Raw genomic sequence first — 57671 nt, forward strand, 5'->3', positions numbered from 1 at the left:
GTGCTCTGCGAATGCCATGAAGATCTTCCTGTGTTGACGTCGGCCTGCCGCAGTAGCCGCCTTCCCCCTGACGCCGCGGCTACCCGGATCAAGCTAACCAGCCGCTCCGGCCGCCGCCTAGCCAGGGGCAGGGACGTTATTGAAGAGTTACTGGATGACGCCGGCAAACAAAGGACACGGCGGGCATAGCGCCGGGATGGCCGGAGCGGCTGCGCAACTGCGCTAAGCTAAGTTCTGCCCCGTGCAAGCGGCGGCAATGCGGCTGTAGCTCAATGGTAGAGCGCTAGCTTCCCAAGCTTGATACGCGGGTTCGATTCCCGTCAGCCGCTCCAACTCCCCCGGCACCCGCAACGTGTGCCTTCAAGGCAAACCCTAAAGCTCGGCCGTTACCCGTGACGCGATCCGGAGCGGCCGGCGCCGGTTCTTCAGGTCCACCTTCAGGCGCAGCGAACCTTTCCTGGCCAGCACGACGGCGACCGTCAGGGCCGCGAGCGCAGGCACCCCGCCGGACACTGCAAGCGCCACGTGCGGATCGGCGTGCTCGGCGATCCAGCCGAGCATGGGCCCGCCCAGCGCCTGGCCGCCGATCAGGACCATGATGTACAGGCTCATCACCCTGCCGCGGATGCCCATGTTGGAGCTGACCTGGACCAGCTGATTTGATCCGGTCAGGAACATCAGGCACCAGAAACCGGACAGGACCATCACGCCGCCGAACCACACCATGGAAGGTGCCAGCGCCGCGAGGCACAGCATGGCGCCGTACATCCCGGCGCAGAATACGACCGAGCGGAGCCGGAGCTGCCGCCGGCGGGTGGAAGCCACAGCACCAGCCAGCGCCCCCAGGGCCACCAGGGCGTTGAGCAGGCCGTAGCCGCCGGCGCCCACGTTGAACACATGGTCCGCGAACGCGGCCAGGACCACCGGCAGGCTCATGGCGAAGACCGCGATGAATCCCGCCATCAGCCACGGCCAATAGATGGTCGGCTTGCTCAACGCATACCGGAGCCCTTCGCGGAGCATTCCCTTGCTCTTGGGCGCCGGCGCGCTGACGTGCAGCTGGTCCTTGCGCAGGATCAGCAGCATCGCCACCGTGGAGCAGCAGGCAAAGGCGTTGGCGGCGAAAGCCCATCCGGCCCCCACCGCGGTCAGGAGCAGGCCCGCGAGTGCCGGGCCGATCAAGCCGCCCAGCTGGAACGTCGTGGAGTTCACGCTGATGGCGTTCCGCAGGTACTTCGGGCCCACGAGTTCGTTGACGAATACCTGCCGGGCTGGCTGGTCAAGGACGGTGACCAGTCCCAGCGCCAGTGCGATCACGTAGACATGCCACACCTCGATGGCCCCGCTCAGGGCCAGGACGGCCAGCGCCGCGGCCAGGACGGCGGCCATGCTCTGGCAGAGAATGAGGATCATGCGCTTGGCGAACCTGTCGGCGATCATGCCGCCCCACGGTCCCAGGACCAGGGAGGGCAGGAACTGCAGGGCCACGGTGATGCCTATCGCGGTGACGGAGCCGGACAGCTGGAGCACCAGCCAGTCCTGGGCGATGCGCTGCATCCAGATGGCGATAACAGCGATGAAATGACCCACCGCGAAGATCCGGAAATTGGGGACCTTCAGGGAGATGAAGGTGTGCCGCCAGGGCAGGCGTTCGGAGACGACGGGCAGCGGCTGGGTCTGGTTGGGGTCCGGCGGTGTGGAACCTGCGGAATCGATGACGGGTTGGCTGACGGTTGCCGACGACGGCGGTGGGGGTGCCACAGGAGTGTCCTCAAGTTTGCGGGCGGTCCGGGATGTCCTTAACGCTAGGGTTGGCCCAGAAGATTATGGAGACGTATTGTCCCTATAACTCGTATTGCGAACCGCAATGGCAAGAGGCCAGAACCAGCCCGGGAGTCCGTCGTGTTTGAACCAGCCCAGCTCCGGTCCTTCCTGGCCGTGGCCGAAACCCTCAGCTTCACCAAGGCAGCGGAGCGTCTTGGCCTCGCCCAGCCCACCATCAGCCAGCACATCCGGAAACTCGAGGCGGCCGCCAAGCGCGTGCTGATCACCCGGGATACCCGTGACGTCCGGTTGACCGACAATGGGGACGCGATGGCCGGCTTCGCCCGGAACATCCTGTCCGCCCATGACGCTGCCGCACGCTACTTCTCCGGCTCCGCGATGCGCGGCCGCCTTCGCTTTGGCACCGCCGACGACCTCGCGATCACGGGCCTCCCCCGGATCCTGCGCGAGTTCCGCCAGATCTATCCGCAGATCAACCTTGAGCTCACGGTGGGGCAAAGTGACCAGCTGTACCGCAAGCTCAACGCCGGCCAACTGGACCTCGTGTTCGTGAAATGGGTTGCCGGGGCCAAGGACGGCACCGTGGTGCAGCACGACTCCTTTTCCTGGGTTGGCCTCGAACAGACCGTTCTGGAGCCGGGCGCACCGGTGCCGCTGATCGCCTACCCCTCCCCCAGCCTGAGCAGGAAATTGGCCATCGATGCGCTTGAAGCACACGGCAGGACCTGGCGCATCACCTGCACCACCCGGCAGATCAGCGGGGTACTGGCCGCCGTCCGGGCCGGAATCGGGGTGGCGGTTATGCCGTCGTCGCTGGTGCCCGAGGACCTGAAGATCATCACCCGCCGCTTCGACCTGCCCCCGGTCGGGGACGTGGACTTCACCCTGATCCGAAACCCGCTGGCCAACACCGAGGTCATTGATGCACTGACGCAGTCCATCGTGGGCAGGACCATCAACCGCCAAAGCTAGGGACAGCGGCACAGGATAACGCCGCAGAGGGTCCAGGTGTTGCTCCAACACGAAAGAAGACAAGTCGTTCTCCATTGATGCCGGAACGTTACATAACCTATGCTGATCTCCCGAGGTCAAGCAGCTGGCCGGTTCACTAATTCGGGCGTGCCCTGAACAACAGGACTTCGCGCCCGGGACAGGCAGCCAATGACGACAGCCAGGAACACCCATTTCAATGCGGCCCACATCCGCCCGCACACCACCGCCGCGCGGCCCTCAACCCGCCAGACCACCCTCGGCGCCGGTATCGCAACCACGGATACCGGTTACGTGGGCAAACCGATGTGCGACAAGTGCCGCACCGATGAATTCGTCTACCTTGAGTCCTACATCCCGCCCACCTACCGGCGTGACGGGTCGGTGTCGGCCCTTGGGGAAGTGGCCTACACCTGCACCCGCTGCGAGGACTTCTCCGCACACAGCGTTCCCGTAACCTGGACGCCGCCCGGCCATTCTTGTTGGGTATCCGGAGGCTAGATCAGCTCATCGGAGAGGTGGTTTGGGGTGCCGAAGCGGTGCGCCGTGATGCTGACGGCCTGCTCGTGCAGGAACGGCAGCAGCTCGATGCGGCCCGCCTCGGTGACCGGGTGGGCGTAGACCGCGAGGTCGGGCCGGCCGCCGGTCGCTTCGGCGAGGGCGGACGCGTCCCCGCCGATCAGGCGGATGCGCCCGTTCGAGAGCTTGCCCGCGGAGGCGAGCCTGCCGGCGGAAGCCAGCCAGCCGGCGTCGGACTCTACTGCCACGTCTACGTCCAGGGCGGTGAGCACGGCGCGGAGCTGGGCGGGAAGTTCGACGGCGGTGGACACCGTCAGCGTCGAGCCCGCCAGGACGCCTGCCGCCACTGTCCGGACGAGGTGCGCCAGCGGCGCGCCCTCAGCGAGCCGGATGGTGACGGGCAGGTGGCGGTAGCGGAAGACGTTCCGTTCCGCGCTCAGGCCGGACACGTCCTTGGCGGTGCCGAACTCCTCGGCCCAGGCTTCGGCGTCGGACGCCAGGGCGCGCTGGACGGACTCCAGGTCGGCAGGCTCCAGTGCGGGACCGGCGGCGTTGAGGATGCGGCGCACGCCGGGGTTCGTGATCTCGGCCTCGGCGGAGGCCTTTGCAGGAAGCCAGTCCCCCAGGCCCGCCAGATAGTTCGGCCCGCCGGCCTTGGTGCCGGCACCCACAGCGGACTTCTTCCAGCCACCGAACGGCTGGCGCTGCACGATCGCGCCGGTGATGCCGCGGTTGACGTAGAGGTTGCCGGCCTGGATGCCGTCAAGCCAGATCCCCAGCTCCTCGGAGTTCAGGGAGTGCAGGCCGGCGGTGAGGCCGTACTCGATCTGGTTCTGGATGGCGATGGCCTCTTCCAGGGTCTCGGCGGTCATGACGCCCAGGACCGGGCCGAAGAACTCGGTCAGGTGGAAGTAGGAACCGCGCTTGACGCCGTAGCGCACGCCCGGGCTCCAGAGCTTCCCGGAATCATCCAGTTTCTTCGGTTCCACGGCCCAGTTCTCGCCCTCGCCCAGGGTGGTGAGCGCGTTGAGGAGCTTGCCGTTCGCGGGCTCGATGATCGGGCCCATCTGGCTGGTGGGATCCTGCGGGTAGCCCACCTTCAGTGAGGTGACGGCGTCGATCAGCTGGTTGTGGAACCGCTTGGACTTGGCAACGGAGCCCACCAGGATCACCAGCGAGGCTGCGGAGCATTTCTGGCCGGCGTGCCCGAACGCGGAGTAGGCCACGTCCTTGGCTGCCAGGTCAAGGTCGGCACTGGGGGTGACGATGATGGCGTTCTTGCCGCTGGTCTCGGCCAGCAGCGGCAGGTCCTTGCGGAAGGAGCGGAACAGCTCGGCGGTTTCGTAGCCGCCCGTGAGGATCACGCGGTCCACGGCCGGGTGGCTGATCAGCTGCTTGCCGAGCTCCCGCTCGCCCAGCTGCACCATGGTCAGCACGTCCTTTGGAACACCGGCTTCCCACAGCGCTTCGACCATCACGGCGCCGCTGCGGGCGGCCTGCTTGGCAGGCTTGATGACGACGGCGGAGCCGGCGGCGAGTGCCGCGAGGGTGGACCCGGCCGGGATGGCGACCGGGAAGTTCCACGGCGGGGTGACGACGGTGAGCTTGGCAGGGACGAACGTGGCGCCGTCGACCGTGTCCAGCTTGCGCGCGGATTCGGCGTAGTAGTGCGCGAAGTCCACGGCCTCACTGACCTCGGGGTCGCCCTGGTCGATGGTCTTGCCGGTCTCGCTGGCCATGACCTCGAGCAGGTCGGCGCGGCGGGCTTCGAGGATGTCGCCGGCGCGGTGCAGGATCTCGGCACGTTCATTGCCGGACAGCTCGCCCCAGGCCTTGCCCTTTTCAAGGGCGGTCTCAATGGCGGTGTTCAGCGCTGCCTCGTTGTCGATGAACGCCGCCTTGACTGAGGCGTTGCCCAGCGTCGAACCGGGGACGCGGTCCAGGATGGCGCGGCCCCAGTCGCGGTTGGCCGGCAGCGAGGGATCGGTGTCCGGGGTGTTGCGGAAGCCGGCGTGGGGCATCGGCTCGGGTGCCGAGTTGCGGTTCTGCTGGCGGTTGGCCGCCGGGACGCTGTTGTCCAGGGCTTCCAGGGAGGACAGGAAGCGCTGCTTTTCGCGCTCGAACAGGGCTTCGTTCTTGTCCAGCTCGAATACTGCGGACATGAAGTTGTCCTGGCTGGCGCCCTCTTCGAGGCGGCGGATCAGGTAGGCGATGGCGACGTCGAACTCGGACGGGTGCACCACCGGCGTGTAGAGGAGCAGGGAGCCGACGTCTTTCTTGACGGCTTCGGCCTGGCCCTGCGCCATGCCCAGCAGCATTTCGAACTCGATACTCTGTTGTGCGGTATCCGCAATCCCGCGCTGCTTGGCCAGCAGCCAGGCGAAGGCGATGTCGAACAGGTTGTGGCCGGCAACGCCGATGCGGATGTTCTTGATCCGCTCCGGGTGCAGGGAGTAGTTGATGACGCTCTTGTAGCTGGTGTCCGAGTCCTGCTTGGTGCCCCAGGTGGCCAGCGGCCAGTCGTGCAGGGAGGCTTCCACCTGCTCCATGGGCAGGTTGGCACCCTTGACCACGCGGACCTTGATGCCGGACCCGCCGTTGGCCCTGCGCTCGGCGGCCCAGTCCTGGAGCCGGATCATGGCGGACAGCGCATCGGGGAGGTAGGCCTGGAGGACGATGCCGGCTTCCAGGTTCTTGAACTCGGGCTTGTCCAGGATCCTGGTGAAGACCGCGATGGTCATGTCCAGGTCCTTGTACTCCTCCATGTCCAGGTTGATGAACTTGGCCTTGCCACCTGTGCTGCTGCCCGGGGCGGCGAAGGAGTTGGCGAGCTCGAACAGCGGGGTGAGCTTTTCGACGACGTGTTCCACGGCTTCGTCGAAGGCCCAGGCGGAGTGCGGGGCAACGGTGGAGGACACCTTGATGGAGACGTAGTCAACGTCCGGGCGGGCCAGCAGGGTGCGGGTGCCTTCGAGGCGGCGGGAGGCCTCGTGCTCGCCGAGGACTGCCTCGCCGAGGAGGTTGACGTTGAGCTTGATGCCGTCCTTCCTGATCTTGGCGATGGCCGGGCCGAGCTTGGCGTCGGTGGCGTCCACGATGAGGTGGCCCACCATTTCGCGCAGGACCTTGCGGGCGACCGGGATGACGACCTGCGGCAGGACGGGTGCCATGGTGCCGCCGAGTGCGACGGCGCTGCGCATGTACCAGGGCAGGAAGGTTGGAACCTTGGGCGCCAGCTTGGCGAGGTTGCGGGCGGCGACGTTCAGGTCTTCGGGACGGACCACGCCGTCCACGAATCCGACGGTGAAGTCGAGGCCGTTGGGGTCCTTCAGGACACCGGCCAGCTGCTCCGCGGAGGCGTCCACGGGAACCTTTGCTGCCTCAGCGAGCCAGCGGCGGACCAGGGCGACGGCTTCATCCGCCAGGGCCTTCGCCTGGGGCACGTCGACGTCGACGGTCTGCGGTGCAATGCCGGTGGAAACTGCCGGTTCCATTGCTACATGGGTCATGGTTTTCCTCGATCTTTCCTGGGGTTGTGAGGAGGTCTTTCCACCAGTATGAGCTTCCGTTCACATAAGATAAAGCGATCTTTTCTAAGCAATACAGGTTAGAAAAGCCGATGTTTTATCAGCCGCTTAAACGACGATGGCAGGCGTCCCACCCTCCCCCGGTTGCTCTATCACTTTTGGTCGCCAAAGCGTCTGTTTAGGGACCAAAAGTGATAGAGCAACGCGAGGTTTGTATGGGTGGAAGGCCTGCCGGCGTAATGGGCACGGACGCTGGCAATGCGCCCGGGACAGGGTCAGCGGAGCGGGCGGTGCATTTCCACGAGCTCCTCATGCCGCGGGCTGTTCGGGTTCATCAGCGAGTGCTTGCGGCCGTAGAAGAAGTAGATGGCCAGGCCAATAACAAGCCACACGCCGAACCGCAGCCAGGTCTCCCAGTGCAGCTGGAACATCAGGAACGCGGAGGCCAGGACACCGAAGGCCGGGACCAGCGGCATCAGCGGCAGGCGGAAGGTGCGCGGCGCGTCGGGGCGCTTGTACCGGAAGATGATCACGGAAACGCAGACGACGACGAACGCGGCCAGGATGCCGATGTTGGTCAGGTCCGCGACTTCCTTGATGGGGAAGACGCCGGCGAGGAAGGCCGAGGCGATGCCCGCGATCCAGGTGACGCGCTGCGGGGTGCCGTGGGTGTCGGTCTTGGCGAACCAGCCGGGCAGCAGGCCGTCACGGCTCATGGCGAACCAGACACGCGTGACGCCCAGGAGGAACGTGAGCATCACGGTGAGGATGGACAGCACGGCGAAGACCGAGATGATGGTGGCGATCACCGGCAGGCCAACCCCTGTGAAGGCGGAGGCGAATCCGGCGGTGGGGTCGATGTCCTTGTAGTTCTGCATTCCGGTCAGCACCAGGGTGGCCGCGACGTAGAGCAGCATGGCGATGATGAGGGAGAGCACGATGGCCTTGGGCATGTGCTTCTTGCCGTCCTTGGCTTCTTCGGCCGCGGTGCTCATGGCGTCGTACCCGAAGACGGCGAAGAAGACGGTGGCGGCGCCGGCGAGCACAGGGCCGAAGCCGCTGGGCATAAACGGGTTGTAGTTGTTGGTGTCGATGTAGAAGACGCCCAGGCCGATGATGAAGAGGATCAGCAGGACCTTGATGGCGACGGCCACCAGTTCGAACCGGCCAAAAGCCTTGGTGCCGCGGGACAGGATCCAGGTGACCAGGAGGCAGACCAGGATGGCCGGGATGTTGACGATGCCGCCCTTGCCCTCGTCGGCGGTGGAGGTCATCCAGACCGGCAGGTGGATGCCGATGCCGGAAAGGAAAGCGTCCAGGTAGCCGGAAATGCCGATGGCCACCACGGCCACGATGGCGATGTATTCCAGCAGGAGGTCCCAGCCGATGAACCAGCCGATGATCTCACCCAGCGCCACGTAGCCGTAGGTGTAGGCGGAGCCGGCGCGCGGGATCATGCCCGCGAACTCGGCGTAGGACAGCGCGGCTGCCGCGGAGGCAAGTCCTGCGACCAGGAACGAGATCAGCACCGCGGGCCCCACACCGGGCGTGCCTTCGCTTCCTGCCGCCACCAGTCCCGCGAGGGAGAAGATGCCGACGCCGATGATGCCGCCCACGCCGATGGCGGTGAGCTGCCACAGTCCGAGCGACTTGAATAGGCCGCTGTGCTTGTTCTCTTCTTCGATATCGTCGATGGGCTTGCGCCGCATGACCGACTGGCTCATGTCACTTCTACTCATCAGGAACTCCTGCTTGGGGTGCGACCCCGCCGCGGCACGCCAAGAATTGGCTGTGACGGGGGTAACTTGATCCCAACAGTATGCAAGGACCCTTGCATTAGATAAAGTGACTACTTCTAACCTATATTCGTTAGTTTCAGTAAGGAATTCCTTATGCTCGACGTCCGCCGGCTCCGCCTGCTCCGCGAATTGAGCATCCGGGGAACCCTCGCTGAAGTGGCCGATGCGCTGCAGTACAGCCCGTCGTCGGTCTCCCAGCAACTGGCCCTTTTGGAGAAGGAAGTGGGTGTGGAGCTGCTCCGGAAGACCGGCCGCCGCGTGCAGCTGACTCCGCAGGCCGAAGTGCTGGTGGCGCATACGGCCCAGCTGCTGGAAACGATGGAACAGGCCGAGGCGGATCTCGCCGCCTCGCTGACCACCGTCACCGGAACCGTGCGGATCGCGGTGTTTCAGTCGGCCGCCCTGGCGCTGATGCCGGACACCCTGACCAGGATGGCCGCCAACTACCCCGAGGTACGGATCGAAATGATCCAGCGGGAACCCGAAACGGCGCTCCACGAGACGTGGGCCCGCGACTTCGACCTCGTTATCGCCGAGCAGTACCCCGGACACGCCGCTCCGCGCTATCCCGAGCTGGACCGGATCAAGCTGACCACGGACGCCATCCGGCTGGCCGTCCCGGCGGCGTCCGACGGCGGCCCGGCCATCCGATCGATCGCGGACACGGCGGGACTCGCCTGGGTCATGGAACCGCGGGGTGCCGCTTCCCGCCACTGGGCGGAGCAGGCGTGCCGCAGTGCAGGCTTCGAACCGGATGTCCGCTACGAGACCGCGGACCTGCAGGCCCAGATCCGTCTGATCGAATCGGGCAACGCCGTGGCGCTGATGCCAGACCTGGTGTGGACGGGCCGCGGCACCACCGCCCAGCTTTTGGAACTGCCGGGCAAACCGCACCGCACGATCTTCACCTCGGTCCGCCGCTCCAGCGCCAAACGCCCTGCCATCCTCGCCGCCAGGGAGACCCTCGCTGCGGCGGCTGCGGCGGTGGCGAGGGACGACGACGGATGACCATCCGCCGTCGTACGCCCACTGCGCGGCCCCGCGCAGTGTTCCCTGCGTCACTGCACGGTGCCGGCCCCGGCGTTAGACTGGAGCCGTTATGAATCGAACAATGTTCAAGTCCAAAATCCACCGGGCCACCGTCACGCACGCCGACCTGCACTACGTGGGTTCTGTCACCGTTGACCTGGACCTGCTGGAAGCGGCGGACATCCTGCCGGGCGAGCTTGTCTCGATTGTGGACATCACCAACGGCGCCCGTCTCGAAACGTACACCATCGCCGGCGAGCGCGGCTCCGGGGTCATCGGCATCAACGGCGCCGCGGCACACCTGATGCACGAGAACGACCTCGTCATCCTGATCACCTACGCGCAGATGACTACCGAGGAAGCAAAGGCCTACGAGCCCAAGGTGGTCCATGTCGACGCAAACAACAAGGTGGTCCAGCTGGGCAACGACCCCGCCGAAGGCATCACCCCCGGACTGGTCCGCCCCCCTTTCGCGCTTAACAACGCCACTCTCTGACCGGAGCGTGAATCCCGGTTCCTTATCCCCGCGCGCCTCCAGGGCTGACTCTTGCTAGGGGTGCTGGCGGGTTTCTTCGTGGTGTGGTGCATCATCCTGGTGGGATGGTTCGTGGGCCGGCAGAAGATCCTGGGCGACAACGCACGGCAGGTCCTCAGCTCCCTCACCTTTTTCGTCGCCAGCCCCGCCCTCCTGTTCGAGACGCTCAGCAAAGCGCGCCTCCAGGAAGTCTTCGCGGAGCCGCTGCTGGTGACGGCCGTGGCCGCCATCGCCACCGCCCTGCTCTTCTTCGTTATCGCCAAGTTCTGGCTGAAACGGTCGCTGCCGGAATCCCTGATGTCCTCCATGGCAGCGTCCTTGGCAAACTCCGCCAACCTTGGTATTCCCATTGCCGTATATGTCCTGGGCGATGCCAGCTATGTGGCGCCGTTGTTGATTTTCCAGCTCGCGTTCTTTACTCCGCTGTTCCTGATGATCCTGGATTCCAGCACCAGCTCCCACCGGACCACGCCCCTGAGCTTCATCTTCATGATCCTGCGGAACCCCATGATCGTGGGCTCCGCGCTGGGCCTGCTCGTGGCCGGCACCGGTTTCAAAGTCCCCGACCTTGTGATGGAGCCCATCCACCTGATTGGCGGCGCCGCGATTCCGGCGATGCTGATCGCGTTCGGGATGAGCCTGAACGGCACCCGCCCGCTCCAGGCCTCCGCTGCACGGCGGACCGACACGCTTGTTGCCAGTGGTTTCAAGCTTGCCGTCCAGCCGGCCCTGGCCTACCTCTTCGCCCGTTTCGCCGTCGGGATGGAGGGGCACGCGCTCTTCGCCGTCGTCGTCACGTCCGCCCTGCCCACCGCACAGAACGTCTTTGTCGCCGCCAGCCGGTACAAGACGGGACTGACCGTGGCCAAGGACACCGTGCTCATCACTACCGTCGTGGCTGTCCCTGCCATGATCGGCGTCGCACTGCTGCTGACCTGACCCCGAGCCTGGAGGCCTGATGAATACTGTTCTTGACACGGTGGTGATCGGCGGCGGAGCCATGGGCTCGGCCGCCGCCTGGGCATTGTCCCGCCGCGGCCGCGAGGTCACCCTGGTGGAACAGTTCGGTCCGGCGCACAAGATCGGCGCCTCACACGGAACCACCAGGAACTTCAACCCCGGGTATGACCGGCCCGAATACGTGGACATGCTCGCCGAAAGCTTCGCGTTGTGGGAGGAACTGGAGCAGGAGACCGGTGAAACCCTGCTGGCCCGCACCGGCATCACCACCCACGGCCCGGACCCGCTGCTGCCCCGCACAGCTTCGGTACTGGCGCAGGCCGGCCTCCGCGCCGAGCTGCTGCGCCCGGAAGAGGCAGGCGAATGCTGGCGGGGCATCCGCTTCGACCAGCAGGTCCTGTACATGCCCGACGGCGGCCAACTCAACCCCGAGGCGGCGCTGCCCGCCTTCCAGCGGCTGGCCGCAGCCCGGGGCGCCGAGATCCGGCACCACACAAAGGTTGTGGACTTCCAAGTGATGGACGACGGCGTCCGGCTGGTTCTTGAGTCGGCCTCGGGTTCGGAAACGGTCACCGCAGCCCAGGTGGTGGTGACCGCCGGCGGCTGGACAGGGAAGCTCCTTGGCGCCGCCGGAGGGTTCCGGACCCCGAAGCTGACCGTCACACAGGAGCAGCCGCTGCATTTCCAGGTGGCGGACGAGGGTGCGGTGTGGCCCGGGTTCAACCACTACCCCGGCACCGGCGCGGACTACCAAGGCTGGGCCTCCCCCGTCTACGGGATGCAGACTCCCGGTGAAGGCATCAAGGCCGGCTGGCACGGCGTGGGCCCTGTAGTGGACCCGGACCGGCGGGATTTCCTTCCTGAAGCCAAGCAGCTCGCGGCCCTGCAGGACTACGCCCGGGCCTGGCTGCCGGGCGTGGATCCTGATGCGTACGAGGCTGTCAGCTGCACCTACACCACCACCCCGGACGAGGACTTCATCCTGGACCGCATCGGGCCCGTCGTGATCGGGGCCGGGTTCTCCGGGCACGGTTTCAAGTTCACCCCGGTGATCGGCCGGATCCTCGCGGACCTCGCCACCGGAACGCGTGCGGCCCCGGACATCTTCCGCGCATCGCGCTAATCACCGGGAACCCGCGCACCACCAACCCAACCAGGTAAGCGCCGGTCAGCGCTGGGTCTCCTCCGCTTCGGTGAGGACCGGCTCCCCGGCCGTCCCGCCGTCGTCGTCCTGCTTGACACCGTCCGTTCCGGAGTCCGTGGCGGCACCCGCCCTGACGGCGGGCATTGCCAGTATGGCGGCGACGGTGAGCAGGCCCGCCACCAGCGCGGCCAGGAACACGGCACCGGACGCTGCCACGACGGCGGGGCCGTGGCTGCCGCCGCCGGGAGCACCGGAGTAGATGGCGTTGGCCACTGCGCCGAAGACGGCCACGCCCAGGGCGCTGCCGATCGAGCGGGCAAACATGTTGGTGCTGGTCACCACGCCGCGCTCGTGCCAGGGGACGCTGGACTGGGCGGAAATCAGGGTGGGTGTTGCCACCAGGCCCAGGCCGAGCCCGACGACGAAGCAACCCAGGGCAACCAGGACCACGTTGGGAGTCGCGGCGGTGAGCGTCAGCACCAGGAGCCCGGCCAGGGTAATCGAGATGCCGATCAGAGCCGTGGCCTTGAATCCAATGCGCAGGTAGAACCGGCCGGCCTGAGAGGCGCTGATAGGCCAGCCAACAGTCAGCGCCGCGAGGGCCAGCCCCGCGACCAGGGGCGAGGTGGCCAGTGCGCCTTCAAGGAAGGTGGGCACATAGGAGGTCAGGCCGATCATGACCGCGCCGACGCCGAAGGACACCAGGGCGGTGGTCGCGAGCAGGCGGCGGGAGACCACCCAGGACGGCAGGATGGGCTCGGCGGCCCGCCGCTCCACCAGCAGGAACAGGACCAGGAGCACACCGCCCACGGCAAAAACCCCGATGCTGACGGGCGAATTCCACTCCCATGCCTGGCCGCCCTGGAGGGCACCCAGGATGAGCAGGCCGAGGGAAACCGCCAGCAGGGCAGCTCCGGCGTAGTCCACCCGGTGCCTGGCGCGGTCCACGTTCTCGTGCAGGGTCCGGACCAGCATCCACCCGGCCAGCAGGCACAAGGGAATGTTGACCAGGAAGATGCCGCGCCAGAAGCCCAGCGACGCGAAAACGCCGCCAAGGCTCGGGCCCACCACGGAGGACGCGGCCCACACGCTGGCGAGGTAGCCCTGCACTTTGGCGCGTTCCTCAAGGGAGTAGATGTCCCCGGCAATGGTGATCGAGACGGGCAACACCGCGCCGGCACCGAGGCCCTGCAGGGCGCGGAAAGCGATCAGGGCCGGCATGCTCCAGGCGATGCCGCAGAGGACGGACCCGAGGAGGAACAGTCCGATGCCCGCAAGGATGATGGGTTTGCGGCCGAGCATGTCGGAGAGCTTGCCGTAGATGGGGACTGAGACGGCCTGGGCCAGCAGGTAGGCGGAGAAGAGCCAGGGGAAGGACTCGAAACCGCCCACGTCCCGGACGATAGACGGGACCGCGGTGGCCACGATGGTGGAGTCGATGGCCACCAGTCCGGTGGCAAGCATCAGGGCGATCAAGATGGGGCCGCGCTCCGAGCGGAACCCCACCCCCTGGGCGCGGGCGGTCGTCATCACTTCTCGATTCGGTTACTGTGTCCCTGTTTCCTCCACTCTAGGTACCCCGGACGGACGCCACCTATCGTCCGGACTGATGTGCATCCAGGATGCGGGCGCACCGGATGAATCCCAGGTGCGAGTACGCCTGCGGGTGGTTGCCCAGATGCGTTTCCGTGCCGGGGTCGTACTCCTCCGGCAGCAGCCCGGTGGGCCCAAAAAGATTCACCAGTTGATCAAACAGGTCCCACGCCTCATCGATACGCCCCACGGCCACGTAGGCTTCGATTAGCCAGGTGGTGCAGATATGGAACCCTCCCTCCAGCCCCGGCAGCCCGTCGTCGTACCTGTACCGGAAAACCGTGGGTCCCACCCGCAGTTCCCGTTCCACCGCGGTGACGGTGTCCAGGAACCGCTGGTCCGAGACATCGAGCAGGCCGGACAGGCCGATGTGCAGGACTGCGGCATCGAGGTCCGGGCTGTCATAGGCCACGGTGTAGGACTTCGCCGCTTCGTCCCACCCCTCGCGCAGCACCTCCTCCCGGATGGCGGCGGCCGTTGGCGCCCACGCCGGGTCTTCCTCTTTGCCGTGCCTTGCCGCCGTCCGCAGCGCCCGGTCCAGGGTCACCCAGCACATCACCTTGGAGTACACGTGGTGGCGCGCCGCCCGCCGGGCTTCCCAGATGCCGTGGTCCGGCTCGTGCCACCGGGCCAGGACCGCGGAGGCCATCTGGACCAGCAGTTCCCAATGCCCGTCGGCGAGCGCTTCCTCCCTGGCACTTAGGGTGTGGATCAGTTCGGCTACGGGGCCAAAGACGTCCAGCTGGACCTGATGGTCCGCCGCGTTCCCGATCCGCACCGGACGGGATCCGGCGTAGCCCGGGAGGCTGTCCACGACGGCTTCCGTTGACAGGGGCGCTCCGGTCACGGAGTACAGCGGGTGCAGCCATTCCGGACCGGGTGCGTGTTCTAGGATGCGTCCCAGCCAGCCGAGGAATCCGTTGGCCTCTTCCGAGGAGCCGAGGTCCACCAGTGCATTGACGGTCATGGAGCCGTCCCGCAGCCAGCAGTACCTGTAATCCCAGTTCCTTGTTCCGCCGATCCCCTCGGGCAGGGACGTGGTGGGAGCGGCGAGGACCGCGCCGGTGGGCTCGTGGACCAGGGCACGGAGCACCAGGGCCGAGCGCCGCACCAAGGAGGGTTTGACAGAGGGCAGGACGAGCTTCTGCACCCACTGGCGGGCGTGGAGGGCCACCGCCGCCCGGCGTTCAGTCTCCCCTTCCGGGTCAGCGGGCCGCGGTTCGGTATCCCCGCAGCGCAGGTTGAGCACTACGGGGCCGGCCTGGAGGTTCACCGACGCCGTGGCGGTGGCGTGCCGGCCGTCCGAACTGATGCTGAACGTCACGCCGGGCGCGAAGAGGATGATCGGTTCGGAGGTGCCCACCACGTGCAGTTCGTCGCCGCGGGATTCCATGCTGAAGGGCGCATTGGCGTAGTCCGGCCGGGGAGCGAAGGTTATCCTGGCGTCGCCCGTGCCGGTCAGGACGCGGACCAGGCTGGTGATGCCTTCAGGGGCCGGCTCGAGGTAGTCGGTGACGGTCACGTCCGCCCACCGGGTTTCCACGATCATGGTGCTGTCCACGTAGCGCTGGCCCAGCACCTGGGACGCTTTGGCTGGTTCCACGGAGAAGTGGCCGGCGGCGTCACCGCCGAGGATGTGGGCAAAGACCGATCCGGAGTCGGGCAGCGGGTGACTCATCCAGCACACCTTGGCGTCAGGTGTCAGCAGCGCGGTGGAGGAGCCGTTGCCGATCATGGTGTGCCGTTCGAGGCCCACGGCGTCCTCGCCGAACAGCCAGGCCCGACGCAGTTCGAAGAGCAGGGCAAGGACGCGGGCGAAGGCGTCGGGGTCCCGGAGCCGGTGGCCCGCGACGGTCTCCCCCGGCCCTACCCGCAGCCCCAGGTCCGGGCCGCGGAGTGTGGCGATAGCAAGTTCGTCGCTGTCGGCGTCGCCTGCGAACATGGCGGCACTGGCGCCGAGTCGGGACCGCAGGGCTTCCAGCGCCTCGCCCTTGGACGGTTCCACGACTGACAGATCCAGTACTGACCCGTCCACGATGAAGAAGAGGCCGTGGTCGCGGGCTACCTCCCGGGCCGTTTCCGTCACCGCGGCCACCACGTCTGGGGGCGCTGGCCGGGTGTGGACGGAAACAGCCACGGGTTTGCGTTCAATCCAAATGCCCTTATGGAACCCCACGGCCTCGTTGAGGGCGGCGTTGACCTTCTGCAGGACCGATTCGGTGGCAAGGGTCTGCGCGTGGGCAAAGCCCATGTCCGATTCCGCGCCGTGCGAACCGATCAGGTGCACCTCCACGGGAAGCCGCGAGACCGCGGCGAGGTCCCTCAGCGAGCGTCCCGAGATGATCGCCGCATGGGTGTTGGGCAGGGCGGCGAGTGCCCGCAGGGCGATAGCGGCGCTGCCCAACGGAAGGATTTCGGTGGAGATGCCCTCGGCGTCACAGAGGGTGCCCCCGTAATTGCAGGCCACCAGCAGGGAGGGAACGCGTGCCAGGACTTTCAGTTCCGACAGCAGGGCAGGCGTCAGTCCACTGTCCGCGGCGTCCGCCTGGACAAAGGTGCGGAGCACGTCCAGCGGGAGGGACCGCGTGAGCAGGGCGGAATCCGCCACGCTTTGGTTTAAGGGCGTCGGCATCCATGTACCCCTTCAGGCAGGACCAGGGCCGGTGACTCAGCCGCTGGATTGCCTGCGGACTACCGGTTGGTGCCCTCCCGGAAGTCCCAGCGATTCCGAGGGGGCAGTTCCCATGTTCAGCCCCGGCTGTTTCTCCTGGACATCCCCTTCATTGCGTATGTGTAAAAGTCCTGCGGAGGAACGCCGTTAGACCCTAGCCAGGCCGGCGGCTTCGGCGAGCAGTTCCACGGACCGCAGCCGCTCACTGGTGCCGGTGCTTTGGTGCGCGACGATGAGTTCGTCGGCGTCGGCGTGCCGGCCGAAGCTGTCCAGGTAGTCGAGGACCACGTCGGGGGTGCCCACCGCCGAGTACGTCATCATTTGCGAGACGTGCTGGCCCTGCGGCGAGTCGAGAATCAGGTCTGCCTCGTCGTCGGTGAATTCCCGGGTGCCGCCGCCGAAGAACAGGGACACCCGGGCGCGCTTGGTGGCCTGCAGCATCGCCTGGGCTTCGGAGGCGGAATCGGCAGCGATCACATTGACACCCGCGATGACGTACGGCGCGTCCAGCTGGGCCGACGGCTTGAATTCCCGCCGGTAGAGGGCGACGGCGTCCTGTAGGGCGTTGGGGGCGAAATGCGAGGCAAACGCGTACGGCAGCCCCAGTTGGGCGGCCAGCCGCGCGCCGAACAGGGACGAGCCCAGGATGTAGAGGGGGACGTTGGTGCCCTTGCCGGGGGTGGCTTCAACACCCTGGATCCGGGTGGGCCCGGTGAGGTAGCCCTGCAGTTCCAGGACATCCTGCGGGAAGCTGTCCGCGGACATCGGATCCCGGCGGAGGGCACGCATGGTGTTCTGGTCGCTGCCGGGAGCCCGGCCCAGGCCAAGGTCGATCCGGCCCGGGTGCAGGGTTTCCAGCGTGCCGAACTGTTCGGCGATGGTCAGCGGCGAGTGGTTTGGCAGCATAATGCCGCCGGCGCCCAGCCGGATGCTTTCGGTGTGGGCGGCGACGTGGGCGATCAGTACGCTGGTGGCGGACGACGCGATGGAGGACATGTTGTGGTGCTCCGCGTACCAGACGCGTCGGTACCCCAGCTTCTCGGCGCTTTGCGCCATGGCCACGCTGCCCGCGAAACTCTCCGCCGCCGTCTGGCCCTTGCCGATGGTTGCCAGGTCAAGGATGGAAAGCGGAAGAGTCACGTCGGGTGCCGGCCTTTCAAGGAGGTTTCGTAGTAGTGCCGGCCGGGTCGCGGCGGACACTTAGGACATAACGACGGCGGGTCCCGGCTTATTTCTGTGATCTGCGGTATACGCAGCAGGCTGATAATGTTGCGGGCCCAAGGTCATCAACTGGCATAGACAGGAGAAACACCATGGCAAACATCCTGATGGTTGTCTCGGCAGCCGATTCCCTCACCATGAAGGACGGGAGCGAGCACCCCACCGGCTTCTGGGCCGAGGAACTGGTGGTGGCCCACCAGACCCTTCTCGACGCCGGGCACAGCGTGGACATTGCCACGCCCGGCGGCGTCAAGCCCACCGTGGACCAGGTCAGCCTTGCCCCCGAGTCAGCAGGCGGGGAGGAACGCGCGGCAGGCTTCCGCGATTACCTGGCGAAGATCGGTGGTGAGCTGTCGCAGCCGCTGGTGCTCTCCGGCGTCGACATCTCCGCCTACGACGCCGTGGTCATGCCGGGCGGGCACGGGCCCATGGCCGACCTGTACAGGGACGCCGACCTAGGCCGGCTGCTGGCCGCCGCGGACAGGGACGGCAAGGTCATCGCGCCGTTTTGTCACGGTCCCGCCGGGCTGCTGAGCGCAACGGACGACGGCGGCGCCTTCGTTTTCGCCGGCCGTCGCCTTACCGTTTTCAGCAATGAGGAGGAGCTGGGCGGCGGTACGGGCGAGAATACGCCGTGGCTGGTGGAGGACGCGCTGAAGGAGAAGGGCGCGGTGGTGGATAACGCCCCGGCCTGGACGTCCCACGTGGTTCGGGACGGCAACCTCATCACCGGGCAGAACCCGCAGTCCAGCGAGGACGTGGCCAAGGAAGTCATCAAGACCCTGGGCTAGGTCCAGGCAGGCACAAGGAAGCGGCCCGGTCGTGTCGACCGAGCCGCTTCCGTTCGGCGCACTCCATTGGGCGCCGGCCGGATAGTGCTACTTCAGCTTGAAGTTGGCACTGATCGTGCTGCCGTCGTTAGCGGTCATCGTCAGCTTGTAGCAGGTCCCGGTACCCGTGGGCGTCTTCCAGTTGTAGATGAACTGGCCGGCGGTGGCGTCGTAACGGAGCGAAGTGCTGCCGGTTGCGGTGGTCTCTTCAATTTCGTCCACCGGGCTCAGGAGCGAGCACGTGATCTTCTGCGTGCTGAACTTCGCCAGCGCCGGATCCGTCAGCTCAGTGGAACCTGCGAAGATCTCGAACTTCGCAGGAACCGTGTTGCCGCCCTTGACGGTGTTCAGTACACCATTCATGTCGACAGGCTGGTAGAAGCCCTTCAGGGTCCAGGCCTTGACCTCGTAGGCCTGGGTTACCGTGGTGGTGTTACCCGCGAGGTCTGTGGCGGTGGCCGTGAGTTCGTGCACGCCCACCTTGTTGCTGTAGCCGTCCACAACACAGCCTGCGGCGAGACCGGACAGTGCGTCGGAGGCGGTGCAGCCTGGTGCTGCCGCCGTTGACCCGAAGTAGCTGTCTGCCAAGACTGAATCGAAGGATACCGTGGGAGCGGTCTTGTCGATCTGGAAGGTTTGAGATGTTGCACCCGCGGGCGTGGTGTTGCCCGCGACATCGCTGAACGCCGGGCTCAGGACTACCACGGCTGCACCTTCACCGGAGGAGGTCACGTTCTGCGTGGGCGTGGCAGGCCCGGAGATGAGGTCAGTTGCCTTGAAGATCGCAGTGACGTCGGACTTGTACCAGCCGTTGGAGTTGGGCTGGGTTGTCGCGCCGGCCCCGGTTACCTCTGGAGCGGTCTTGTCGATCTTGAAGGTCTGAGACGCGGCACCTTCCGGGGTGGTGTTTCCGGCGAGGTCGGTGAAGGCAGGGCTGTCCACCTTGACGGTGGCGCCTTCACCCGAGGAGGTGGCTTTCTGGGTGGACGTCAGAAGTCCGGACGTGGTGTCGGTTCCGGTGAAGGAGGCTTCGACGTCGGAGGTGTACCAGCCGTCATTGCCGGGGGTGCCGTCAGCTCCGCTGGCGCCGACGGTGGGGGCGGTGCCGTCCTTCTTCAGGTTGACCGTGACGGGACCGGCCGCACCACCATCACTTGCTGCGGAGCAGGTGTAGTCGGTTGCCACTTGATCTGCGCTGATGGTCTGGTCCTGACAGCCTGTCGTCTCCAGGGTGCTGGGAGAATCCTCTTCGCTGACGGTCCAGTCCAGGACAACGTCGCTCTTGTACCAGCCGTTGGAGCCGTCCGGGTTAGCGGGTGAGAGCGTGTAGGAGATTTCGGGCGCCGTGCCATCGGTAATTTGATAGGTCACCGAACTGGCGACGGTGAGGCCGCCGTTGTCCGTATAGCTGCAGGATGCTTGCTGGCTTCCGATGCCTGTGGCGCTGTCGGGTCCAATGATGGGACCCAAATCGGCATTGAGCGTCGAGACACCGTCCTCTGCGTCGTCTATCTCGCAGAGTGCTTGAGGAACAGAACCCTTTGTGAAGGACCCGCCATTGGCCACCCCGGAGATATTCAGGACGGGCGCTGTGTTCGACGGCGCCGGTGCAGCGACGTCTACCCGGAAAGTGGCAGGCCCCAGGTTAAAGGTGCCGCCAGTGTTGTTGCTGGCCTGGGTAGCGGTTACCGTTGCTGAACCCACTCCGACGGGACTGATAGTCAGCGCCTTGGTTGCGCCGCAGGAATCGAATGTGACTGTAGACGGAGACACGGTAGCGACTGCCGGATTGCTGGAACTGAGATTCAGCGTGAGCGTCGTGGAGCCCGTAAGATTGCAGCCGTTCTTGCCATCCCCGTTGGTGGCGGAAACCGCCAGCGTGGTGCTGCCGTTGTCACCGCCCGCATTGAGCGCCATGACCTCCGCCGTGGCATCGATTGTTCCGTCAAGCTTGTTATGGATGTCGTCTGCCCAGGCTATGCCGCCCCCGGCCAGCAGAAGACTTCCGGCAGCAACCGCCGCTGCCGTCCTGGTGCTGGTCCGCCGCAGCGGGCTCCCCCCAGCAATTCTTTTCCCACCCGGCGAATTGTTCATGCGAGTCTCCCTCAAGGCCATGCATCCCGCTCTGGACGCAACGTACTTCACCGTAAGATCGGGCCCCCGCGGAGAACACGCGTAATGGCACACCTGTCTTTCACCCCCGAGTACTCGATTTCCGTAACAGTCCGGCTGACGCACTACTTGGTTCCCGACTCTCAGAACGGTCTGAATATGACCGCAGCGGTCGTCCGGTGAAGCGCCGTTACCCCCTGTATCCCCGCGTTTCGTGCCCTTTGATTCCCGCTCCGGGGCTGCCGGATAGTTGCTGCAACGCATCCCGTCCGTTGCATCACATGCTTACTTTTCAGGAGGACTCCATGGCCACCCTCAAGACGAAACCCGCCCTCATCGCCGCCCTCGCGGCGTCGCTGCTGGGCCTGGCAGCCTGCGCCGATCCGGGCGCCACGGCGGCGACAGCACCGTCGTCGTCATCCTCCCCCACCGCGGCGGGCAGGACCTTCAACCTGTCCCCGGAGCAGAACCGGCTCAAAGTCGAGGTCAACCCCGAGGCCGCCGCGCTCGTCCCCGAAGCCATCAAGGCGGACGGCAAACTGACCGTCGTCACCACCGGCAATACGGCCCCGCTGAGCCTTTTCGCGTCGGACAACAAGACCCTGATCGGCAACGAGGTGGACATCGCCTATGCCGTGGGTGAGACGCTGGGGCTCGACGTTGAGGTGCTGCCCGTAGCCTGGGCCGACTGGCCGCTTGGCATCGAGTCGGCCAAGTACGAGGCCGTGCTGTCCAACGTCACGGTCACCGAGGCCCGCAAGGAGAAGTTCGACTTCGCCACCTACCGGACCGACCTGCTCGGTTTCTACGCCAAGAGCGACTCGGACATCGGTGAGATCAAGGAGGCCAAGGACGTGGCCGGCAAGAAGATCATCGTCGGCTCCGGCACCAACCAGGAAGCGATCCTGGTGCGCTGGGACGAGGAGAACAAGAAGAACGGCCTGAAGCCGGTCGAGTTCCAGTATTACGACGACGATTCCGCCTCCACCCTGGCACTCCAGTCCGGCCGCGCTGACCTGACCTTCGGGCCCAACGCGGGTGCGGCGTACAAGGCAGCGCAGGACGGCAAGTCCAAGCTTGTCGGCACCCTCAACGGCGGTTGGCCTCTGACGGCGGATATCGCCTTCACCACCAAGAAGGACAACGGCCTGGCCGTCGCAGCACAGGCAGCGCTGAACGACCTGATCAACAACGGCACCTACGGGCAGATCCTGGACCGCTGGGGCCTGTCTTCCGAGGCCATCGCGAAGTCCGAGCTGAACCCGGCAGGCCTGCCCAAGAAGTAAACGGCCTGCCGACGAATGGATCCCCGCCTCGCGTGCGTGAGGCGGGGATTCTTCGTGGTGCCGCTGTAGAGCACGACGGCAGCCAGGCAGTAGAGCTAAAACGGCGGAGACTCCGGACGAGGGGCCCCACGAGGTCTTGCCGCCAATTCGACTGCCTCCGCCTCGAACTCCACAGGTCCAGTAACATACCGCCGGCCCGCAGGTGACTGCCATGACAGCTCCCCGGTCCGGGACGAGTGCTTGTACGTCCACGCACCAATGGACTTCAGGGCGTGATGCCGGCGGCACAGCATGGCCAGGTTGCCGGCGTCGGTAGTCCCACCGTCATGCCATTCGACCGTGTGGTCCGGTTCGCAGGCCGCGGCCCGGCGCGTGCAACCCGGGAAACGGCAGGTCCCATCACGGCTGCGCAGGAACCGCAGTAGCGACTTGGGGGGACGGTAAACCGTGCGGCCCATGCCCAGGGCCCTGCCGGTAGCGTAATCCGTGAAGAGGCGCTGCCAATTTGGAGCCATGGCCGCCAGGCGCCGCGCCGCAGGAGCATCGATTGGCCCGTAGCCTTCGAGTTCAGCAAGTGGTTCACCAGCGGCCACCACCTCAACGCCGGCATCGCTGACACCGTCAAAGACGATTCCTACCGGAATCGTCACAACGACCTCCGGCTTGAACGCCCCGGCCTGCACGCCATCCGAACTTCCGAGCAGCCGGCGAACTAAAGCATCGGCACGGAACTCCGGCAGCGTGCGGGAATCACCCGCCGCCTGTGACTCCTGTTCGTCGAGGAGCCCCTCCGCCCTGGCGCTGGCAAGCTGCGCGTTTGCCGCCCGGGCATCGTTATCAAGACCGTTGTAAATAGCCAGTCCGTATTCCGCAGGAATGTACGCGCTAAGAGTGCACATGCCGTCCGGCTCAGGCGAAAACCAAACACCCCGTTCGCGGTGCGCAGCCGCCTTCCGCGATGCAAGGCTTTCCGGATGAAGGTTCTCCTGCAACCGCCGCAGGCATGTACGGAACTCTGAGGGCGTACGGCGGCGGCCCTGTCTCGTGTGCACGCGCCGCACGGCGATCATCGCGAAATTCTCAGCGACGTCGGCCGGCAGCGGGCGCGCAAGCTCCAGGACGATTCGGGCGTGGGCGCTGGACAGTTCCCCGCTCTCCAGCGCCTCGAAAACCGGCCATTGGGAGGCGCACAAGTCCGCCGCATCATTTAGCTGGCGCGCGGCGGTCCGTTCGGCGAGTGCACAGGTTGTGGCCACTTCGGTGACTGCCAGCGCATGCACTTCGTCACCGCGAAAGCGCTCCGGTTGCTCCTGGTTCCTCGGCGGGGGCTCTTCCCCAATCGCTTCTTCCACCCTCGCCAATCCCTGCATCTTCACAGCAGTTGCCCACGAAATGAGGCGCTCCGCGGACTCCACCAGGCGAAGCGCGCCGTCAGCCGTCAGGAATGAGGCCAGCGGAGAACTTAGGGAACCGGTCAGCAGGGTATCCGGGTCCTCGTAGCTGACAGCGGGAACCCAAGCCTCACCGTTAACCACGAATGACTCATCCACGGACCCACCCCCTTCGGATGCTGAGGACTTTCCTGTTGCTTTCACACTAGAAGGAGGGTCTGACATTCGAGGCGGCCAGGCAGGACGCGAAAACAGGTAAAGCAGGGGTCAGGGCCGGACGGCGCGCGGCAGGAACGCGGCAGGTTCGCGCTTGATCCTTGCGAGCGCAGATTCGATGGCCCCCTGCACGACGGCGTCTGCCCCGAGGGTGCTCGCCACCAGGTCCGGGAGGGGCAGCCCGGAATTGGCGGGCAGCAGGCGGCGTGCCTGCTCCAGGACCGGACCGATGGCGCGGGAGATTCCGCCGGCGACAACGATGCGCTCGATATCCAGCAGGCTGGACAGCACCACCGCAATCCGCGCCAGCCTGGCCCCCAACCGGGCAATGATGTCCGCCGCGAATGGATCCCCTTCGCGAGCTGCCTGGAACACGTCCTCCGCGCTGATCTGAGCTTCCGGGATGCCCCGCAGCGAGGTCTTCCCGCCGTAGGAGCCAAGGCGCGAGCGCGCCCACTTGCGGGCGAGCGCCCCGATCCCGTCCGTGGGTCCTTCATCCGGCACCGACTCGTCATCGGCGAAGAAGGCCAGGAACCGCATTTCGCCGGCGCCGCCCCGGGGTCCCCGCAGCAGCCGCCCGTCAACAATGAGGCCGGCACCGAACCGCTCACCCGTCAACAGCGTTGCCACGTTTGACGACGGGTCCTGTGCCTGTTCGGCAATGGCCGCGAGGTTGGCGTCGTTTTCGACCATCACCATTCCGGGAAGTTCCGAGGCGAAGCCCGGGTTCATCAGCTGCCAGAATTCCCCTCCGCCGGGAGATTCGCCGTGCTCGTCGACCGGTGCGGGTACACCAATGACTGTCAGCAGGACGTCATCGAAGTCGCGGCCGACGTCACTAAGGGCCAGGCCGATGAGCTCACGGGCACCTGCACGCCGGCCCTCCCGGCCAAGGGCATGCGAGTCCACGGTCCGGCGCCGCTTGATCAGCTCGCGGCCGCGCAGATCCGCCACAACTGTCGTGAACGCCCCTTCGCCGGCGTCCAGTCCGACGACGACGCCGGCAGCCTCGCGCAACCGGTACCGGCGCGCCGGACGGCCTTTGTTTGTTCCGGCAGGCCGGCCGTCATCGACTTCCTCCAGCCAGCCCGCACTGACCAGTCCGTCACACACGCCGAGCACCGTCGCCCGGGTCAGTCCGGTCACCTCCATCGCCTCGCCGGCTGTGAACACCTGCTCCTCAAGGGCGAAGCGCAGCAGTGCCTCGGAGTTGATCCGGCGTAACAGTTGCGTCGAATTCGCCGTAGTCGCGTTCATCCCTTGACGATATCGCCCCCGTCCCCCATCCTCGTATAGGTCATAAATTTATGTCCCATATAAAACTTGTGAGACACCCCTTAGGAGCCGATGTTGCCACCTCTGACGTCCACCGGGACGCGAGTCTCCCGACGCACTTTCCTCGCCGCGGCAGGAGGGGCCCTGGCCGCCGCCGCCCTGGCGGGGTGCGCCCCCGCGGGCAGCCGCCCCACCATCACGTTCCACCAGTCCAAGCCGGAAGCCGTCCCCTACTTCCGGGACCTGGCCGCCAAATACACCGCCTCCCAGGACCAGGTCCGGGTCCTGCATGACATGGCAACCAACCTCTCCGCCAGCTTCGTCCGCAGCAGCCCGCCGGATCTCGGCTGCCTCAACTACAACCTGGAAATGGCCCGGTTCATGGAACGGGGCGCCCTCGCGGACCTGTCCGACCTGCCGGAAGCAGCATCCATCCGCGACGACGTGCTGGACCTGACCAACTGGTACCCCACGTACGCCGGCCGCACCAGCGTCATCCCCTACTCGGTCATGGCGGCATCGGTCATCTACAACCGCCGCATCTTCGCGGACAACGGCCTTTCCGTCCCCACCACCTGGGACGAACTCATCCACGTCTGCGAGACGCTCAAGGCCGCCGGCATCACGGCGATCTACGGCACCTTCCGCGACCCCTGGACCATCGCGCAGGGTCTCTTCGACTACACCGTGGGCGGCATGGTCGATGTCCGCGACTTCTACAAAAAGATGAACGACGTCGGCGAGAACGCCGGCCCCGACTCCGAGGTCTCCTTCCAGAAAACCCTGCTGGAACCGGTGCAGCGCATGGTCCAGCTGACGAAGTACGTCAACGCCGATGCGTCCAGCCGCGGCTACGGAGACGGCAATACAGCCATGGCCCAGGGCCAGGCGGCCATGTACTTCCAGGGACCGTGGGCGTTCGGCGAAATCGAAAAGGCCGGAACGGACCTGGATCTTGGCACTTTCCCGCTGCCCATGACCGATGACCCCGCCGACCTCAAGGTCAGGGTCAACATCGACCTCTCGCTCTGGGTTCCCGAAGTGGCCAACGGACAGGAAGGCGCCCGGTCCTTCCTGCAGTACCTGATGCGGCCGGAGGTCCGGGACCCCTACAACGCCAAATTCCTCGGCTTCGGTACGGCGAAGGACGCCCCGCCCGTCACAGACCCGCGCATCGTCGAAATGCAGAAGTACTACGACGAGGGCCGCTTCTACATGGGCGCCTCCCAGTTCATCCCCACCACTATCCCCGCCGCCAACTACCTCCAGTCGATCACCGGCGGCGCCGATGTTGAAGGCACCCTGCGGCGCATGGACGCGGACTGGGCCCGCCTGGCCTTCCGCGCGTAATCCCGCTTCCGACCCCCGCACGAAACGAGGACCTTCCATGTCATCAATGACGAGACCTGCCACGAAAGAAGCGGTGACGCCGCCCCGCGCCACGGCTCCAGCCCGCAAAGCGCAGAAAAGCCGCATCGACCCCCTCTACTACGTCTTCCTCCTCCCCTCCCTGGTGATCTTCACGCTGGCCGTCACGCTGCCCGCCGTGCTCGGATTCGTCTACAGCTTCACGAACTCAATCGGCTTCGGCGACTTCGACTTCATCGGCATCCGGAACTTCATCGCTGTCTTCCGCGATGAAGGAATCCTCAGCGCCTACAGCTTCACGCTCGGCTTTGCGCTGGTCACCGTGATCGTCGTCAACGCCATCGCCTTCCTCCTCGCCCTGGGCCTGACCGCCCGCGTCCGGTTCCGCAACGCACTGCGGACGGTGTTCGTGATCCCGATGGTGATCTCCGGCATCGTCATCGCGTTCGTCTTCCAGTACCTCTTCTCCAACTCGCTGCCGCTGGCCGGGCAGAGCCTGGGCATCGAACCGCTCGCCACGAGCCTCCTGGCCAACCCCGACCTCGCGTGGCTGGCGATCGTCTTCGTCACCGCCTGGCAATCCATCCCTAGTGCGATGCTGATCTACATTGCCGGGCTCCTCACGGTGCCCGCCGAGGTCTATGAGGCCAGCTCCATCGACGGCGCCACGCCCTGGCACAACCTCCGGCACATCACGCTGCCGCTCATTGCCGGATACGCCGTGATCAACACGGTCCTCGGCTTCAAGAACTACCTCAACGCCTACGACATCATTGTTGGCCTGACCGACGGCGGCCCGGGCGTTTCCACCCGCAGCGTCGCCATGGCGATCTTCCGCGGCTTCGAAGGCGGCGACTATGCCTACCAGATGGCCAACGCCGTGATCTTCTTCCTGATCAGCGTCGCCACCGCACTCATCCAGCTCCGCTTCACCCGTGGCAAAGGAGGGCTCGCAGCATGAGCAACGCGACCCAGAGCATCACAACAGCACCAGCACCAGCCAAAAAGCGTCGGATCGGCGCCGCGCCCGAGCGTATCAACTGGACCGCCACGGCACTCCTGATCGTCTGCACGCTTGGCGTGCTCGTCCCGCTGTACGTGACCCTCAGCATGGCGTTCAAAACCACCGGCCAGGCCGTGGACGGCAACGCCTTCTCGCTGCCGAGCCCGTTCACTTTCGACAGCTTCGCCCAGGCCTGGACCCTTACGAACTTCCCGCGCGGCTTCGCGATCTCGGTCTTCGTGTCCGTCATCGCCGTCGCCGGGGAGATAGTTGTGTCGGCGCTGGCAGCCTACGCGATTGTCCGCAACTGGGACCGCAGGCTCTTCCGCTGGTCGTTCTTCTACCTGCTGGCGGCCATGTTCATCCCGTTCCCTGTGGTGGCACTCCCGCAGATCCAGCTCACCGGCATGGTGGGACTCGACAACCCGCTTGGCGTCGCCATCCTGCACATCGTTTTCGCCCTGGCGTTCAACACCATGCTCTTCACCGCGTTCCTGCGCTCGATACCGCTGGAACTGGAGGAAAGCATGCGGATGGACGGCGCCGGGACGTGGCAGGTGTTCTGGAAGCTCATCTTCCCCCTGCTCGGCCCCATGAGCGCCACCGTGGGCATCTTCGCCTTCATCGCTTCCTGGAACGACTTCATGATGCCGTCGCTGATCATTTCCGATCCCGAAATGCAGACCATCCCCGTGCTGCAGAAGATCTTCCAGACGCAGTTCAGCAACAGCTACAACGTCGCCTTCGCCTCGTACCTGATGGCGATGGCCCCCGCCATCGTCGTCTACCTGTTCACCCAGCGCTGGGTCATGTCCGGCCTCACGCAGGGCGCCGTCAAGTAACCCTGCCGTTCCGCAACTCCAGCCCACGTCATCAACCACGCACAACACCAAAGGACCGATCTTGCCCACCACCGCCAGCTTGGCAGCCCGCACCGGCACCCTCCAGATGGACGATCCCACCTGGTGGCGCCAGGCGTCCGTCTACCAGATCTACCCCCGCAGCTTCGCCGATTCCAACGGTGACGGAATCGGGGACATCAACGGCATCACCGCGAAGGTCCCCTACCTGCGGGACCTGGGCGTCGACGCCGTCTGGCTGAGCCCGTTCTACCCTTCGGCCCTCGCGGATGGCGGCTACGACGTCGACGACTACCGCAACGTCGACCCGCGGCTGGGCACGCTCGAGGACTTCGACAAGATGGCCAAGGCCCTGCATGAGGCCGGCATCAAGCTGATCGTCGACATCGTGCCAAACCACTCTTCGGACCGCCACGAATGGTTCAAGGAAGCCCTTGCCGCCCCCAAAGGCTCCCCGGCCCGCGACCGCTACATCTTCCGCGACGGCCTGGGCGGGAACGGTGAGCTGCCGCCGTCGGACTGGGAATCGGTCTTCGGCGGGCCCGCCTGGGAACGCATCACAGAACCCGACGGCACCCCGGGCCAGTGGTACATGCACATCTTCGCCAAGGAGCAGCCGGACCTCAACTGGGACAACCCTGAGGTCCGCGACGACTTCCTGACCACCCTGCGCTTCTGGTCCGACCGCGGCGTGGACGGCTTCCGCATCGACGTGGCGCACGCGCTGACGAAGAACCTCGAGGACACCCTGCCCACCACGGCCGACCTCGAAGCGCGCGGAGAGGCGCTTTACCTCGCTGGCGAGCACCCGTACTGGGACCGCGACGAGGTCCACGAGATCTACGCCGAGTGGCGCAAGGTGTTCAACGAATACACCCCGCCGCGCACCGCCGTCGCCGAAGCCTGGGTGCACGCCGACCGCCGCGCCCGCTACGCCAGCCCCGAGGGGCTCGGCCAGGCCTTCAACTTCGACCTGCTGCAGGCCGACTTCGACGCCGGCCAGTTCCGGAAGACGATCACCAAGAACCTCGCCGAGGCGGAGGCGTCCGGCGCATCGTCGACATGGGTTTTCTCCAATCATGACGTCGTCCGGCACGCCACCCGCTACGGACTGCCGGCGTCGGAGCCCGACACCGACGGCGGGATCATGGCCGGCCAGGCAGGCAAGCAGTGGCTGCTCGCCGGCGGCCGGCAGGAGGATGTCGACGTCGAACTCGGCCTGCGCCGCGCCCGCGCCGCCTCGCTGCTGATGTTCGCCCTGCCCGGCTCCGCGTATCTGTACCAGGGCGAGGAGCTGGGCCTGCAGGAAGTCGGCTGCGAGATCCCCGACGCCGAGCGCCAGGACCCGTCCTTCTTCCGCAACAAGGGCGTTGAGATCGGCCGTGACGGGTGCCGCGTCCCGCTGCCCTGGACCGCTTCCGGCAGTTCCTTTGGCTTCGGCAGCGGCGGCTCGCACCTGCCCCAGCCGGAATGGTTCGCCGGTTTCTCAGTTGAGGCGCAGGAAGCGGCAGGGGACTCCACCCTTTCCGTCTATCGGAAGGCGCTGGCCCTCCGCGCTGAACTGCAGACCGCCGAAGAGCTGGAGTGGCTGGAAACCGGCCGGAATGACGTGCTCGCGTTCCGGCGGCCGAACGGCTGGACCTCCGTTACGAACTTCGGCGCCGAACCCTTCGAGCTGCCCGCCGGGACGGTCCTGGCCTCCAGCTCGCCGCTCCCTGAAGGCACGCTGCCCGGCGCGACCACGGCGTGGCTCCAGTGACCGCCGCCCCGGCTGCCCCGTCCGGCGCGGACCTCCGGATCGGCATCGATGTAGGCGGAACGTTCATCAAGGGTGCCGTTGTGGACCCCGACAACGGCGTCCCCGTTGGCCAGGTCCTGCGCCTCCCAACCCCCGCCGGCGGTACCCCGGAGTCCGTTGCCGGCGTAGTGGACCAGCTGATCAACGAGCTGGCGGCAGAAAACCCCGGCCATCACATCGGCACCGTGGGAATCGCGATCCCTTCGATCGTCCAGCACGGGGTGGCCCGGTCCGCGGCGAACATGGACCGGGGATGGATCGGGCTGGATGCCGAGGCATACCTTGGCACCCGGTTGGGCCTCCCCGTCGCCGTCGTGAATGACGCCGACGCAGCGGGCCTGGCGGAGGCCCGCTACGGGGCCGGCAAAAACAGGCTGGGGGTTGTCCTGGTCCTGACGCTGGGAACAGGCATCGGGTCAGCCCTGGTTGTTGACGGCATGCTGGTTCCGAACTTCGAACTGGGCCACCTGGAGGTCGCCGGCGTCAAGGCGGAAGCGCGGGCCTCCGCCGTCGCCCGCGAGACTGAGGGACTCGGCTGGCCGGAATACGCCGGCCGGCTGCAGCAGTACCTGGCCCACGTGGAGTTCCTGTTCTCGCCCGACCTGATCATCATCGGCGGCGGAATTTCCGCGTGCAGCAACGAGTACCTGCCCCTCCTGGCACTGCGCACCCCGGTGATTCCGGCCGGGCTGGAAAACTCCGCCGGCGTGGTGGGGGCAGCCCTCCATGCCAGCACCGTCCGGAGCGTTTCCCCCTCCTGCCCGGCCGCCGTATGACACCTGAAATACCCTCCCGGCAGCTTTGGCAATAGTCTGGCCAGATGGGGACAAACACCGTGAACTCCGGCGAACAGCTCGACAGGCAGTCGCGCATCCTTGAAGCGGCGCTTGACCTGCTGTCCCGGCACGGTATTGCCGGCGTGAGCATGCGTGCCGTCGCGCGGGAGGCGGGCGTGGCGCTTGGCCTGGTGAACTACTACTACGACGATAAAACCAGCCTGATCCGCGCCGCCCTGCACAGCGTGGACGAGCACGACCTCCTGCTGGTGGCACCGGACCCGTCGGCCACCCCGGATGAGCAGCTCCGCAAGTCGCTGCGCCGGGTGGCCGGCGCGGACCTGCTCACCACCCGGTATCTCTCCCTCCGCCTGCACCTCTGGGCCCTGGCCCAGGCCGACGAGGGCTACGCCGAAATCAACGCCATCGCCTTCGACCGGTACCTCAACGGGCTTGCCAGGCTCGTCTCCAATGCCAAACCCGAGCTCTCCTGGCAGGAATGCCGGGAACGGGCCGAGGACATCGTGGTGGTACAGAACGGCATGTGGCTGACCTCCCTCCTCGGCGTGGGCAACGCGTCCATCCAGCGCAGCATCGCCCGCACCGAAGAGATCGCCTTCGCGCCGGCGAAGGGCACCCACCCGGACAACGCCCAGGACTGACACCGTACGACGGCAGGCCCCGGAAACACTCCTTCCAGAAGGTGGACTGCGCCCAAACGTAACTTGAACGCTTGTTCAAAAAAAGTATTGAACACTCGTTCAATCTGCTCTACTGTCTTCCGTATGACTTACGCCACACCGTCCAATACCGCGTCAGCATCCACCCTCTTTATCAACGGCTCATGGGAGCCGGCAGCCTCCGGCGCAGCCCGTGAAATCCGCAACCCGGCCGACGGCGAACTGGTCGCCACCGTCTCCGAAGGCGGCAGGGAGGACGCCGAACGCGCCATCGCCGCAGCCCGGGCAGCCTTCGACTCCGGAGTCTGGTCCTCCGTCCCCGCCCCCGAGCGCGGCACTTTCCTTCTGAAAGTCGCAGCCGGCCTTCGGGAGAACCGCGAAAAGTTCGCCCGTGCCGAATCACTGGACACGGGAAAGCGGATTGTCGAGAGCCGCATCGATATCGATGACATCGCCGCGTGCTTCGAATACTTCGGCCGGCTCGCGGGCCAGCAGCCCGGGCGCGTGGTCGACGCCGGGAACCCCGACGTCGTCAGCCGGATTGTCTATGAACCCGTAGGCGTCTGCGGCCTCATCACACCGTGGAACTACCCCCTGCTCCAGGCCGCCTGGAAGATCGCCCCCGCCTTGGCGGCCGGCTGCACCTTCGTCCTCAAGCCGGCCGAATTGACCCCGTCCACGAGCATCCTGTGCATGCAGCTCATGAAGGACCTGGGCCTGCCCGACGGCGTCGCGAACCTTCTCACCGGGCCCGGCACCAAGGTTGGCGCACCGCTGTCCGAACACCCCGACGTCGACCTCATCTCGTTCACCGGCGGGCTGGAAACCGGCAAGCGCATCGCCGCCACCGCTGCCGCCACCGTCAAGAAGGTGGCGCTTGAACTGGGCGGCAAGAACCCCAACGTCATCTTCGCTGACGCCGACTTCGATGCCGCCGTCGATAACGCCCTCAACGGTGCTTTCCTCCACTCCGGGCAGGTCTGCTCCGCAGGAGCCCGGCTGGTGGTGGAGGAATCCATCGCCGAACGTTTCGTGGACGAGTTGGTCCGCCGCGCCGAAGCCATCCGCCTGGGCGGTCCCTTCGACGAGGACGCCGAAACCGGCCCACTGATCTCCGCACAACACCGCGACAGCGTCCACGAGTACGTCCAGCGCGGCATCGCCGAAGGCGCCCGGCTGCGGACCGGCGGCTCGGCGCCGGAGGGCAAAAAGTACGACGCCGGCTTCTACTACCTGCCCACCATCCTGGACCAGGTGCAGCGCGGCATGTCCGTGGTCACCGACGAGGCGTTCGGCCCGGTGGTCACGGTGGAGACCTTCCGCACCGAGGACGAGGCCATGGCTATCGCCAACGACACCATCTATGGCCTGGCCGGTGCTGTCTGGACGCAGGACGCCGGGAAGGCCCAGCGGGTGGCGGGCCGGCTCCGGCACGGCACCATCTGGATCAACGACTACCACCCCTACCTTCCGCAGGCCGAGTGGGGCGGCTTCGGCCAGTCCGGCGTCGGCCGCGAGCTGGGCCCCACGGGCCTGGCCGAATACCAGGAAGCCAAGCACATCTACCAGAACACCAGCCCGCAGGTCACCGGCTGGTTCGCTGACCACAGCAAGGAGAACTAGATGCACTACGACAACATCGAAGACCTTGGCGGGCGCACGTTCGACTACATCGTCATCGGCGGCGGGTCCGCCGGCGCCGCCGTGGCCGCCAGGCTGAGCGAAGACCCGGCCGTCACCGTCGCCCTCGTCGAAGCGGGCCCGGACGACCGCAGCATCCCCGAAATCCTGCAGCTGGACCGCTGGATGGAACTGCTCGAATCCGGCTACGACTGGGACTACCCGATCGAACCGCAGGAAAACGGCAACTCGTTCATGCGCCACGCCCGCGCCAAGGTCATGGGCGGCTGCTCCAGCCACAACTCCTGCATCGCCTTCTGGGCTCCGCGCGAGGACCTGGACGAATGGGAATCCAAGTACGGCGCCACCGGCTGGAACGCCGACGCCGCCTGGCCGCTGTACAAGCGGCTGGAGACCAACGAGGACGCCGGCCCGGACGCACCCCACCACGGCGACTCCGGCCCCGTGCACCTGATGAACGTACCCCCGGCCGATCCTGCCGGCGTCGCACTTTTGGACGCCTGCGAGCAGTCCGGCATCCCCCGCGCGAAGTTCAACACCGGCGCCACCGTGGTCAACGGCGCCAACTTCTTCCAGATCAACCGCCGCGCGGACGGCACCCGTTCCTCCAGCTCGGTCTCCTACATCCACCCGATCATCGACCGGGAAAACTTCACCCTGCTGACCGGCCTGCGGGCCCGCCAGCTGGTGTTCGACGCGGACAGGCGCTGCACCGGCGTGGACGTGGTGGACGGGGCTTTCGGCCGTACCCACCGGCTCTCCGCGAACTGCGAGGTCATCCTCTCCACCGGCGCCATCGACTCGCCCAAGCTGCTGATGCTCTCCGGCATCGGTCCGGCAGAACACCTCGCGGGGCACGGCATCGAGGTCCTGGTGGACTCCCCCGGCGTCGGCGAGCACCTGCAGGACCACCCGGAAGGCGTTGTCCAGTTCGAGGCCAAGCAGCCCATGGTGCAGAGTTCCACGCAGTGGTGGGAGATTGGAATTTTCACCCCCACCGAGGAGGGGCTGGACCGCCCGGACCTGATGATGCACTATGGCTCTGTCCCGTTCGACATGAACACCCTGCGCCACGGCTACCCCACCACGGAGAATGGCTTCAGCCTCACCCCCAATGTCACGCACGCCCGTTCCCGCGGCACCGTCCGGCTCCGCAGCCGCGACTTCCGCGACAAGCCCATGGTGGACCCGCGCTACTTCACCGATCCCGAAGGCCACGACATGCGCGTGATGGTGGCCGGGATCCGCAAGGCCCGCGAAATCGCCGCGCAGCCGGCGATGGCGGAGTGGACCGGCCGGGAACTGTCGCCCGGTGTCGAGGCGCAGAGCGACGAGGAACTGCGCGACTACATCCGCAAGACCCACAACACCGTCTACCACCCCGTCGGCACTGTCCGGATGGGCGCCGTCGACGACACCATGTCCCCGCTCGACCCCGAGCTGCGGGTCAAGGGCGTCACCGGCCTCCGCGTCGCGGACGCCTCCGTCATGCCCGAGCATGTCACCGTCAACCCCAACATCACCGTCATGATGATCGGCGAGCGCTGCGCCGACCTCATCCGTGCCAGCAGGACAGGAGAAACCACCACGACGGCGGAACTTCAGCTCAGCGCATCGCCCGCCTAGGCAACAAGCAACAGGCCCCTCCCGCAAGCGGCCCGGCGTTCACAGGCAACGCCGGGCCACCTCCCCCCCTTCGACCTTCCCCGCACCCCAGGGCGGCCGGTCCCATCGTGCTTTTCTGATCTAGGAGTCCATATTGGAACCCAGCAAGAGTATTGATTCAAGCGGCATGGACGAATTTGGCTACACCCAGACCCTCGACCGGAGTATCGGCAAATTCGCCAGCTTCGCCGCGGGCGTCAGCTACATCTCCATCCTCACCGGTGTTTTCCAACTGTTCTACTTTGGCTTTTCCATGGCCGGCCCCGCTTACGCATGGTCCTGGCCCCTCGTTTTTGCAGGCCAGCTGATGGTGGCCCTGTGCTTCGCCGAACTGGCAGGCCGCTACCCGGTGGCCGGTTCGGTGTACAACTGGGCGAAGCGGCTATCGTCGGGGACGTTCGCGTGGCTGGCCGGCTGGCTGCTGCTGATTTCCTCCATGGTGGCGCTCGGGGCCGTGGCCCTGGCCCTGCAGCTCACCCTGCCCCAGATCTGGTCCGGTTTCCAGATTATCGGTGACGGCACCGGCACCTATGATTTCGCCCTCAACGGCGTCCTGCTGGCAAGCATCATGATCACCATCTCCACCCTCATCAATGCTTTTGGCGTAAAGCTGATGACCAAAATCAACAGTGTGGGCGTCTTCGTTGAACTCGCGGCGGCCGTACTCCTCATCCTGGCACTGGGATGGCACGTGGTACGCGGGCCTGAAGTCCTGTTCAGCACCGCCGGCTATGGCGAAGGCCACGACCTCGGCTTCTTCGGCGTCTTCCTGATCGGCGCCATGGCCTCCGGCTATGTCATGTACGGCTTTGACACCGCCAGCTCCCTCGGTGAGGAAACCAAGGACCCCAAGCGCACCGCGCCCAAAGCAATCCTGCGGGCGATCACGGCGTCGTTCGTGCTGGGCGGCCTGATCCTGCTGTTCGGCATCCTCGCCGCCCCGGACCTGGCCGACCCCAAGCTGGGCAGTGCTGACGGCGGACTGCAGTACATCGTGCTCAGCGTCCTGGGCGGACCGTTCGGGAAGGCCTTCCTTGCCTGCATCGTGGTTGCGGTGTTCGTCTGCACCCTCGCAGTCCACGCCGCCGCCATCCGGATGATGTTCGCCATGGCCCGCGACAACAACCTGCCGTTCAGCCGGCAGCTCAGCAAGGTCCATCCCCAGCGCAAGACGCCGACGGTGGCCGCCATCGTCATTGGGGTCATCGCCATCATTCCGCTGATCGTCAACGTCTCCCAGCCTGCGATCTTCACCATCCTCTCCAGCATCAGCATCGTGCTGATCTACCTGGCCTACCTGCTGGTTACGGTGCCCATGCTGCGCAAGCGCCTGCTGGGGAAGTGGCCGGGCCCCGGCGGGACCGCCGACGTCGGGTTCAGCATGGGCAAGTGGGGACTGCCGGTGAACATCCTCGCCGTCCTCTGGGGCGCCGCAATGACCATCAACCTGGTCTGGCCCCGCCAGGAGATCTACAACTCCGTTCCCCCGTTCGAGTGGTACCTGCAGTGGGGCGGCGTGCTGTTCGTCGCCGCCGTCACGGTCGGTGGCGCCCTGCTCTACCGCTTCAAGATCCGGCACCAGACCGGTGTACTGGCCGAACACGCCGCCGTCGCCGTCCACCCATCCTCCGGGTCCACCGCTGATGCTCCGGCTGAGCACCGCGATGAAGACCACCAGGACGCTGGGGTGAAGGTGTCCTAAAAGCTGCTGCTGCAGCAGGGTCCGCTGCAGCAGCTCCAACAAAGGAAGGGCCGACGACGGCAGTCACCACGCCGTCGTCGGCCCTTCTTTGCGTCACACAACGCTTTGGCCTCCGGATCCGGGCAACGGACGCCCTACCCTTGACAGGTGACTTTGACTAATATTCGCACCACCGCCGCGGGCTCCCTTGCCGCCGCCGGTCTCCTGCTTACCCTCGCTGCCTGCTCCACGCCGGCCGCCACCTCTCCCACAACCACTTCCCCGGCTTCCACGGCAACCACCTCCGCCAGCGCCGGACCCTGCACGGGCGTGCAGGTCATCGTGGATTCCGGTTCCCTGAAGCAGGATGCCGCCGATACCTCCGTCTGCGTCCCCGCGGACGAATCCACCCTGGCATCGGCCGTGCTGAGCGAAGCCGACGTGAAGATCGAAGGCACCGCCAAGTACCCCACGAGCTTCGCGTGCCGCGTCAACGGTGTGCCCGCCGCGGACTTCGACATCAAGCACAAGGCTGGCACTATCCGCGAAGCGTGCGATGACAAAAACACTGTTTCTTATTGGGCCCTCTGGGTGAAGCCCGCCGCGGGTACATGGGCCTACGCGCAGGAAGGCCTGGACAGCCTGAAGCTCAACCCCGGCGAGAGCCTGGAACTGCTGTACACGGTGGACGGCGAACCGGCCGCCCCCGCAGCATGACCTTCCGACCCGCGCCGCTACATGCTGGGGTGGCCCTTGCCGCCATCTTCATCGCGGCGCGGGTCATCTACCGCGTCCTCTTCAACGGCGCCAGCAGGGGCACTCCGGTCCTGCTCGACCTGCCGCCGGTGCGGCTGCCCGCGCCGTACGCGCATGTGGTCCTCTTCGGCCCGGTCACAGGATCAGGAGTGTGGGAGGCGGTCCTGTCCGCCCTGCCGATCGCCGGAACGATCCTCGCCTTCGGCATCCTCAACTCCTTTGTGGACGTGGCCCGCGGTTTCGTGCACCTGGCCCGCCGCGGACCCCTGCAGGGCGTGGCCCGGACCCTTGTGGTGGCGTGGGCGGCGCTGCCCGCACTTGCCGACGCCGTGGCCTCCGTCCGCCTGGCCTTCAGGCTGCGGGGCGAACGATTCGGGCCCCGCGCCCTGGTGCCGGTGCTGGAACGGACCCTTGAACACGCCGCCCGGGTGGCAGCCGCCCTCGAACTGCGCGGCTTCGGAAGCCGGTCCGCCCACCAGCCTGTCCGCGGTGATGACCCTCCAGTCTTCGTCCGGGATGCCGAATTCCGCATCGGCAAAGCCCGGGTACGCGCCGCCGGGTTCACCCCCGCCGCCGGATCGGTCACGGTGATCACCGGGCCGACAGGATCAGGGAAGTCCACCATCCTGCGGGGCCTCGCCGGCCTGCTCTCCCACGTGGACGGCGGGCAGGTCCTCGGCACCGTTCGCATCGCCGGAACGAACCGGGCCACCACGATGCCGCGCGACACCGCCCGGATTATTGGCGTCGTCCTGCAGAACCCGCGCGCCGCGTTTGCGTCCACCCGGGTCCGGGACGAAATCTCCCTAGCACTTGAGCTGCGCGGCATCACGCCCGCCGAGTACGGGGCCTGGGTGACCGAAGTAGCAGAACGCGTCGGCGTGGCTTCGCTGCTGGACCGGAACCTGAGCACCCTCTCGGCCGGCGAGGCCACACTCGTGGCCATCGCTGCCGCCGTCGTGGAGCAGCCGGCCGTGCTCCTGGTGGACGAGCCCCTCGCCGACCTCGATACCGCTGCACGCGGGCGCGTGACCGCCGTGCTGCACGCCCTCGCCCGGGACGCGGGCGTATGCGTCATCGTGGCGGAGCACCGGGCGGAGCAGCTGGTGCCCATTGCCGACGCCTGGTGGACCATCGACGACGGCGCATTGATTCCAACTGCGGGGGTTCCGGGTGCCGCACCGGCCGCTTCGGTCCCCGTCGGCCAGAGTCCGGCGCCATTTGCGGCTGCCGGGCGGGCGCCCGTGCTGGCCGCAACGAACCTCGCCGTGCAGCGCAAGGGCAAGCCGCTTGTGAGCAGCGCGTCCCTCACCCTGAACCGCGGCGAAGTGGTGGCACTGGTAGGCCCGAACGGGGCCGGGAAGTCCTCCCTGCTGGTCGCGCTGGCACTTGGGCAACATACAGAAGACGACGGCACAGACGGCAGGCACGCGGTCGACGGCGGCAGGGTCGCCCTCGTGCCGGACGCATCCGATGATCTGTTCACCAGGGACACCGTCGCCGGCGAACTCCGCGCGGCGGAGCGGCGGATCGCACGCCGGAAAGACGCCCCACTGGTGCAGCCCGGCTACGCGGCGAATCACCTTCTGCGGTTGCGGGGTGGCGCCGGGATGCCGTTCGGCCCCGAACATCCCCGGGACCTCTCGGCCGGGGAACGCCGCGTCCTTGCCATCGCGCTGCAGACCATGGACAGCCCCGGGGTGCTCCTGATCGACGAGCCCACCCGCGGGCTTGATCCGGCAGCACGCACGGCTGTTGCGGCGGCGCTGCGGGCGGCGGCCGACGCCGGCACTGCGGTCCTGATCGCCACCCACGACCACCGCTTCGCCGAGGGCCTCGGCGCCCGGATCCTGCCGATGCGTGATGGCGTCGCCCCCGCCCCAGAGCATGAGAAAGCGGAGCTGGAGTCAGTGGCACCCGCCGGGTCGACTGCCCTCAACACCACCAAGGCGCCGGCCGTCACGTTCCCTCGGTTCTCCGATCCCCTGCCGGACGACCCGGCTGCCCGCAAACCCCGCCGCATCCGGATGCCCCGGGGGCTCGAGCCCACAGTCCTCGCTGCCGCCAACCTCCTGGCCCTCGGGGCCTTTTGCTGGCCGCTGCTCGCCACGGCCCTCCCCCAGGATGCCGCCGCTGCCGTTCCCTATGCGGCGCTGGCCATCGCACCCGTGGCCGCGGTCGCCGTCGTTGTCTCCCTGGATGGCTCGGTGCGGTCCGCGCATATGGTGGCGCTGCTGGGCGTCCTGGCCGCCGTCGGCTCGGCGGTTCGGGTGGCGAGCACCGGCGTCGGGGGTGTGGAGGCTGTTTTTATCCTGCTGCTCCTCGCCGGCCGGGCGTTCGGTGCCCGGTTCGGGCTGCTCCTCGGCGCAGCCACGATCGCCGTGTCGAGTGTGCTGTGGGGCGGCGTCGGTCCGTGGACGCCCTTCCAAATTTTCGCGTGCGCGTGGGTGGGCGCCGGGGCAGGCCTGCTTCCCCGGCGGGTGCGCGGGAAGGCGGAGCTGTGGATGCTGTGCGGCTATGGCGCCGTGGCGTCCTACCTGTTCGGCCTGTTGACCAACCTGTGGTTCTGGCCGTTCGCCGTGGGTGCGGGCACCGGCATCTCCTACGTTCCGGGCGCGCCACTGGGCACCAACCTCAGCAGCTTCCTGCTCTACTCGCTGGTGACCTCAACCGCCGGATGGGACACGCTGCGCGCCATCACCACGATCGTCGGAATTGTCCTGGTGGGACGCGCCATCCTGGCCGCGCTGCGAAGGGTGAAGCCCGTCTCCGGTGCAGGCGGGCAGGCCGTACAGGCCCAGCCCGCCCGTGCCCTCACACCTTGAAGTACTTTGCCTCCGGGTGGTGGAAGACGAACGCGTCGGTGGACTGCTCGGGGTGCAGCATCAGTTCGTCGCTGAGGACCACGCCCATGCGTTCGGGCTTGAGGAGTTCCGTGACCTTGCGGCGGTCCTCCATGTCCGGGCAGGCGGGGTAGCCGAGCGAGAAGCGGGCGCCGCGATAGTCCAGCTTGAAGTAGCCCGCGATGTCCTTGGGTTCCTCGGCGGCGAAGCCGAGTTCCGTGCGGATCCGGGCATGCCAGAACTCGGCCAGCGCCTCGGTGAGCTGCATGACCAGGCCGTTGAGCTCGTAGTAGTCGCGGTACTGGTTGGCGGCGAACATCTTGGACGTGAACTCTTCGATCTTGGAACCGGCGGTCACCAGCTGCACCGGCAGCACGTCGATCTGCCCGGATTCGCGGGACTTCACGAAGTCGGCCAGGCACAGGTGCCGGTCGCGGCGCTGGCGCGGGAAGTCGAAACGCAGCCGGTCGGTACCGATCGGGCCGCCTGAACCACCGTCCGGGGCGAGCAGGCCCGCGGTGCCGAGGACGCCGTCGGAATCCTCGCCGTGGTGCAGCACCACCACCTGTTCCCCCTCTGAGACCACGGGGAAGTAGCCGTACGCCACGGAGGCGTCCAGCATGCCCTCGCCCAGGATGCGGTCCAGCCAGTAGCGCAGGCGCGGCCGGCCCTCGCGTTCCACCAGCTCCTCATAGGACGCACCGTCCTCGCCGCGGCCGGGCTTGAGGCCCCACTGCCCCATGAAGGTGGCGCGCTCATCGAGGAACGCTGCGTAGTCGTGCAGCGAGACGCCGCGCACGATGCGCGTGCCCCAGAACGGCGGCGCCGGCACGGGGTTGTCCTCGGCGACGTCGGACCGGCCGGGCATTGCCTCGGGCTCGGTCACCGTGAACTTCGCGCCTCCCTTGTGAATGCGCTTCTTCAAAGGCGGCAGGCCGACGTCGTCCGGCGACTCGCCGCGCGCGACCCGCACCAGCGGCTCCATGAGGGAAAGGCCCTCGAACGCGTCCTTGGCGTACCGGACCACGCCGTCGAACTGCTCCGCCAGGTCCTGCTCCACGTAGGCGCGGGTCAGGGCGGCGCCGCCCAGGATCACCGGCCACTTCTTGGCAAGGCCGCGGGACTGCAGCTCGGCCAGGTTCTCCTTCATCACCACGGTGGATTTCACCAGCAGCCCCGACATGCCGATGACGTCCGCGTCGTGTTCCTCGGCGGCGGCGATGATTTCGGCGATGCCCTGCTTGATGCCGATATTGACCACTTTGTAGCCGTTGTTGGTCAGGATGATGTCCACCAGGTTCTTGCCGATGTCGTGCACGTCGCCGCGCACGGTGGCGATCACCATGGTGCCCTTGCCGGAGGAATCGGACTTCTCCATGTGCGGTTCGAGCAGGGCGACGGCGTTCTTCATCACCTCGGCGGACTGCAGCACGAATGGCAGCTGCATCTCGCCGGCACCGAACCGCTCGCCCACCACCTTCATGCCCTCAAGCAGGTGGTCGTTGATGATGCCGAGCGGGGTCATGCCCTCGCTCCGCGCCAGGTCCAGGTCCTCCTCGAGGCCCTTGCCTTCGCCGTCGATGATCCGCCGTTCCAGGCGCGCGCCCGTGGGGAGGGCGGCGAGTTCGGCGGCGCGCTGGTCCTTAAGCGCTGCGGTGTCGACGCCGGCGAACATGTCCAGCATGATGGCAAGCGGATCGTAGGTGGTGTTGCCGTCGGCGTCGTATTCGCGGCGGTCCCAGACGAGGTCCAAAGCGACCTTGCGCTGCTCTTCCGGCAGGGAGGCGAGCGGCACGATCTTGGCGGCGTCGATGATGCCGCTGGTCAGGCCCGCCTGGACGGCCTCGTGCAGGAACACGGAATTCAGGACGATGCGCGCTGCCGGGTTGAGGCCGAAGGAGACGTTGGAGACGCCGAGCGTGGTGTTGATGCCCGGGTACTTGGTGGTGATCTGGCGGATGGCCTCGATGGTTTCGATGCCATCGCGGCGGGTTTCCTCCTGGCCGGTGGCGACCGGGAAGGTGAGGGCGTCCACGATGATGTCCTCGACGCGCATCCCCCATTCGCCCACCAGGGCGTCCACCAGGCGGGAGGCGATGGCCACCTTGCCCTCGGTGGTGCGGGCCTGGCCCTGCTCGTCGATGGTCAGGGCGATGACGGCGGTGCCGTGTTCCTTCACCAGCGGCATGATGCGGGCGAAGCGGCTGTCCGGGCCGTCGCCGTCCTCATAGTTGACGGAGTTGACCACCGGACGGCCGCCGATGAGTTCCAGGCCGGCTTGCAGGACGGGCGGTTCGGTGGAGTCGATGACGAGCGGGAGGGTGGAGGCCGACGCGAAACGGGAGACGACCTCCTTGATGTCCGCGACGCCGTCGCGCCCCACGTAGTCGACGCAGACGTCGAGCAGGTGCGCGCCGACGCGGATCTGCTCGCGGGCGATGTCCACGCAGTCGTCCCAGCGTTCCTCGAGCATGGCCTGGCGGAAGGCCTTGGAGCCGTTGGCGTTGGTGCGCTCACCGATGGCCAGGTAGGAGGCGTCCTGGTCGAAGGAGACGTGCTGGTAGAGGGAGGCGATGCCGGGGTCGTGCTCGGTGGGGACGCGGGCGGGGGCAGGCTTGCCGCCGTTGGCGGTCCCGCCGTCGTCCGCGTTTTTGCGGGTGCGGAAGGGCGCAAGGCGTTCGACGACGGCGGCCATGTGCTCCGGCGTCGTACCGCAGCAGCCGCCCACCAGGCCGAGGCCGAATTCGCGGACGAACTGCTCGTGCGCGGTGGCCAGTTCGGTGGGGGTGAGCGGGTAGTGCGCGCCGTTGGCGCCGAGGATGGGCAGGCCGGCGTTGGGCATGCAGGCGATGGCGACGGTGGACTGCTTGGAGAGGTGGCGGAGGTGCTCGCTCATCTCGTCAGGACCGGTGGCGCAGTTCAGGCCGATGGCATCGACGCCGAGCGGTTCCAGGGCGGTGAGCGCGGCGCCGATTTCGGAGCCCATGAGCATGGTTCCTGTGGTCTCGACGGTCACCTCGACGAAGATCGGGAGGCGGATTCCCTTGGAGACGATGGCCTGCTTGCAGCCGTTGACGGCGGCTTTCGTTTGCAGGAGGTCCTGGCTTGTTTCGATCAGGAACGCGTCGGCGCCGCCGTCGATAAGGCCCTCGGCCTGGAGGGCGAAGGTCTGCTTGAGGTAGTCGTAGCTGGTGTGGCCCAGGCTGGGGAGCTTGGTGCCGGGGCCCATGGAGCCGAGGACCCAGCGCATCCGGCCGTCGGTTTCCTCTGCCGCTTCGGCGCGTTCGCGGGCGATCCTGGCGCCCTTGCGGGCGAGTTCCTCGATGCGGTCGTCGATGCCGTAGTCGGAGAGGTTGGACCAGTTGGCGCCGAAGGTGTTGGTTTCGACGGCGTCGATGCCCGTGGCGAAGTACGCGTCGTGGATGTCGGCGATGACGTCCGGGCGGGTGTCGTTGAGGATCTCGTTGCAGCCTTCCAGGTTCTGGAAGTCTTCCTCAAGGGAGAGCTCCCGGCCCTGCAGCATGGTGCCCATGGCGCCGTCGGCAATAACAACCCGGTGGTTGACCGCGTCCAGGAGTTCCTGGGAGCGGGCCGGGCGGGCGACGGAGTCTATATCAAGAGCAAAACGAGGCATCTAAACAGGTTACGGGCGACACGCCGAAACGTTGCTTCGTATGTCTGTGTGCTACGGGCCGGGTTATTTCAAGGCCGGTAATACGACGCCGGCGCCGGGCCTAGGCAGCAGACCAGCCGAGGGCGGGCCCCAGCTTGCCGGCAATGTCCGTGAGGATCTGGACGTAGTCCTCATGGTCGAAGCTGAAGGGCAGGGCGAAGGCCACCTCGTCGACTTCCTGGAACCCGGCGTGTGCGTACAGCTGTTCGGCGATCTCATCGCTGGTGCCGATCAGGTCCGGGGCGAACAGCATGCCCCTGGGCCCCTGCGGTGCTTTCGTCCGGGGTGTACGTTCGTCGACATACCGTTGGTACTTCTCCCGCTGGCCGCTTGTGGCTGAGTCAGTGGGAATGACCACCAGGCCCTGCGACGCCCTGGCCTTGTTGCCTGCTTGGGCTGCGGCCTCTTTGTACGCCCGAATCTGGGACTGCTGGACGGCGGCGAAATCCGGTTCCTGGTCCTTGTCCAGGTCCTTGTCCTGGTCCGGGAAGATGACGCTGCTGGAGAGCAGGTTGAAGCCGTTGGTGCCTGCCCAGACAGCCGACTTGGTGCTGCCGGCGCCGTACCAGAGGCGGTCGCGCAGTCCGGCCGAGTGCGGTTCGACGCGGTTGGAGAACTCCTCCACCACGCCCTGTTTGCCGGAGAACTCCCGCGCCGGTTCCCCGGAGACCAGGCGGGCGAACCGCTCCACGCGGGTGTAGCTGAAGTCCTCCACGTCCGCGGAGTCCGGGTACAGCTCGTGTTTGATTGTGTCGTAGTGCATCGGTTCGCCGACGCTCAGGCCCGGGTTGATACGGCCGCCGGCGAGGAGGTCCACGGTGGCGAGGTCCTCGGCCAGGCGCAGCGGGTTCTCCCAACCGAGCGGGGTCACGGCGGTGCCGAGCTCAATCCGGGAGGTGCGCTGGCTGGCGGCGGCCATCACCGCAACGGGTGAGGAGATGCCGAACTGCAGGTGGCGGTGGCGGAGCCAGGCGCTGTCGAAGCCGAGCTGCTCGCCGAGTTCGATGATGTCCAGCGTGGACCTGTGGCCCGTTGCCGGATCTTTCGGATCGAACAGGCCGATGGTGAGGAAGCCGAGCTTGCGAAGCGGGCGCGAACGGTCAGGCATGGGCTTCCTTCGGGATCAGGGGCGGCTTGTACCCAGAATATGCGTCCTGGCCTTGGTCAGGTTCCGGCTGGTCAGGAGGTGGACCGCGTGTCGAAGGCGGCCGCCGATTCGCGCAGCAGGCGGGCGACGGTGTCGACGGGCAAACTTGTGGGCCGCCGTCGGTCGAAGCGCCGCAGCACGATGCGCCGGGTCCCGAGTCCGGGGACGTCCAGGATGTCCACCCCGTCCTGGGCGACGCCGGTCAAGGCCAGGGTTGGCACGATGGCGGCACCCTCTCCGGCGGCGACAAGTGAGAGGGCGGTCAGGGTGTCCGTGTATTGGTGCACGGTTTCGGTTTTCGCGCCGGAGGAGCGGCTCAGCCGTCCCAGGACGGAGAGGTTTGCGGCTGAAGGTTCGACGCCCAGCCACGGAAGGGGCAGGCGGCCGAGGTCGATGTTCTCGGTACTGAGGAGGGCTCCGGAAGGGACCACCAGCTTCCAGGGCTCGTCGAGCAGCGGCTCCTCGATCAGTCCGGCGGCAAGGGACCGTTGCTCCGCCGTCGTCGAATCAAGTTCCACAACGACGGCGTCAAGCTGGCGCTGGCGCAGCAGCCGCATCAGGACGGGGAAGTCGTCTTCGACGATGTCGATCCGGAGTTGGGGGTACTGGCTGCGCCACTCGGGAAGGCGCGGGATCACAACGGTCCGCACGAAGCTCGTGAACCCGCCCACCCGGACAACGCCCTCGACCGTGGCGCCGCCTTCGATCCTGGCGAGGGCGTCGCTGAGAGCACGCTCGATCTCTTCGCCGGCTTCGGCGATGGCCAGGCCGGCGGGGGTCAGGAGTGAGCCTTTGGGGGTTCGGACGACCAGGGCGTGCCCTGTTTCGTCCTCCAGTTTGTTGAGCTGCTGGGAGACGGCGGAGGGCGTAATTCCGAGTTCATCGGCAGCCGCGAGCACGCCGCCGGTGCGGGCGACGGCAAGGAGAACGCGCAGCCGGCGCGGGTCGATGTCCATGTTAAGCAGTTCTAAACCATGTCTGCAGCAAAATTCAATTGAACTTAATGAGTTCCGGTCCCACTATTGCAAGTGGAACTGCAGGCGCGAGACTTCGGAAGGGACAAACATGGAATTGCTGTGGGAAATTGCCGGTTGGGGCGGCGCGGTTACGATTCTGGGCGCATTCATGGGCGTCTCCATGGGGTGGCTGAAGGCCGGCAAGGCCTTCCAGATTGCGAATCTCGTTGGCGCCTGCGCCTTCATCATCAATGGCGCCTTCCACGGCGCCTGGCCGTCGGTGGTGACGAATGCCGTGTGGTGCCTTATCTCCGCCGTCGCGCTGTACCGCCTCCGCGCAGCCCGGGAGCAGGGCGCACCCGCGCCGGAGCCGGCGCAGCTTCCCGTGCCGGTGACAACCAGCCAGCTCACCATCGTTGATTCGAAGCCGGCAGCAGGCTGCGCCTAACTCACTGGGGGTGCCCTGCAGTTGCGTGAAGTCATTCAAGAGGCGTTGCCCGTCCGCCTTGAAGTCGTGACGTTTCAGGTCTCGGTGAGAGCTCTGTTGCGCTGAGCAAGGGTCTGGAAGATTCCTGTGTGATCAAGGGCGCCGTCGCCCCGGGAGACCATGTCCTCGAAAAGATCTTGGATTACCGTGCTCAGGGGCAGCTCCAGCTGTGCTGTTTTAGCCGTCCCCAGTACGAAGTTGAGGTCTTTCAGTTGGTTTTGGGCGCTGCCGCCGCCTGTGAAGTCGCCATCTATCCATCTCTGTCCTTTTTGGCGCAGGACCTCGGAGTCGGCCAGCCCACCGCGGAGCAATTCGAGCATCACGGATGGATCCAGTCCGCCGCAGCGAGCGAGAAGCATGGCTTCGGAAACTGCCGTGACTGTGCCGGCGACCACGATCTGGTTGCAGGCTTTGGCGAGTGCGCCCGAACCTCCCGGGCCCATGTGCCGGATGGTGCTGCCCATGAACCCGAACGCCGGGGTGACCGAGCGAAAAGTGTCCTCGTCCCCGCCCACCATGATGCTTAGGGTCCCGTTTTCGGCGCCCACGGTGCCGCCACTGACAGGGGCGTCCAGGACTCGGACGCCATGGTCGCGAAGCATCCGTTCGCCGAAGGCCGCCACTGCCCCCGGCGAGACGGTACCGTGCACGACGAGAATCGGCCGGGCAATGCCCCGGGCTGTCCATCCGGCTATCAGGCCCTCTTCTCCCGGAAGCAACGATTCGACGTGGCCTAAATCTGGCAACACGGTGAGAACGATGTCAGCGGCTGCCTCAAAGGGTGAGGCTGCAACGCGGGCGCCCAGGTCCACCAAGGCTTCGGCCTTCGAAGCAGTCCGGTTCCAGACTGTTAGCTCGCCGTAGCCCTTTAGCAGCCGGCGCGCCATGGGTTCCCCCATCGGCCCTAATCCCATCAGGGCAAGCATTGGGTGGTCACGTTCAGGCATTGGGGTCCTTCAGGGATTAGGGCGTGCACGTACACCCCTCCAGAACGGGGTGGAACATTGCGGGGCCAAGCGGAGGAGGGAGACAGGGTCTTCCTGGTTTCTGTGGCTGTTGGGAGATCGAACCGAGGGGGCGTTACTGGTTGGTCAGGAGATCAGAAGGCCACAGGATGAGCTGGGGAAAGACTGCCAGCATGACGATGGCGATCACCATGACCACGTAGAGCGGCACTGCGGCCTTCACGATCTTCTCCATCGGCAGTCCGCTGACATAGGACGCCGCGAAAAGGCAGACGCCCACAGGCGGTGTGACCAGGCCAACGGCGAGGGCAGCGACGAGAAAAACGACAAAGTGGATGGGGTCCACGCCGGAGGACACGGCCGCGGGCATGAGCACCGGTGTGCAAAGCAGGATGGCTGCGACCTTGTCCATGACGGTTCCGATGATGATCAGGATCAGGCCGATCAGGAGCATGACGATTGTGGGGTTAGTGCTGACACTCAGCAGCCAGCTGCTGACCTTTGATGGCAGCCCGTCAATGGTGAAGATGTAGGAGGCGACGCCGGCGATCATGGCGATGAGCAGGATGGTGCCGGTGGTGAGGCCGGCGTCCACGATCATCTTGGGCATCTGGCGCCACTTCATGTCCCGGTAGACGTAGATGCCGACCAGAAGGCTGTAGAAGACGGCGACGGCTGCGGCCTCCGTGGGCGTGACGAGCCCGCTGAACATGCCCACCAGGATGATCACCGGGCCACCCATGGCAGGGATTCCGCCGAGGACGATCCTCAGGCCCTTCTTGAAGGGCGTCCTTGAGACCTCGCCGTAACCACGGCGTGCCGACAGGAAGAAATTCACAACCATGAGGACGAGGATCAGGACAACGGAGGGTCCAAATCCTCCCGCGAGTGCCGCGCCTACAGAGACGTTCGCGGTCGAAGCGGCGATGATCATGAGGATGCTGGGCGGTATCAGTGAGGACAGGGTAGCCGTGACCATGGTCATCGCTGCCGCATACGGGCGCGGGTACTTGTGGTCCGTCATGGCCTTGATCTCGATCTTGCCAAGGCTGACAATGTCGGCAACCGAGGAACCGGAGATGCCGCCGAAGATCGCGCTCGATGCGATATTCACTTGGCCAAGTCCGCCACGGAAGCGGCCAAAGATGACCTCGGCACCGCGGAAGATGCGGTCCGAGATACCTCCACCGGCCATGAGGTTGCCGGCCAGGACGAACAAGGGGACAGCAACCAGCAGGAAGCTGTTCATGGAGCTCATCATGGACTGCGGCAACAGGTCCAGGGGGATGTCGAAGATCAGTAGAGTGGCGATGACACCAATGCCGAGTGAGACTGAGAGCGGAACGCCCAGCAGCAGCAGGAGGAGGAAAATACCCAGCAGGGTCAGGCTCATGCGATCATCTCTCCTTCGAGGATCTTCTTACGCATATTCGGGGAGAAGTAGATGGTCGTGATGTGGGCGATGATGGCCAGTGCTGCGCTGATCACAAGGGGCAGGGTTACCAGGAACATTTTCAGTCCCAGGGCAGGACTGGACTCTCCGGCAGCGTACTGCTGCAGCATCAGTTCCCAGGTCTTGTAAAGCAGGACACTGAAGAACACGGTCCCGCAGATGGCGTAGAGATGCAGGCTGACTTTCTTAAGCCAGGCTGGTCCCCACGCCACCGCAAAGTTCACCCGCGGGTGCACGGCGGCCCGGAAACCTGCCGCCATCCCCAGGAAAGTGGTGTCCATGAACAGGAAGCGGGTCAGTTCCTCGGTCCAGGAAAGCGAGGCTCCCATCTGCCGGCTGACCATCTGGGCAGCAAGGCTGAGCAGCATCGCGCAGATTCCGACGAAAAGGAGAGCATCCACGGCCTTCCAAATCAGGCCATGAGGTTTCGAGGCTTCTCCCACCGGTACCACGTTGATGTCCTCTGCGGCCGCCCGGTGTTCGGCCCCCCGGGTTGGGGTGGTTGCATCGTCCTGCACTGAACTCGTCTCCTGCACTGGGTTTGTCACCTTAGCGTCCGAGGAATTCAAGACTTGCCTGAACGAATTCCTTGCCCACCTTGCCCTCAAGCTCGGGGTAGACCTTCTGGGCTGCCGCCTGGAACTTTTCCCGCGCTTCCGGCGTCAGTTCGTTGATCTTCACGCCTTCGCCCTTCAGCTTTTCGAGGGTTTTGGTGGCTTCGTCGTTGTCGTACTTCGTTTTGAAGTCGGCGGTCTCGTCTGCAGCTTCCTGCAGGACCTTCCGGGTTTCCTCATCGAAGGAGTCCCACTTCTTCTTGCTGAACCCGAGGACCAGGGCGTCGGAGATGTGGCCCGTAAGGGAGAGGTAGTCCTGGACTTCGAAGAACTTGTTGTTGACTGGAACTTCCAGTGGATTTTCCTGGCCATGGATGGTGCCAAGCTGCAGGGCGGTGTAAACCTCTTTGAAGTCCATCGGCGTCGGGTTAGCGCCCACTGAGCCAAAGAACTTAACCCAGAGGTCGTTCTGCGGTACGCGGAGCTTCAGGTCCTTGAAGTCCTCGGGCTGGGTTATGGGACGCTGCGAGTTGGTGGTGTGCCGGGGAGTGCGGGTCAGCATCGACACGCCCTTGATGCCCAGCTTGTCCAGCGAGCCCAGGAGTTCCTCGCCGGGCTCGCCTTCAAGGTACTTGGTGACCTCCTCCGAGTCCTTGAAGAGGTAGGGAAGGCTGACGGCATTCATCTTCGGCTCGAAGGACGCGTACACCGAGGTGGACAGGATGGTGGAGTCCAGCGTGCCGTTTCCAAGCAGGTTGACGGCTGCGTTCTGGTCCCCGCCGAAAAGGGTGCCGTCGGGGAACGTCTCGACCTTGACCTTGCCGTCGCTCAGCTCGGCAACCTTGTCGGCGAAGTGCTTTGCGGAGACCCCCATGGAAGAGGTCGCGGGGTCACCGATACCGAGGCGGACCGTGGTGCTGGGCGCGCCAGCACCGGCCGCTCCTCCCCCGCCGCAACCTGTGAGGACAGTAGTAACGGTGAGTGCAACGGCCACAACTGCGGCCGCCAGGGTGCGCTTTGGCATCTGATTCTCCTTTGAATACGTGCTGGTTCCTGGCCTGTACGGACAGGGGTACTGATGCTTCGATGGCGGTGGTAAAAGCGTCTTCGGTTCCGTGGATGTGGTCGAAAAGGGCTGCTCTTGCTGCTTATCGCCCCGCTTCCCGATGCCTCGCTTGGGCGGTGCTCCCGCAGCTTGTCTTCCCGCCGCGAGTTATCCCGAAGTGGAACCGGTACACTTTTTTACCACAGGCACCCTTGGCTGTAAACCGCTGGGAGCGATTGCCAGCTTCGGTTACTTCGCTAACTGCAGCCGGGCGACGCTGGACCGCTCGACCAGTTCGGCGGCCACGCGGATGACATTGGGTTTTTCCGACGTTTTGCCCTGCGTGTTCGACAAAGCGAGCTGCACGGAGTGTCGGGCAAGCAGATCTATGGGTTGCCTGACGATTGTCAGGGCCGGGGTCATGAGTTCGGTCCAGGGCGAATCTTCGAAGACGATGACGGACAGCGCCTGGGGGATGTCGATTCCGGCATGGGAGAGGCGCCGCAGAACTTCGGTCACCTGGGCGGTATTTGCCACCACCAAAGCGGTGGGTGGCTCCTCCATATTAAGCAGCGCCGAGGCGGCATCTCCTCCGGCCGGCCCGCGAAACGCGGCGTGCCGTATGAGGAGCTCATCCTGCTCGAGGCCGGCAGTTTCCAGGGCCTGCCGATAGCCGGCAATGCGGTCCATTCCGGTAGTGGAGGAAGCCGGTCCGGAGATGATCCCGATGCGGCGATGGCCGTGGGCGGCAAGGAGCGCCGTCGCGGACCGGGCGGACTCAAAGTTGTCGATGCTGACAACGTCAACTTCGGGAAGCGACGGTATCGACCGGTCGACAAAAACCACCTCAGTTCCCAGATCCTGGAGCTGCTTCCACGTTGCCAGGTTATTGCCGGTCGGGGTCGCGATAATCCCGCTGACCCTGCGCTCGATCAGTGTCGCCAGACGTTCCGACTCCAGCTGATCGTCCTCCTGCGTTGTCATCAGCAACACCTGGATTCCGCGCGAATACGCCTCCTGCACCACCTTATCGGCGAGCCGGGCGAAGAAGGGGTTAGAGACATCCGCGAGCAGCAGCCCCAGAGTGGTAGGCGGCCCGTACTTGAGCTCCCTGGCTGCCGTGCGAGGGTGATAGCCGAGGTTTTTCATGGCGTCGTTCACTCGTCCGCGGGTAGCTGCGGCCACAGGACCCGATCCCGGGTTCAGCACCCGGGAGACGACCGCAACGGACACCCCGGCCGCCCGGGCAACATCGCGGATGGTCGGTTGTTTCTGCACGCCTACTCCTCGCCTGGCACTTCATTGGACATCCGGGAACCTTTACAGCCTAGGGCTTGACCTTAGAACTACGCTGTGACATAAAAGTGTACCGGTTCCATTTATTTTACCTCAGTGCGGTGCCGCTTGTTGTGCGGCTCCAGTACCAGCGGCAGCGAGCCGCAAGGTGAGGAGTGGAACCCCAAAGCTGCGGTTGATCCCAGACCAGCCCGCGTTTCCTTCCGGAACAGCGCCGTATCCCTTGAAAGGCAACCCATGAATCTGCACCATCTCCTGACCCAGCGCGAAGCCGACGGAAAGCCCATCCGGGTCGGCCTGATCGGCGCCGGACGCTACGGAACGATGTACCTTGCCCAGGCAAACAACATTCCGGGCATCCACGTCGTCGCCATCGCTGACATCAACGTCAAACGCGCTGAAGGTGCTTTCGCACTGGTCGGATGGCCAAAAGACCAGATCGCCCCCGATATCGCAACCGCCCTGAGGAACCGCTCAACGGCGATCGTGGGCAACGCTGACGAGCTTTTCGACGTCGACATCGACCTTATTGTGGAAGCCACCGGCAATCCCATCGTGGGCGTGAAGCACGCGCTGCGTGCCATCGAAACGAAAAAGCACATCATTATGGTCACGGTTGAGGCCGACGCCTTGGCAGGGCCCGCTCTTGCGAAGCGGGCAGAAGCAGCCGGTGTTGTCTACTCGATGGCATACGGCGACCAGCCTGCCCTCATCATGGAACTGGTCGACTGGGCCCGCACCAGCGGATTCGACGTCGTCTGTGCCGGCAAGGGTGCGAAATTCCTTGAGCACTACCACGAGATGAACCCCGATAACGTCTGGGAAAACTGGGAATTCTCCAAGGAACTCACTGACTCAGGGCAGCTGAACCCCAATATGCATACCTCCTTCCGCGACGGCACCAAGGCCGCCATCGAAATGGCCGCCGTCGCCAACGCCGCAGGACTGGTACCCTCCGACACCGGGCTGACCTTCACCCCGGGAGACGTCGAGGAGATCGCCTCAATCTGCCGCCCCGCAGACGTCGGAGGTGCCCTCGCCCACGAAGGCACCGTCGACGTCATGTCCAGTGTCAACCGTGACGGCACCTGGATCCCCCACAACACGCAGGAAGGCGTCTTCGTCGTCGTCAAGGCAACGAACGCCTACGTCTCCGGCTGCTTTAACGAATACCCCTGGCACCCGGACCCCACCGGCCAGTACGCCGCCCTGTACCGCCCCTACCACTACGTCGGCCTGGAACTGAACATGTCCATCGCCAACGCCGTCCTCCGCGGAATCCCCACAGGTTCACCCATCGGGTTCTTCGGCGACGTTGTCGCCACCGCCAAGAAGGACCTCAAAGCCGGTGAATTCCTCGACGGCGAAGGCGGATACACCGTGTGGGGCCAACTCGTTTCCGCGAAGCACTCCGTCACAACCGGTGCCCTGCCGGTTGCGCTGGCCCATCACGTGGAACTGCGCAATGACGTGCCCAAGGGCGGGATCGTCCGCTGGGAAGACGTCATTATGGACGACTCGCTCACCCAAGCCCTTGAACTGCGCCGCGAAACCGAAGCCCTCGCCATTGAAGCCGTTCCGGCACCGTGATCAGCCAGCGCTAACTCCTCTGAGTACCGGCGCCACTGAAGCCCGCCCGGGAAACCCCGCCGCTCCCAGCTGAGTCAAAGGTGAGCCACAACAATACGCGCGGACCGACGGACTATGACCGCCGGTCCGCGCTCTGTCCCCACCGAGCCTCTGCCACCTTCACGGAACCCCTAACACGAGGAGAACCTCACCATGACCGTCGTCGTCACCGCAGCTTTTAGCCCAAAGGAAGGCGCCTACGACCAAGTCGTCGCCGCCCTCTCCCCCGCAATCAGTGAAGTCCACCAGGAACCTGGCTGCCTGCTTTACGCGATCCATGAAGCCCCTAACAACCAGATCCTCATGATCGAGAAATGGGAATCTGCTGAGCTGCTGGACGCCCATGCCGAAGGTGAGCCGGTCAAACGGCTGAACGCGTCCCTCGAAGGCCTGTTGGAAAGGCCCGTCTTAGTAACCCGGCTGGTCCCGATCCCAGCAGGAACAGCACAACAAGGAGCGCTTTAGTGCATATTCCTCTAGTTGTCATGGGTGTATCGGGCTCGGGCAAGAGTACGCTCGGGTCTGCCCTCGCAGCCCGCCTTGGAGCAACCTTCAAAGACGCTGATGACCTGCACCCGTTGCCAAACGTTGAAAAAATGGCTGCAGGCGTCCCGCTTACTGATGAAGACAGATGGCCATGGCTTCGCCTGGTAGGCGCAGAACTCGCGGCCGAACACCCCAACGGGATTGTGGTTGCCTGCTCAGCCCTCAAACGCGCCTACCGTGACGCTATCCGCGCAGCCGCTCCTTCCACCAGGTTCATCCTCTTAACGGCCGAGCCGTCCGAATTGATGGAGCGCCTGGTTCAGCGCCCCGGACACTTCATGCCTCCGTCCCTCCTCACATCGCAGCTGGAGACACTCGAGTTTCTTGAAACAGCGGAAGCCGGAATGACACTGAGGTCGGAAGGCAGCATAGAAGCACTCATCGATCAGATCCTGGGAGATCTGCGCCCAGACACCGTAGCTGCCACGCCCACCTGACGAGCAAAAGGCCCGCACCTTCCAAATGGTAAAGTTTGGTGTGCGAGAAAGTCAGCGGCCCCTCATTCTGGAAGCAGGCCTCCGGGTTGCGGGAAGCCCACAAGGGGCGACGATCACGCTGGATGCAGTGGCCCAGGAAGCAGGCGTAACCAAGCCCGGGCTGATGTACCACTTCCCAAACCGGGAAACCCTGATGGTTGCCCTGGTGGAGCACGCCGCAGCAAAGCTGGTCGAAAAAATGGTTCGCCTGACGGACCAAAGCAACGCCACCCCCTCGGACCGGTACCGCGCCTACATCCTGTCCGCAGCCGACGGGGAGAACACCCGCGCCGAATGGGCACTCTGGTTCCAGTCCTCCTACTGGCCGGAACTGCAGGCGGCCTGGACACGGCACCTGGAGCCGTGGCTGTTACTGCCGGACAACATGCCGCCATCACGCCGTGCACGCTTCGCCGCCGCACGGCTGGCTGCCGACGGCCTCTGGGCAGCCCAGGCCAGCGGCGTCCTGGCACCCACCGAAACAGACCGCGAACTGGTTGTTGCCCAGCTGCTTGAACTGCTCGACGAGGGAGATCCAAAGTGAGGACATGGCTGTGCCTCATCGGAGCCATCATCAGTGAAGTCAGTGCCACCCTGGCCCTGAAGGCAGCCCTCGAGAGCCCGGGCTGGTATGCGCTCGTCGTGCTGGGCTATTGCCTCGCCTTTGGCCTGCTGACGGTCTGCTTGCGGCTGGGAATGACCATCAGCGTGGCGTACGGAGCCTGGGGAGCGGGAGGCGTGGCAGCCACCGCACTACTTGCGGCCGCCATCTTCGACGAGCCCCTCACTTGGACGATGGCTTTCGGCATGGCCCTGATCATTGCCGGCGTCATCACCGTAGAGCGGGGATCACAAAAGGCCCATGACCGCCAGGAAGCGAAGGATGCCGCATGAGCTGGGTCTTCCTCTTCCTGGCAATAGTCACCGAGGTCGCCGCGACAATGTCCCTGCGGGCGTCCGAAGGACTCAAGAAAAAGATCTGGCTGGCACCCATCGTCCTCGGCTACCTGCTGGCCTTTTCCTGCCTCAGCCTGGCGCTGGGCGAGGGGCTCCCGCTGGGTGTCGGCTATGGAATCTGGGTGGCCTGCGGCGTCGGACTTACAGCGGTTGCGGCCCGGATCTTTTTCAAGGAACCCCTGACACCCCATATGGCAGTCGGGCTCATGCTCATTGCGGCCGGCGTCCTCATCGTCGAATTCGGCGCCTTGGCGGCGCACTGACTTCCCCGCCGATTACACGCAATGCTCCCACACCGTCAGCTGCAGCCTGACAGTGTCCTCCGAGGCAACCCCCAGGGAGGGGCCGACGGCGGCGCTCACCTCGCCGCCGTCGTCGCACCTTTCCCACAAGCGTGCCCAGCGCATCAGGCGCGGACCGCTCCGACGGCAGCATCGGACGAAGGCACGGGCGTCTCCAGCCTCAGGTTCTCGCGGAGCGTGCTGCCGCGGTACTCCGTGGGGTACACGCCGCGGGCCTGCAGCTCCGGCACCAGATGGTTCACGATGTCGTCCAGGCCGGTCGGGACCAGCCACGGCGAAATGTTGAACCCGTCCACGGCACCCACCCGCGCGTACTCCGCCAGATGGTCCGCCACCGACGTGTAGGACCCGGTGAACGTGGCATCCACCCGCGCCGTGCGCGACGTGACGAACTGCCGGATGGACAGCCCCTTGTCCTTGGCCTCGGCGCGCCACTGGTCCGCCAGCTGCCGCGCCTTTGCACCGTGGAAGCCGCTGCCGCGGGTCTCCGAGGTCTCCTCCACCACAGGATCGATCTCCGGCAGCGGGCCGTCCGGGTCGTACTCCGACAGCTCTCGGCCCCAGAACTGCTCCAGGTACGCGATCGCCTGCTGCGGGCCGATCTGCAGGCTCCGCACCCACTCCTTCTTCTCCAACGCCTCGGCATCCGTGGCCGCCAGGATGAATTCGCCGGCCGGCATGATCTGCACGGCATTCGCGCCGCGGCCCGCCGCAACAGAGCGCTCCACCAGGTCCCTGCGGAACTCCACGGCGTCATCGAACTTGGGGTGTGCCGAGAAAATGACGTCGGCCTGGCGGGCGGCGAAGTTCCGGCCGTCGGGCGAGTCGCCGGCCTGGAACAGCACCGGCCGGTACTGCGCGCTGCGCGGCAGCCGCGGCGTCACGTCCACGGTGTAGTGCTGGCCTTCATGCAGCACCCGGCGTGCCGGACCTTCAGGGGTTTCCCACGAGTCCCAGATCCGCTTGGCTGTCTCCACGAACGCCTCGGCGTGCTTGTACCGGTCGGCATGGTCCAGGTAGCCGCCGCGGCGGAAGTTCGCACCCGTCCAGGCGTTGTCTGTGGTCACGATGTTCCACGCCGCCCGCCCGCCGGAGATCAGGTCCAGGCTGGCGAGCCGGTGCGCCAGGTCCGCGGGATCGTTGTACGTGGTGTTCTGCGTGGCCACAAGGCCAATGTTCTTGGTCACGGACCCCAGGGCGGCGAGCATGGTTTGCGCATCCGGCCGGCCCACCACGTCCAGTGCGTGCGGCCGGCCCAGGTGCTCGCGCAGGCGCAAGCCCTCGCCCAGGAAGAATGCGGCGAAGAGCCCGCGCTCGGCGGTCTGGGCAATGCGGCGGAAAGATTCGAAGTCCGTCTGCGACCCTGATTCCGGCGCCTTCCAGATGGTCCCGGAGTTGACGCCCTGAAAGAAGACACCGAACTGGATCTGCCCGCTTGGCTTGAAGACGTCCGGTGTGAACAGGTCGGATTTAGCACGGTTGTGCTGTGTCATGGTTTGTCCCTTTACTTTCCGGCGCCGGCGGTGGCAGTTGCGTAACGGCTCGCCGGGCGCTCAAGCCCCAGCAGGCCGCGGAAGGTGCCGTCCTGCACAACAGGGCGGAGCACTCCGCGGCGGCGCAGTTCCGGCAGGACCAAACGGCCCAGTTCCTCCAGGTCGACAAAGAGCGACGCCGGGTGGAGGCGCACGCCGTCGGCCTCCGCCAGCAGGGACTCCAGGAAGTCCGTAAGACCCGCAGCGGCGCCCGCGTACGCCGCGCGGCCGCCGTCGGAATCCCCATCAAAACCGGCAACCCGCTCCCCCGCAGCCTGCCGGCGGGAGTCCAAGACGACGTCGAGCTCGGCGATCACCGCAACGGATCCGCCAACCCGCGAACGCACCTCGCGGACCTCGCCGGCGAGCAACTCGGCGGTGGGCGCAGACACCAGCACGGCGTCCGCGGCGTCCGCCGGCACCTCGCCCAGCAGCGACGCCGGAACCAGCACCGGCAGCTGGCCCTGGAGCGGCCGCGGGATGATGGACGGCCCCTTCACCGAGTAAGCAGGACCGGCAAAACCGGCAGGCGTTTCATAATCGATGTAGTGCAGCTGGTCCACGTCGATGTACCGGCCGGTGGCGACGTCGCGGATCACGGCGTCGTCCTCCCACGAGTCCCACAGCCGCCGGGACACCTCGATGGACGCCACTGCCTCCTGCCCCAGCGCCGCACCCGTCACGAATGAACGGCCGACG

At 65.9% G+C, this 57671-nt stretch carries 46 protein-coding genes and 1 tRNA gene (2 of these 47 cut by a window edge); 27 read left to right on the forward strand and 20 right to left on the reverse strand.

Features of this window, described 5'->3' with window-relative positions; translation table 11 throughout:
• A protein-coding gene (locus tag ACYQ1Z_RS10415; protein ID WP_459792442.1) for an SRPBCC family protein crosses the window boundary here: on the reverse strand, nucleotides 1–18 show its 5' end (the start). The gene continues 447 nt to the left of window position 1, outside the view; 18 of the gene's 465 nt are visible here — the first part of the coding sequence; the start codon lies at nucleotides 16–18; the stop codon falls past the left edge of the window.
• Between the two features lie 240 nt (nucleotides 19–258).
• On the opposite strand from ACYQ1Z_RS10415, the gene ACYQ1Z_RS10420 reads away from it, so the two are divergent.
• Nucleotides 259–332 (forward strand) — tRNA-Gly (locus tag ACYQ1Z_RS10420).
• Between the two features lie 40 nt (nucleotides 333–372).
• On the opposite strand, the gene ACYQ1Z_RS10425 is transcribed toward ACYQ1Z_RS10420, so the two are convergent.
• Nucleotides 373–1761 (reverse strand): MFS transporter, encoded by a 1389-nt coding sequence (locus ACYQ1Z_RS10425; protein WP_459792443.1) that lies wholly within the window; start codon nucleotides 1759–1761, stop codon nucleotides 373–375.
• 141 nt (nucleotides 1762–1902) lie between these two features.
• Here ACYQ1Z_RS10425 and ACYQ1Z_RS10430 point away from each other — a divergent pair, with 141 nt between their 5' ends.
• Nucleotides 1903–2757: a LysR family transcriptional regulator gene (locus ACYQ1Z_RS10430; protein ID WP_459792444.1), complete on the forward strand. Its 855-nt coding sequence runs from the start codon at nucleotides 1903–1905 to the stop codon at nucleotides 2755–2757.
• A 189-nt stretch (nucleotides 2758–2946) separates the two neighbouring features.
• Nucleotides 2947–3276 (forward strand): hypothetical protein, encoded by a 330-nt coding sequence (locus ACYQ1Z_RS10435; RefSeq protein WP_459792445.1) that lies wholly within the window; start codon nucleotides 2947–2949, stop codon nucleotides 3274–3276.
• Here the strand turns inward: ACYQ1Z_RS10435 and ACYQ1Z_RS10440 are convergent.
• Nucleotides 3273–6803 (reverse strand): bifunctional proline dehydrogenase/L-glutamate gamma-semialdehyde dehydrogenase, encoded by a 3531-nt coding sequence (locus ACYQ1Z_RS10440; RefSeq protein ID WP_459792446.1) that lies wholly within the window; start codon nucleotides 6801–6803, stop codon nucleotides 3273–3275. The genes ACYQ1Z_RS10435 and ACYQ1Z_RS10440 overlap by 4 nt on opposite strands.
• A gap of 293 nt (nucleotides 6804–7096) precedes the next feature.
• Nucleotides 7097–8560 carry an amino acid permease gene (locus ACYQ1Z_RS10445; RefSeq protein ID WP_459792447.1) on the reverse strand — a complete coding sequence of 488 codons (1464 nt, stop codon included), beginning with the start codon at nucleotides 8558–8560 and terminating at the stop codon, nucleotides 7097–7099.
• Between the two features lie 153 nt (nucleotides 8561–8713).
• On the opposite strand from ACYQ1Z_RS10445, the gene ACYQ1Z_RS10450 reads away from it, so the two are divergent.
• From ACYQ1Z_RS10450 to ACYQ1Z_RS10465, 4 genes are all read left to right on the forward strand, one after another.
• Nucleotides 8714–9628: a LysR substrate-binding domain-containing protein gene (locus ACYQ1Z_RS10450; RefSeq protein WP_459792448.1), complete on the forward strand. Its 915-nt coding sequence runs from the start codon at nucleotides 8714–8716 to the stop codon at nucleotides 9626–9628.
• Nucleotides 9629–9719: 91 nt separating this feature from the next.
• A complete protein-coding gene (panD, locus tag ACYQ1Z_RS10455; RefSeq protein ID WP_459792449.1) occupies nucleotides 9720–10145 on the forward strand; it encodes an aspartate 1-decarboxylase in 426 nt (141 codons plus the stop codon).
• 51 nt (nucleotides 10146–10196) lie between these two features.
• A complete protein-coding gene (locus ACYQ1Z_RS10460) occupies nucleotides 10197–11123 on the forward strand; it encodes an AEC family transporter (RefSeq protein WP_459792450.1) in 927 nt (308 codons plus the stop codon).
• A 19-nt stretch (nucleotides 11124–11142) separates the two neighbouring features.
• Complete coding sequence (locus tag ACYQ1Z_RS10465) at nucleotides 11143–12267, forward strand: FAD-dependent oxidoreductase (RefSeq protein WP_459792451.1); 1125 nt, start codon at nucleotides 11143–11145, stop codon at nucleotides 12265–12267.
• 45 nt (nucleotides 12268–12312) lie between these two features.
• Here ACYQ1Z_RS10465 and ACYQ1Z_RS10470 read toward each other — a convergent pair whose 3' ends face one another.
• The 3 genes from ACYQ1Z_RS10470 to ACYQ1Z_RS10480 form a co-directional block, all read right to left on the reverse strand.
• Complete coding sequence (locus tag ACYQ1Z_RS10470) at nucleotides 12313–13818, reverse strand: MFS transporter (protein ID WP_459792452.1); 1506 nt, start codon at nucleotides 13816–13818, stop codon at nucleotides 12313–12315.
• A 64-nt stretch (nucleotides 13819–13882) separates the two neighbouring features.
• Nucleotides 13883–16513, reverse strand: a complete 2631-nt coding sequence (locus ACYQ1Z_RS10475) for a trehalase-like domain-containing protein (RefSeq protein ID WP_459792453.1) — start codon at nucleotides 16511–16513, stop codon at nucleotides 13883–13885.
• Between the two features lie 186 nt (nucleotides 16514–16699).
• A complete protein-coding gene (locus ACYQ1Z_RS10480; protein WP_459792454.1) occupies nucleotides 16700–17692 on the reverse strand; it encodes an LLM class flavin-dependent oxidoreductase in 993 nt (330 codons plus the stop codon).
• Between the two features lie 173 nt (nucleotides 17693–17865).
• Between ACYQ1Z_RS10480 and ACYQ1Z_RS10485 the strand changes: the two genes are divergently transcribed.
• The gene (locus ACYQ1Z_RS10485) at nucleotides 17866–18564 is read left to right on the forward strand and encodes a type 1 glutamine amidotransferase domain-containing protein (protein WP_459792455.1); all 699 of its coding nucleotides are present in this window, start codon (nucleotides 17866–17868) and stop codon (nucleotides 18562–18564) included.
• Between the two features lie 87 nt (nucleotides 18565–18651).
• Here the strand turns inward: ACYQ1Z_RS10485 and ACYQ1Z_RS10490 are convergent, their stop codons facing one another.
• Nucleotides 18652–20697: a PxKF domain-containing protein gene (locus tag ACYQ1Z_RS10490; RefSeq protein ID WP_459792456.1), complete on the reverse strand. Its 2046-nt coding sequence runs from the start codon at nucleotides 20695–20697 to the stop codon at nucleotides 18652–18654.
• Nucleotides 20698–21020: 323 nt separating this feature from the next.
• Between ACYQ1Z_RS10490 and ACYQ1Z_RS10495 the strand changes: the two genes are divergently transcribed.
• Nucleotides 21021–22001: an ABC transporter substrate-binding protein gene (locus ACYQ1Z_RS10495; RefSeq protein ID WP_459792457.1), complete on the forward strand. Its 981-nt coding sequence runs from the start codon at nucleotides 21021–21023 to the stop codon at nucleotides 21999–22001.
• A 95-nt stretch (nucleotides 22002–22096) separates the two neighbouring features.
• Here ACYQ1Z_RS10495 and ACYQ1Z_RS10500 read toward each other — a convergent pair whose 3' ends face one another.
• Nucleotides 22097–23371, reverse strand: a complete 1275-nt coding sequence (locus tag ACYQ1Z_RS10500) for an HNH endonuclease signature motif containing protein (RefSeq protein ID WP_459792501.1) — start codon at nucleotides 23369–23371, stop codon at nucleotides 22097–22099.
• A gap of 288 nt (nucleotides 23372–23659) precedes the next feature.
• A complete protein-coding gene (locus ACYQ1Z_RS10505; RefSeq protein ID WP_459792458.1) occupies nucleotides 23660–24865 on the reverse strand; it encodes an ROK family transcriptional regulator in 1206 nt (401 codons plus the stop codon).
• A 90-nt stretch (nucleotides 24866–24955) separates the two neighbouring features.
• Between ACYQ1Z_RS10505 and ACYQ1Z_RS10510 the strand changes: the two genes are divergently transcribed.
• The 11 genes from ACYQ1Z_RS10510 (at nucleotide 24956) to ACYQ1Z_RS10560 (ending at nucleotide 39936) form a co-directional block, all read left to right on the forward strand.
• Entirely contained in the window at nucleotides 24956–26233 is a 1278-nt protein-coding gene (locus ACYQ1Z_RS10510; RefSeq protein ID WP_459792459.1) for an ABC transporter substrate-binding protein, read from the forward strand.
• Nucleotides 26234–26270: 37 nt separating this feature from the next.
• Nucleotides 26271–27212, forward strand: a complete 942-nt coding sequence (locus ACYQ1Z_RS10515) for a carbohydrate ABC transporter permease (protein ID WP_459792460.1) — start codon at nucleotides 26271–26273, stop codon at nucleotides 27210–27212.
• Nucleotides 27209–28096: a carbohydrate ABC transporter permease gene (locus tag ACYQ1Z_RS10520; protein ID WP_459792461.1), complete on the forward strand. Its 888-nt coding sequence runs from the start codon at nucleotides 27209–27211 to the stop codon at nucleotides 28094–28096. Before ACYQ1Z_RS10515 ends, ACYQ1Z_RS10520 begins: the two co-directional genes overlap by 4 nt.
• Nucleotides 28097–28157: 61 nt before the next feature.
• Nucleotides 28158–29873 (forward strand): glycoside hydrolase family 13 protein, encoded by a 1716-nt coding sequence (locus tag ACYQ1Z_RS10525; protein ID WP_459792462.1) that lies wholly within the window; start codon nucleotides 28158–28160, stop codon nucleotides 29871–29873.
• Complete coding sequence (gene ppgK, locus ACYQ1Z_RS10530; protein WP_459792463.1) at nucleotides 29870–30688, forward strand: polyphosphate--glucose phosphotransferase; 819 nt, start codon at nucleotides 29870–29872, stop codon at nucleotides 30686–30688. The genes ACYQ1Z_RS10525 and ppgK overlap by 4 nt, the downstream gene beginning before the upstream one ends.
• A gap of 44 nt (nucleotides 30689–30732) precedes the next feature.
• Nucleotides 30733–31350 carry a TetR/AcrR family transcriptional regulator gene (locus ACYQ1Z_RS10535; protein WP_459792464.1) on the forward strand — a complete coding sequence of 206 codons (618 nt, stop codon included), beginning with the start codon at nucleotides 30733–30735 and terminating at the stop codon, nucleotides 31348–31350.
• A 123-nt stretch (nucleotides 31351–31473) separates the two neighbouring features.
• Nucleotides 31474–32991 carry an aldehyde dehydrogenase family protein gene (locus tag ACYQ1Z_RS10540; RefSeq protein WP_459792465.1) on the forward strand — a complete coding sequence of 506 codons (1518 nt, stop codon included), beginning with the start codon at nucleotides 31474–31476 and terminating at the stop codon, nucleotides 32989–32991.
• A complete protein-coding gene (locus ACYQ1Z_RS10545; RefSeq protein ID WP_459792466.1) occupies nucleotides 32992–34635 on the forward strand; it encodes a GMC family oxidoreductase in 1644 nt (547 codons plus the stop codon).
• 166 nt (nucleotides 34636–34801) lie between these two features.
• A complete protein-coding gene (locus tag ACYQ1Z_RS10550) occupies nucleotides 34802–36376 on the forward strand; it encodes an APC family permease (protein ID WP_459792502.1) in 1575 nt (524 codons plus the stop codon).
• A gap of 147 nt (nucleotides 36377–36523) precedes the next feature.
• Nucleotides 36524–37072: a hypothetical protein gene (locus tag ACYQ1Z_RS10555; protein WP_459792467.1), complete on the forward strand. Its 549-nt coding sequence runs from the start codon at nucleotides 36524–36526 to the stop codon at nucleotides 37070–37072.
• Entirely contained in the window at nucleotides 37069–39936 is a 2868-nt protein-coding gene (locus ACYQ1Z_RS10560; RefSeq protein ID WP_459792468.1) for an ATP-binding cassette domain-containing protein, read from the forward strand. Before ACYQ1Z_RS10555 ends, ACYQ1Z_RS10560 begins: the two co-directional genes overlap by 4 nt.
• Here ACYQ1Z_RS10560 and metH read toward each other — a convergent pair.
• The 3 genes from metH to ACYQ1Z_RS10575 all read right to left on the reverse strand — a co-directional run bounded on the left by metH (nucleotide 39926) and on the right by ACYQ1Z_RS10575 (nucleotide 45730).
• Complete coding sequence (metH, locus tag ACYQ1Z_RS10565) at nucleotides 39926–43588, reverse strand: methionine synthase (protein ID WP_459792469.1); 3663 nt, start codon at nucleotides 43586–43588, stop codon at nucleotides 39926–39928. The two genes, ACYQ1Z_RS10560 and metH, sit on opposite strands and share 11 nt — an antisense overlap.
• Nucleotides 43589–43688: 100 nt before the next feature.
• Complete coding sequence (locus ACYQ1Z_RS10570) at nucleotides 43689–44735, reverse strand: LLM class flavin-dependent oxidoreductase (protein ID WP_459792470.1); 1047 nt, start codon at nucleotides 44733–44735, stop codon at nucleotides 43689–43691.
• A gap of 71 nt (nucleotides 44736–44806) precedes the next feature.
• Nucleotides 44807–45730: a LysR family transcriptional regulator gene (locus ACYQ1Z_RS10575; protein WP_459792471.1), complete on the reverse strand. Its 924-nt coding sequence runs from the start codon at nucleotides 45728–45730 to the stop codon at nucleotides 44807–44809.
• A 109-nt stretch (nucleotides 45731–45839) separates the two neighbouring features.
• Between ACYQ1Z_RS10575 and ACYQ1Z_RS10580 the strand changes: the two genes are divergently transcribed.
• A complete protein-coding gene (locus ACYQ1Z_RS10580) occupies nucleotides 45840–46178 on the forward strand; it encodes a CBU_0592 family membrane protein (RefSeq protein ID WP_459792472.1) in 339 nt (112 codons plus the stop codon).
• Nucleotides 46179–46252: 74 nt separating this feature from the next.
• Here the strand turns inward: ACYQ1Z_RS10580 and ACYQ1Z_RS10585 are convergent, their stop codons facing one another.
• From ACYQ1Z_RS10585 to ACYQ1Z_RS10605, 5 genes are all read right to left on the reverse strand, one after another.
• Nucleotides 46253–47164, reverse strand: coding sequence for an NAD(P)-dependent oxidoreductase (locus ACYQ1Z_RS10585; RefSeq protein ID WP_459792473.1), 912 nt, complete (start codon nucleotides 47162–47164; stop codon nucleotides 46253–46255).
• 133 nt (nucleotides 47165–47297) lie between these two features.
• Entirely contained in the window at nucleotides 47298–48575 is a 1278-nt protein-coding gene (locus tag ACYQ1Z_RS10590; protein ID WP_459792474.1) for a TRAP transporter large permease, read from the reverse strand.
• Nucleotides 48572–49153, reverse strand: a complete 582-nt coding sequence (locus ACYQ1Z_RS10595) for a TRAP transporter small permease (RefSeq protein WP_459792475.1) — start codon at nucleotides 49151–49153, stop codon at nucleotides 48572–48574. Before ACYQ1Z_RS10595 ends, ACYQ1Z_RS10590 begins: the two co-directional genes overlap by 4 nt.
• A 31-nt stretch (nucleotides 49154–49184) precedes the next feature.
• A complete protein-coding gene (locus tag ACYQ1Z_RS10600) occupies nucleotides 49185–50213 on the reverse strand; it encodes a DctP family TRAP transporter solute-binding subunit (RefSeq protein WP_459792476.1) in 1029 nt (342 codons plus the stop codon).
• Between the two features lie 270 nt (nucleotides 50214–50483).
• On the reverse strand, nucleotides 50484–51512 hold the full coding sequence (locus tag ACYQ1Z_RS10605; protein WP_459792477.1) for a LacI family DNA-binding transcriptional regulator: 1029 nt from the start codon (nucleotides 51510–51512) through the stop codon (nucleotides 50484–50486).
• A 255-nt stretch (nucleotides 51513–51767) separates the two neighbouring features.
• Here ACYQ1Z_RS10605 and ACYQ1Z_RS10610 point away from each other — a divergent pair, with 255 nt between their 5' ends.
• The 6 genes from ACYQ1Z_RS10610 to ACYQ1Z_RS10635 all read left to right on the forward strand — a co-directional run bounded on the left by ACYQ1Z_RS10610 (nucleotide 51768) and on the right by ACYQ1Z_RS10635 (nucleotide 55401).
• Nucleotides 51768–53120: an NAD(P)H-dependent oxidoreductase gene (locus tag ACYQ1Z_RS10610; RefSeq protein ID WP_459792478.1), complete on the forward strand. Its 1353-nt coding sequence runs from the start codon at nucleotides 51768–51770 to the stop codon at nucleotides 53118–53120.
• A gap of 192 nt (nucleotides 53121–53312) precedes the next feature.
• Complete coding sequence (locus ACYQ1Z_RS10615) at nucleotides 53313–53624, forward strand: putative quinol monooxygenase (protein WP_459792479.1); 312 nt, start codon at nucleotides 53313–53315, stop codon at nucleotides 53622–53624.
• Entirely contained in the window at nucleotides 53624–54142 is a 519-nt protein-coding gene (locus ACYQ1Z_RS10620; RefSeq protein ID WP_459792480.1) for a gluconokinase, read from the forward strand. Before ACYQ1Z_RS10615 ends, ACYQ1Z_RS10620 begins: the two co-directional genes overlap by 1 nt.
• A 25-nt stretch (nucleotides 54143–54167) precedes the next feature.
• Nucleotides 54168–54725: a TetR/AcrR family transcriptional regulator gene (locus ACYQ1Z_RS10625; RefSeq protein ID WP_459792481.1), complete on the forward strand. Its 558-nt coding sequence runs from the start codon at nucleotides 54168–54170 to the stop codon at nucleotides 54723–54725.
• Nucleotides 54722–55075 carry a DMT family transporter gene (locus ACYQ1Z_RS10630; protein WP_459792482.1) on the forward strand — a complete coding sequence of 118 codons (354 nt, stop codon included), beginning with the start codon at nucleotides 54722–54724 and terminating at the stop codon, nucleotides 55073–55075. Before ACYQ1Z_RS10625 ends, ACYQ1Z_RS10630 begins: the two co-directional genes overlap by 4 nt.
• Nucleotides 55072–55401: a DMT family transporter gene (locus ACYQ1Z_RS10635; RefSeq protein WP_459792483.1), complete on the forward strand. Its 330-nt coding sequence runs from the start codon at nucleotides 55072–55074 to the stop codon at nucleotides 55399–55401. Before ACYQ1Z_RS10630 ends, ACYQ1Z_RS10635 begins: the two co-directional genes overlap by 4 nt.
• A gap of 143 nt (nucleotides 55402–55544) precedes the next feature.
• On the opposite strand, the gene ACYQ1Z_RS10640 is transcribed toward ACYQ1Z_RS10635, so the two are convergent.
• Entirely contained in the window at nucleotides 55545–56933 is a 1389-nt protein-coding gene (locus tag ACYQ1Z_RS10640) for an NtaA/DmoA family FMN-dependent monooxygenase (protein ID WP_459792484.1), read from the reverse strand.
• 11 nt (nucleotides 56934–56944) lie between these two features.
• Nucleotides 56945–57671 carry the 3' portion of an LLM class flavin-dependent oxidoreductase gene (locus tag ACYQ1Z_RS10645; RefSeq protein WP_459792485.1) on the reverse strand. Its footprint extends 341 nt past the window's final position, so the window shows 727 of its 1068 coding nt (coding positions 342–1068); its start codon lies off the right edge, out of view — the gene reads right to left on this strand; the stop codon is at nucleotides 56945–56947.

The sequence above is a fragment of the Arthrobacter sp. AD-310 genome (assembly GCF_054656615.1).

Excerpts from the sequence above, each read along its gene's own strand:
- ACYQ1Z_RS10535 (WP_459792464.1), top strand. The coding sequence starts at position 30,733 with ATGGGGACAAACACCGTGAACTCCGGCGAACAGCTCGACAGGCAGTCG.
- ACYQ1Z_RS10515 (WP_459792460.1), top strand. The coding sequence starts at position 26,271 with ATGTCATCAATGACGAGACCTGCCACGAAAGAAGCGGTGACGCCGCCC.
- ACYQ1Z_RS10580 (WP_459792472.1), top strand. The coding sequence starts at position 45,840 with ATGGAATTGCTGTGGGAAATTGCCGGTTGGGGCGGCGCGGTTACGATT.
- ACYQ1Z_RS10495 (WP_459792457.1), top strand. The coding sequence starts at position 21,021 with ATGGCCACCCTCAAGACGAAACCCGCCCTCATCGCCGCCCTCGCGGCG.
- ACYQ1Z_RS10520 (WP_459792461.1), top strand. The coding sequence starts at position 27,209 with ATGAGCAACGCGACCCAGAGCATCACAACAGCACCAGCACCAGCCAAA.
- metH (WP_459792469.1), bottom strand. The coding sequence starts at position 43,588 with ATGCCTCGTTTTGCTCTTGATATAGACTCCGTCGCCCGCCCGGCCCGC.
- ACYQ1Z_RS10450 (WP_459792448.1), top strand. The coding sequence starts at position 8,714 with ATGCTCGACGTCCGCCGGCTCCGCCTGCTCCGCGAATTGAGCATCCGG.
- ACYQ1Z_RS10600 (WP_459792476.1), bottom strand. The coding sequence starts at position 50,213 with ATGCCAAAGCGCACCCTGGCGGCCGCAGTTGTGGCCGTTGCACTCACC.
- ACYQ1Z_RS10445 (WP_459792447.1), bottom strand. The coding sequence starts at position 8,560 with ATGAGTAGAAGTGACATGAGCCAGTCGGTCATGCGGCGCAAGCCCATC.
- ACYQ1Z_RS10625 (WP_459792481.1), top strand. The coding sequence starts at position 54,168 with ATGGTAAAGTTTGGTGTGCGAGAAAGTCAGCGGCCCCTCATTCTGGAA.
- ACYQ1Z_RS10640 (WP_459792484.1), bottom strand. The coding sequence starts at position 56,933 with ATGACACAGCACAACCGTGCTAAATCCGACCTGTTCACACCGGACGTC.
- ACYQ1Z_RS10475 (WP_459792453.1), bottom strand. The coding sequence starts at position 16,513 with ATGCCGACGCCCTTAAACCAAAGCGTGGCGGATTCCGCCCTGCTCACG.
- panD (WP_459792449.1), top strand. The coding sequence starts at position 9,720 with ATGAATCGAACAATGTTCAAGTCCAAAATCCACCGGGCCACCGTCACG.
- ACYQ1Z_RS10510 (WP_459792459.1), top strand. The coding sequence starts at position 24,956 with ATGTTGCCACCTCTGACGTCCACCGGGACGCGAGTCTCCCGACGCACT.
- ACYQ1Z_RS10610 (WP_459792478.1), top strand. The coding sequence starts at position 51,768 with ATGAATCTGCACCATCTCCTGACCCAGCGCGAAGCCGACGGAAAGCCC.
- ACYQ1Z_RS10470 (WP_459792452.1), bottom strand. The coding sequence starts at position 13,818 with ATGACGACCGCCCGCGCCCAGGGGGTGGGGTTCCGCTCGGAGCGCGGC.
- ACYQ1Z_RS10560 (WP_459792468.1), top strand. The coding sequence starts at position 37,069 with ATGACCTTCCGACCCGCGCCGCTACATGCTGGGGTGGCCCTTGCCGCC.
- ACYQ1Z_RS10550 (WP_459792502.1), top strand. The coding sequence starts at position 34,802 with ATGGACGAATTTGGCTACACCCAGACCCTCGACCGGAGTATCGGCAAA.
- ACYQ1Z_RS10545 (WP_459792466.1), top strand. The coding sequence starts at position 32,992 with ATGCACTACGACAACATCGAAGACCTTGGCGGGCGCACGTTCGACTAC.
- ACYQ1Z_RS10490 (WP_459792456.1), bottom strand. The coding sequence starts at position 20,697 with ATGAACAATTCGCCGGGTGGGAAAAGAATTGCTGGGGGGAGCCCGCTG.
- ACYQ1Z_RS10635 (WP_459792483.1), top strand. The coding sequence starts at position 55,072 with ATGAGCTGGGTCTTCCTCTTCCTGGCAATAGTCACCGAGGTCGCCGCG.
- ACYQ1Z_RS10435 (WP_459792445.1), top strand. The coding sequence starts at position 2,947 with ATGACGACAGCCAGGAACACCCATTTCAATGCGGCCCACATCCGCCCG.
- ACYQ1Z_RS10590 (WP_459792474.1), bottom strand. The coding sequence starts at position 48,575 with ATGAGCCTGACCCTGCTGGGTATTTTCCTCCTCCTGCTGCTGCTGGGC.
- ACYQ1Z_RS10500 (WP_459792501.1), bottom strand. The coding sequence starts at position 23,371 with ATGCAGGGATTGGCGAGGGTGGAAGAAGCGATTGGGGAAGAGCCCCCG.
- ACYQ1Z_RS10540 (WP_459792465.1), top strand. The coding sequence starts at position 31,474 with ATGACTTACGCCACACCGTCCAATACCGCGTCAGCATCCACCCTCTTT.
- ACYQ1Z_RS10570 (WP_459792470.1), bottom strand. The coding sequence starts at position 44,735 with ATGCCTGACCGTTCGCGCCCGCTTCGCAAGCTCGGCTTCCTCACCATC.
- ACYQ1Z_RS10440 (WP_459792446.1), bottom strand. The coding sequence starts at position 6,803 with ATGACCCATGTAGCAATGGAACCGGCAGTTTCCACCGGCATTGCACCG.
- ACYQ1Z_RS10485 (WP_459792455.1), top strand. The coding sequence starts at position 17,866 with ATGGCAAACATCCTGATGGTTGTCTCGGCAGCCGATTCCCTCACCATG.
- ACYQ1Z_RS10465 (WP_459792451.1), top strand. The coding sequence starts at position 11,143 with ATGAATACTGTTCTTGACACGGTGGTGATCGGCGGCGGAGCCATGGGC.
- ACYQ1Z_RS10575 (WP_459792471.1), bottom strand. The coding sequence starts at position 45,730 with ATGGACATCGACCCGCGCCGGCTGCGCGTTCTCCTTGCCGTCGCCCGC.
- ACYQ1Z_RS10615 (WP_459792479.1), top strand. The coding sequence starts at position 53,313 with ATGACCGTCGTCGTCACCGCAGCTTTTAGCCCAAAGGAAGGCGCCTAC.
- ACYQ1Z_RS10585 (WP_459792473.1), bottom strand. The coding sequence starts at position 47,164 with ATGCCTGAACGTGACCACCCAATGCTTGCCCTGATGGGATTAGGGCCG.
- ACYQ1Z_RS10505 (WP_459792458.1), bottom strand. The coding sequence starts at position 24,865 with ATGAACGCGACTACGGCGAATTCGACGCAACTGTTACGCCGGATCAAC.